The organism is Deltaproteobacteria bacterium (genome assembly GCA_019309045.1).
Classification (GTDB): Bacteria; Desulfobacterota; Syntrophobacteria; order BM002; family BM002; genus JAFDGZ01.
The window spans coordinates 1-57671 of sequence record JAFDGZ010000005.1 but is presented as its reverse complement, the minus strand read 5'-3'; the positions used below and the strand labels follow the sequence as shown (position 1 = coordinate 57671).

Below are 57671 nucleotides of genomic sequence, written 5' to 3'. Positions count from 1 at the left end.
CCTGGTGCACCGTCTGGAGCTGCTCATCTGTGAGGACCCTCAACTCGAAACAGCATCCCTGGCTGCTGTCCGCTCTTGCTTGCTGTCCCGCCATATGATCGCGGCTCCCAGATGCTTGTGTGGACCTTCTCCCTTTCTCATTCGACCTGGTGCAACTGCCCCGGGTCTCACTGTCAGGGAGACTGTTCGGTCCCAGGCCAATTAGTGTATTGCTGCCAGGATTACGATCCACCTCACCACCATTGAGTTCAAGCCCGGTATCCGGCGGCAGTTTACCTGCCCGGGAGTCTCTGACGATCATTGAGGACCGGCTAAAATGGTGGTCGATGTCTGCCAACCCTCAGTTGATCCTCTGTCTCCTCCACGATCGCCCTTATCTCGGCTCGAACCTCGTCGGCAAGGGGTGGAACCTGATGTTCTTTCAAAATGCGCCGAGCCTCTTCGAGTGCTCGCTGATGCAGATCGGTGCCCCCACGCTCCTGCCACTTTTCCCGGTTGCGTCTATCGATCAACTTCGGGTGTGACACCGATCTCATATAATTGAAAGTGGTCTGGTGACTGACGAAATCCTTGAAGGGTCCTATTTCTTTGATGACATCCACAGACAACGTTTCGTCGTTTACCGGGATTCCCCTGACGCAGTATTTGATCATCTGCGCGAATTCGTTGTCCATGACCAGTTGGCCGAAGTCAAAAGTGACGCCCATTTCCAGCATTCCCAAGCCATAGATCAGGTTGGCCCCTGCCAACGCTGTCAACAAGCCCGTGAGCGTCTTTTCATGGCCAATCTGGGCATCAGCAATCTTGCTGTCGCCCTAACCACCAGCCACAAAGCTGGGTAGACCATTGTAGCGGGCAAGCTCTGCCACCCCGGCATTGATCATGGCGCATTCCGGGCTGCCGACGGTGGCAGCAGCAAAACGGAGGTCCATTGCGGTGGTGGAGCTGCCGTACATAATTGGCGCCCCTTTGCAGGTTAACTGGTTGAGGGTCACCGAGGCCAATAATTCCGCGTTGTGGTCCACCAGTGTCCCAGCCAGGTGTATCGATGAGGAAGCTCCTGCCATGGCCATGGAAATGACGTTCACCATCATGCCGCAACGGGCAGATTCCATGAGAATTTCGCAAGTATCGTTCACCAGTCGCAGCGGACTGACCGGACAGGTATGAAAGGAAACCAGAGGCCGCTGGCGCAACCTGTCTTCACCCCCCACAACTGCACTGGCCATCTTGACTATCTGACGCAACTGGTAGCCGCTGAACGGACCAATCATGCAATGCTTGGTGGTATTATTGAAGAATGCCTCCGCATTGTGCACCGGGGCAACTTCTGCAGGCACATCGTGGGCCCCCACAGCACGGTTGTACACCGATACTTCACTCAGAAAGTCACCAAGCTTGGCCGAGTCGGCCACATCCTTCTTGGTGGGCTCGCGCAATTCACCCGTCTCGAGATCAGCTATAAGAATACCTTCACTAAAATTCGTGAAGCCCACCCGATTACTTTCTACGACGAAGTCATCCTCTGGCCGTCTACCAGCCATAATAAACTTTGGCGGTGCGGAACGAAGCGAATCTTCCACCAGATAAGGCGGCAGCTTGGCGATTTTCTTCTTGTTGTCAATGACCGCGCCGCCGCCGTCCAGAATTTCCAGAGCTTCTTCATTTTCCACAAAGACTCCTGTGTGTTGCAACACCTCCAGCGTAGCCAGGTGGATGTCGTAGAGTTCGTCGTCCGAGAAGATCCTGAAGCCGAACCCCACGCTCTGGGTCTTGCCAGCATGTAACGTCCGTTTCATGCATGCACCTCCCTTGGATCAAGTAAGGTTTTCAGTGACAAAGTCATACTTGCTCTAGACCTATACCTTCAACTCTCAGTGGGCGGATCGCCTGCCATGAGTGTTGCAGCGACAAGTCCGATCACCTAGAGGAAAATGACCCGGCTTGCCGGGTTCGTTCCACCCGATTTGCCGCGCATGATTAGAAGGGGAACATAAGAAGTGGGGTGAAACTTAAACGTTAAAGTAAGAATAGAAAGAGAATTTTTATTTGTCAAGAAAAAAAACAAATGTACAGCGATCCTGTCGATTCACTTATAATATTTACTAATTTTAGATTGTTACGCTCTAGTTAAACTGGCTGAATTACGCCCGAGACATTCCCCCAAACATCTATCAGGAAATCACACCTTTTTTCTTGACAGCCACGGATATGCAGTTGTAAAGTGGAGAGCAACTTTAACGTTTTAGCCAAAAATCCTCCAGGTTTCGGGCTGACAGGACAGGTACCTATTGAAAAACAGGGCTACCATAAAAGACATTGCAAAGGTGGCAAATGTCTCCACCACAGCGGTGTCCATTGCGCTGAATAATCGGCCCGGTGTGAGCTCGAAAACGCGCCAGAAGATCCTCAATATAGCCAAGAAGCTCAACTACCAGCCCAACTATATTGCCAGGAGTCTGATCAGTCGCCATAGCTACACTATCGGCCTGATTCTCAACAGCATCACCGATCCATTTTTCCCCGAACTTGCCAAGGGCGTGGAAGAATATGCCAATAAATTTGGCTATAATTTGCTGTTATGCAACACAAACCGTGACTTGCATGCAGAGAAGCGCGCCATTGAAATGCTACGCTCAAAGGGTGTTGACGGCATCATTCTAGCCACAGTTACAAACGACGATCCGAATATTGTGCCGCTATTAGAAGATCGTTTTCCCTTTGTTCTGATCAACCGCTTTTCCATGGACCCCGCTCTGGAAAACAGGGTAGATTATGTGGTCCTGGACAACTACAGCGGCGGCTATGCAGGGATAAGGCACCTGTGGCGACTGGGCCATGACCGCATCGCTATCGTCAGTGGTGAAAAGAACACCTCTACGGCCACTTTGCGGACAAGTGGTTCTCTGCAGGCGCTCAAAGATTGCGGCCTTGAATATGATCCGGACCTCGTTGTTGAGGGAGGCTACCAGCGCCACCTGGCGTACCGAGCAGCCAAGAGACTGTTAGCTATGGAAACGCCCCCCACCGCCTATTTTGCCCACGACGATTATATGGCCATCGGTGTTCGCGAGGCCATTCTGGAAAAAGGACTGAGGATACCACAAGATGTCGCCCTGATGGGATTCGACGATACAGAAATTGCCTCGTTTGCCGGGATAGAGCTGACGACAATCAGCCAGAAAAAATACGAAATGGGAGCCAAGGGTGCCGAGATCCTGATAAAAAAGGTCGAGGGAGTCCTGTCAGGAATAGTCCAGCAGCTTATTCTGGAGGCGCAGCTCGTCATACGCAAATCCTGTGGCCACCATCTCCATGGCTACATACGCTGACTTCTGAAGCTGTGCCCGGGCAGTGCCAATGGCTTTTTAGCCTGCCTGGAAAGTCAATGGCTGTCTGGAAATCTACGGCAGCCCCCTTGGCGAGACAGTTTGCCTGAGGTCTTATTGGGTATTGCTGATGATTCCTTTTAAGATCAACCAAAGGAGAGGCAGCAATGATAGAACTGCAGCAAATCACGCAAACATTAATAGCAGGGGATGCTGACCAGGTTACCAGTCTAGTACAGAAGGCTCTGGACGAAGGCGCCGACCCAAAAACTATTCTTGATAACGGACTGGTCAGGGGCATGGACATTGTTGGTGATAGAATGCAGGAGGGAGATATATTCATCCCGGAAGTGCTCATGGCAGCCAAGGCCATGACTGCTGCGGTGAGCGTTCTCAAACCTTTGCTGGCTGACGCTGACTGCAGCGGGGCAGGCAGAGTAGTTATCGGCACCGTCAAAGGAGATCTGCACGACATTGGCAAGAATCTGGTGAGTATGATGCTCGAAAGCGCAGGTTTTCAAATCACAGATCTTGGCACAGACGTCTCGCCGGAACACTTTGTACAGGCAGCAGTGGAGCAGAACGCTCATATCATCGGTATGTCTGCCCTGCTCACTACGACCATGCCTGTGATGAAAAATACCATTGACGCTCTGGTTGCCAGCGGCTTGCGGGATCGTGTAAAGGTGGTCATTGGCGGTGCTCCAGTAACCCAGAAGTATGCAGACGAGATCGGTGCCGACGGCTATGCTGCAGATGCCGGATCCGCTAGCAAACTGGCCAAGGAACTGGTTGCCTGACCTTCCGCGGCCTCCCATGAGAGTCAGCTCTGTTGATGCAGTCGGCAACTACAAACAGGGAGCAGCATTGGAGAAAAAAGAGGTGAGAAAGGAGGTCACATGCGTCGATTCTTTCATCGTCTAGGCGACGGGACCGCTGTAGAAATGACTGAAAAGGAAATCATGGCGGATCTTGTCGAAGGAAGTGAAGACGCCGCGGATCGCGGCCAGGTTCAGCCGCTTGCCAAGGAAGAGTATGACTATCTGCTCGCTATTTTTTGTGCGCCTTACAAGTTCATCAGTGTTGAACCGGGTCAGGAAGTCATACTCAGCTACGATGCCGGCACCCTGAAAATCAGACGCGTGGGGGTCAACGTCGACCGCATTGCAGCGCTGCAGATCTATGAAAAAATCATGGGCGCTGACACCATGGAGCTGGCTCACGTAGACTACAGTTACAAGCCTGTCAAACCCCTTGCCGGATTCGAACAGCCAGTGCTCGAGCAGGCCCTGTTGTACACGCATATTCCGCTGTTCTACGGGGCTCAGCCGAATCTCGGACTGTACAGCCAGCCGGATGGCCCCTTCCCCAACCCGGCCGAGTTAATGCCGCGGGGCCAGATCAAAGAAGCCCAGGAGTCCTACGAAGCGTCGGTTGAAGAACTGGTAAAAGACATCGTTTTCATCTGCAGCCTGATGTATGAATCGGGCGCTGACGGCATTAACCTGGATACCACCGGAGCTGCTGGAGACGCAGATTTCTTGGCCGCCCTGCTCGCCACCGAGCAGCTCAAGAAGAAGTACCCTGACATGTGTATCGAGCTGGGTATGGCTGGAGAGTTTGTCCTGGGTATGCACAGCCAGTTGACTTACCAGGGCGAGCGGTTGGCTGGCATGTATCCGCACCAACAGGTAAAGATGGCCGAGGCAGCCGGCGCAACTATCTTCGGTCCAGTCTGCAACACCAACACCAGCAAGTCTGCTGCCTGGAACCTGGCCAGAGCGCTCACTTTCACAAAGGCATGCGGCGCGGTCAGCAAGATTCCGGTTCATCCCAACATGGGAATGGGAGTCGGAGGGGTAACTGTCAACGATCAGCCACCAGTGGATATGGTCTCCCGTTCTTCGGCGGCTATGACCACCATCTGCCGGCTGGACGGCTTGTAGGTTGGTGTTGGTGATCCCTTTGCTATGGCGATCACTCATGCACATGCCTCGGGAATGGGCGGAATGCGGGCTGCTGGAGATCTGGTGGCGCGCGTGCAAATGGCCCGGGGATTGAGAATCGCTGCAGCAAAAGAGTACGTGGCCGACAAGTTGGGCGTTGCAATAGCTGAGCTCACAGACCCGATCATCATGAACGAGGTGCGCACAGATCTGGGCATTGGAGTGATCACACCTCTACCAGGTGTTCCCAAAGGCATCGAGGCCAAGTTCAACATGGCAAGGGTTCTCGACGTCGAGATAAATTGCCTGAATCGCTTCAAGCAACGGACTGAATTGTGAGTTTCGGACTCACCGTCGTCAACAGAGAAAGACTCATTGAAAGGATAGTGTCAATGATTGATGAAAAGCTTCTCAAAGCGGCCAAGCAAGCCATCATTGAACACAACAAAGAAAAAGCCGTCGAGCTGACCCGCAGCATTCTCTCCAGCGGCATGGACGGTATGGAATTGATGAACCAGGTATTCATCCCTGCTATCAACGAGGTTGGCGACAAGTTTGGCCGCGGCCTCCTGTTCCTTCCCGAATTGGTTCAGTCAGCCGATGCCATGCAGGCGGTCACAGAGGTAATCAACGAGTCGCTGCCTGCCCGGGAGGCCAGAAAGCAAACAGCCAGGGTGGTGCTTGCCACGGTAAAAGGGGATGTCCATGATATCGGCAAGTGCATCGTGACTTCCTTGATGCAGGCAAATGGCTTTACTGTATATGATCTTGGCCGGGACGTGGATATAGATCATATTGTGGAAGAAGCGGTAAGGTTGGATGTACAGATTATCGGCACCAGTGCCCTGTTGACCACCACAATGGCTCGACAGAAAGACCTGGAGGACGCCCTGAAGAGCGCCGGCGTGCGCGATAGATTCAAGACAATCGTCGGAGGCGCCCCGGTTACTGCCCGCTGGGCCGCCAAGATAGGCGCCGATGCCTATGCGGAGGACGCCCAGGAGGGCGTAGTTAGAGTAAAGGAACTGCTGGCCGGCTGAAATGAGCCTTACTGCCTCAGCAATGTTGCCGTTTGCCCACCTGGCAGCCCGGCTGTTGTCGACGGCAGTGCCGCCCCTGCTGGAAGATCTGGGGCAGGCAAATCCGCTGAGGATTCACAGGTAACAGGCCGCTGCCGAGAGACTTGAAAGTTCTGAAGCGAATGACTCTCTGCCGCAATCGAAGAACCTTCCGGCAAATCCTCGATGGTGTTCTCCGGGGCTCAGTCCTCGAGCCAGAGGATGTGGCTGCTCTGTTCAGGATTCGGGAAGGCAGCCAGGTGGAAGCGTTGTTCAAGACGGCTCGAGCAGTCCGTGAACGGCATTTTGGAAATCGGCTGTTTCTTTACGGCTTCGTCTACATCAGCACCTTCTGTCGAAACGACTGTTCCTTTTGCTACTATCGGCGTTCCAATAATTTACCTGTCCGCTACCGGAAAACACCAGAGGAAATTATCGAAATATCCTGCCGGCTTGCCCACTCCGGGGTGCATCTGATCGACCTGACCATGGGGGAAGATCCTGATCTCTACTGTCACGGACCCCGAGGTTTCGCAGAGCTGGCAGAGCTGGTTGCCCGGGTGAGATCGACAACGGGGCTGCCGGTTATGGTTTCACCGGGAGCCGTGCCCGACGAAGTCTTGAAAACCCTGGTCGAGGCAGGTGCAACCTGGTACGCCTGCTACCAGGAAACGCATAATCCTGCCCTGTTCAGAAAACTTCGAATCGGCCAGAGCTTTCGAGAACGGATGCGAAAAAAAACCATCGCCCGCAGCCACGGGCTTCTGATCGAGGAAGGAGTTCTATGCGGTGTCGGCGAGACAGAGGCTGATCTGCACCTATCCATCGAAACCATGCGGGCCATCGATGCTGATCAGGTCAGAGCAATGACCCTTGTTCCACAGAATGGCACACCACTGGGACGGTGCGCTTCGATTACCTGCCAACGGGAACTGATGACTATAGCTATCATGCGTCTGGTTTTCCCCAACCGCCTTATTCCGGCCTCTCTCGACGTCAATGGCCTGGCCGGTCTCAGGGAGCGGCTGCTGGCCGGGGCCAATGTGGTGAGTTCGATCGTGCCTCCGGGCAAAGGGCTTGCCGGGGTGGCCCGCAGCACCCTGGATATTGATACTGCTAGACGTACCTGCGAGAGCGTCCAGCAGGTGCTCTCAGATCTCGGGCTGCAGGCAGCCAGTATGGCTGAGTATCTTGCCTGGCTGAAAGAACGGCAACAAGAAGTCGCCCGTGGGTTGTTGCAGGACTCTGTTGTACACCTCGATCAGGAGCAAGGCATGGCAGTACGCTTTGTCTGACACCATACTGCCTGGAGGTGATTCTTGAGCAGCAAGAAGCCGACCAAGAGATATTACCGCAAGAGGGTGGAGCTCTTCAGTCTCATCGACAAGATCAAGATCTGGCCGTCTCGAAGAGGCACTCTACACGGCATCAAAGCTATAGAAAGATCTGGTGAGACAGCCCTGCTCACAACTCATTGCAACAAGACGTTCAGGATCAACAACTCGAGAAATAGCAGGGCGGCCAGATGGCTGCGAAACAAGTGGTTCAAGGGCGTCTGCCCCGCCTGCCGGGTGCCGCAGTGGAAGCTTGAAAAATACGCCTCCACCCACTTCAAACGTCATTATGGCTCACAGCTCTCGAGCGAAGACCGGAAGCCATAGATGAATCTGTTGCACAAGGAGAGATGCATGCTGATCATTGGCGAACTTATCAACGCAAGCAGGAAGAGCATAGCTGCCCACATTGAAAATCAGGATGTTGAGGCCATACAAAAAGCTGCCAGGGAGCAGTTCGCTGCTGGAGCGCATTACATTGACGTAAATGCCGGTGTCTTCGTGGGCAAAGAGCCTGAATTCCTCGAGTGGCTGGTGACTACCGTACAGGAAGCGGTGCCTGCCCCCTGCTGCATCGACAGTCCCGACCCGGAGGCCATCGAGGCTGGCCTGGCCGTGCACAAGGGTACACCGATGATCAATTCCATATCGCTGGAAAAGGAGCGCTATGACAGGCTGCTGCCAATACTGGCCGGGACAGACCACAAGGTGGTGGCCCTGTGCATGAGCGACCAGGGGATGCCAGAGACTGTGGAGGACCGCCTGGCCATTGCCGACCAGTTGGTCAACGGCCTGTTGCAAAACAACGTCAAGATGGAAAACATTTATGTGGACCCCCTGGTACAGCCGCTGTCTGTAAACAAGGATTTCGGTATGGAATTTCTCAATGCAGTCGAGAAGATAGCAGCCACATTCAAGGGAATCCACACCATCTGCGGCCTTTCCAATATCTCCTATGGACTGCCCAATCGTAAACTCCTGAACCAGCTGTTCCTGGTGATGGCCATCTGCAAGGGACTCGACGGGGCCATAATCAACCCTTTGGACCAGCGCATGATGGCAAATATCATTGCTGCCGAGGCTCTGGCCGGCAAAGACGACTACTGTATGAACTACCTGAAAGCACATCGAGCCGGCAGTTTTGCTCTGGAGTGAGGCAGACGTTCTGCCGGGAGACAAGAAAAGGCACAAGCAGGCACCATTAAAACCGGTGCCATAATAGTTTATACTAGTTGCTGCTCTCTCAGGCTTGGGCCTGCAAATATCAGTGTCACAGGGCCGTATTCTTCATCCCTGAAGTCGAAATGGGTATGGAGAACTGCAAATCGACAGCTGGAGGGTGGAGATAACTATGCGGAAGACTGAGAAAAAGTCGCTGCAGACAGCCGATATGCCTGAGGAAATCTTGGCCGAAGTTCGCCTCACATTCGACCCCCCGGGTATTTCCAGGACGGTGCCAGTTGGCAAGAGTATAATCGAGGCTGCAGATGGCTTGGATATTCCTATCCGCTCCGACTGCGGCGGCAAAGGCCTTTGTGCCAAGTGTTGGGTGGTAGCCGAGCCAGCAGCCAATCTGTCTCCGTTGACCGAGCCGGAGCTGGACGTCTTTACTCCAGCAGAGATCAAACAATCCTACCGCCTCGCCTGTCAGGCAAAGGTTGCCGGCAATGTGAATATTCGCATCCCGAAGCACGCTCTTGCTGGTGCGGAGAGTGGAGACAAGGTTCTCGCCACGGACAGGTTTCCAGTCAATCCAATGGTAAAAAGAATCGCCCTGCCGAAGGAGAGGCTGCCCAGGGATGCTGCCGGCTCAGATCTGGTCAGCTGGGTGATCGACAGGGCTGGCTCTCTCACAGAGCGGCCCATCCATATAGAAGACCTCGAGGCATTGCGGCAACTGAGTGAGGCAGGAGCAGATGGGGAGCCCATCACTCTGGTGCACCACGAACAGAGGGGTGTTACTGCGGTAATTGCGGGAAAGAGGGAGCAAAGCCTGGGTGCGGCCATAGATGTTGGCACCACCACACTGGCTGCATATCTCTGCGATCTGACAACCGGGAAGTTGCTGGCGAGAGCTGCCTCGCTGAACCCACAACGCCAGTATGGTGAAGACGTCATCAGCAGAATTGCCTATGCAGATGAACACACCCATGGTCTTCAGGTGCTCAATGCCCTGCTCATCGACGCTGTAAACCACCTTGTTGGCCGCTGTCTGTCCAAGATCAATGCCAGCCGTGAAGACGTTGATGAAGTCACCATTGTGGGCAACCCAACTATGGAAAGAATTCTGATGGGCCTCCACCCCCGAGGCCTGGGGATGTCGCCATATTTTCCTGTAATTCGAGCTGGTCAGAACCTCAAGGCCCGCGACCTTGGGCTGGAGATGAACCCCGGCACCAATGTTTACGTATTTCCGGTGATCTCAGGGTTTGTCGGTGGAGATACGGTAGGCGCCATCCTTGCCGATGCCATTTATCAACGCGGTGAAACGTGTCTGCTCGTCGATATCGGCACCAACGGCGAGATTGTCCTCGGCAATTGCCAGCAACTGTGGGCCACAAGCTGTGCCACCGGCCCTGCCCTGGAGGGGGCCCAGATTTCCTGTGGGATGCGCGCTGTTCCAGGCGCCATTTACCAGGTGGCTATCGATCCGCGCAGTTTGCAGCCCCAGTACAGGGTCATTGGTGAAGAGCACAATATTTTACCAGCTGGCCTGTGCGGCTCCGGCGTAATTGACGCCATCGCCGCCATGCTGAGAAGCGGCATTCTGCTGCCCAATGGCCGCCTCGAACAGGGAGCGCCCGGTGTGGTCACAGACAGTCAGGGCCAGGCCAGTGAGTTCATCCTGGTTCCGGCTGACAAGAGTGCCACAGGCAAACCCATCAGCATCAAGCAGTCTGATGTACGTCAATTTCAGCTGGCAAAATCTGCCCTTTCGGTCGGCATAGAGCTGTTGATGAAGCATGCCAAAGTGGACAGAGTCCAGCGAACTGTCTTGACCGGCTCTTTTGGAGCCAGGTTTGACTGGAAAAATGCCCTGGACATTGGCATGTTGCCCAGGAAGGCCTTTGGCGGCCAGGTGTTATCCCTGGAAAATCTAGCTGGAGTAGGTGCGGTGCTGGCGCTGTTGGACAAGAGCAACCGCGAACTAGCAGCAACTCTCGTCCAGAAAATCCACACTGTCGATCTGGCCATGGATCCCGAGTTTGCCACGCGCTTTTCCGAAGGCACCCTCTTTCCGGCTCATGAAAGCACCTGAGCACCTCTTTTTTGGACAACCCTCGCTCCGTGCCGCGCCCCTGATCCTGCAAACTGCCGGGCGATGCTGCAATGGCGGCTCGGGCAACTGCAGCTGCCCACCCAGGTGCCATGGATGGAAAGCTCAGAGCGTCGAACGGTATGCTGCCTGAGGCAAGATCATCTGGGTGAGTGGGCCCTGGATAACCAGTATGATTGAAATCAATGTCCAGTTCAAAGGAGTTGTCGCCCAGTTGACTGGGTGTCCCGAAATGTGCCTTACCATTGAGCCGGGCACTCGGTTGTTGGAATTCTTGAACCTGCTGGCCCACCGTGTGGGCAGTGATTTCAGTAAACTGCTCCTGGACGAATCTGGCAGAGTGGACAGGGGCATCTTGATTGCCATAGAAGGAAGGGCCGTCCCTGCCGACAATTATGCTGCATACCGCCTGAACCACAACTGCTCATTGGCTATCATCCCAATTGTTGCCGGCGGTTAGAACCACAGCGGCAGCCAGACCCTGCAGACACTCTTCACCGTCACCTTGTCTCCAGAGATCTCCAGCTGCCGTCAACTGACCGAACGCAGCAGCCAGGGCCATGGTAGCCACTCCCAGAGGGAGTGAATCATGATAGAAGCGCCGGCCAATCTTTGCCGCTGCTTCCGGCGTCAGTCCGTGCGGCACCCCAGGCGCCACGATCACCGTATCTCTATCAATGGCATCGGCATCGATTATCCTGGCTGCGGGCGTGGCATCCACAATGCACTGGCTCCCATTGATAAGTGCCTTCACTTCCCTGACCCACTGGACGTTCGCACCGGCAATGGTCCGGATTTCAGAGGCCAGCCGGCGGGCCCGCTTGTCGTTGATGTCGCAGAGCGTCAGTTCAGCTCCCATCTGCGCCAGACGCAAGGCAGAGGCGGTGCCCACCGGACCGCAGCCAATGACACCACAAGCGCGGCCTGAGACCCCCCTGACCATCATGTCGAGAAGAACCGCAAAACTCTCACCCGTGGCCCGGCTGTTGTCGGCAATCGCCCGAGACCTGCTGTTGATGGCCAGGAAGCACTGATCATCGGCCAGCAGCAGAATGTCAGCCCCATTTGCATAGGCTTCAGCAATGCCCGCCACATCACTGCTGCTGGTCTTCCACGAGTGAAAGCCCACGTAGCCTGCTATAGCGCAGACCGCCTCGGCAAAGCCGGAGATGATTCCTTGCCCTGCAGTCATTGGCACCACTGCAAGGCGCAATCTTTGAAGCGGAAGGCCGCACGAGCCCTCTTGAATGCCAATAGTTCTGAGGGCCACCTGCCGCAAATCACTGTGGGCTCGTTCATACAAATCCTGATCAATTCGCTGCAGATAATCCTTCGCTTCCTGGCACTTTGTTGCAGTCAAGCGAGTCATCGCATGGACTCCCTAGAGAACTTTCTGCGGTGAGGGATCAGAGTATTCAACAGGACCAAGGTGTCGACGAATAGCGGAAATCACCTCATCGCGATGCTGCCAGGCATCGGCGGCATCTGTACCCGTACATATCAGCGTGGCCACCCAGCGCATCTTGCCGGGCGCATAGTTGGTCAAGGCTTCGTCAGCCCCGAAAAAATCACGGCGAACATCAAGTGGCCCCGCATGGGCCATCACACGTTCACCAGTGACGCTGAGTTTACCCGGACTCACCTCAATGTGTTCCAGTACAGTCCCCTTGCCTGGTTGTGAGGGAACGGCCGCCACCGGACAATCGCCTGCGATAGTGCATCTTGCCAGGGCATGGACCATGTTTATCCCACATGACCAGTAGACCGTGATGGGCGTCTGACTGGGAAAGCGGGCGTCTATTTCGAGCACCTTGAACGTTTCATCAGAAAGGATTACTTCGACATCTATCAGGCCAAGCAAATCCAGGGCATCGGCAATGTTGATGGACAGAGTTTTCAGCTCTTCTATCCGCTCCGGGGGCAGAGCAGAGGGAGCCAGGACGCGTTTGCAGTCATACCGGTCGTCCATCTGCAGATCGGTCACCTGGAAAGCTACAGTACAGCCCGGAGTGCGCATAACTTCAACAGAATAACTCGGCCCATCGAGAAATTCCTGGACTAGCCAGCCTTCCGAGGCCGGGGTGTCTTTGATGCAGGCCTGCATGTCGCGCTCAGTGGCAAAAATGCGAATGCCCGCACTGCCGCTTCCCCGACTGGGTTTAGCAATAACAGGGAACCGGCAATCAGGCCAGGATTCAGGCACGGGAAAACCGCAGCGGCAGAAAAACGCCTCACTGGCTATCTTCGAGGATGATATGGCATAGGCATCAGGATCGTGAACAATGGGTATGCCGCGACTGCCAGCCCAGCCATGCAGCTTTGCCAGGCCGAGCTGGGATTCCAGCGCGGGGAACACCAGATCCACCTCCTGCAATACAGGGTCCAGGGCACCAGCGTCGAGGATGTCAATTTGTTGGAAATGGTCGCAGAGTCCCCTTGCTGGAACCATGGACTTGCGGTCGATGAGGATGACTTCAAAGCCGGCCTTTCGCGCCAGGTAGGCGACTTCCACACCCTGCAAGGCCCCGCCGACCACGGCTAGTTTCATGGCAGTCCTTCTTGCTTTGAAGAACCACGTCCAGAACCGGATTGCGCCAGGCGATGCCACTGCGATCATCCAGGCTCGGCGGCATGCGCCGGATGGCGAAACCCTGGTTGCTCGAGCCAGCTTACACTGGAGCTCAGAATCAGCACCAGCCGGTCCGCTGCCCATTTCGGGCTGCAGCATCTGCCGCCCTGCAGCCTCAAACTACAGGCTCAGACTGATCCCGTCCAGATAGGATATACTGCGGCCCAGCCTGCCCAGGCTGCTCCAACCTCCAGCCGCCATGAGCAAACGCTCCAGGCCAAAGCCCACGCCAATCCATGTTTCGTGCAGCCGCCAGGCAGCATCAAGAGGGTGAGGTCCCATGGCGGAGGATCCCAACTCGAGGCGGTTGCGGCCGTCAACGATGTCGATAGTCTCCCCGTAAACTTCGGAAGCAGCCCTTTCCAGTCGATAGTCCTCGATACCTGCTGCCGTCATAACAGCCCTGGTCAACTCCTCGAGCCTCGACTTGCGGTTCTCCAGAGGCAGTCCCATTTCCACGATGTTTACCATGGTAAACTCGTTGCTGTGGCGGCTGCCCTGGGATTCTTTGCGAAAGCAGGAGCCCACTTCGAACAAGCGGACCGGGCGCTCCCATAAACGGAGAAGATCCTTTAAAATGAAGTATAGATGAGGAGCAAGCATCGGCCGCAAGCACTTGCCTTCGCCGAGCCAGTAGATTTTGGAGAAGAGAGGATGTAGTTCGTCGATTCCCATGCGTTTGAGAAGTCCCCCCGCCATGATAGTCGGCGTTGTAACCTGGACAAAGCCCTGCTCGAGGAGCATTTCGACAAGTCGACTCTCCAGTCGGCACAATGCGGGTCTGCGATAGTGATCCCGATACTTCCGCAGACGCCTTTTGGCCGCCTCCACCAGCCTCTTTTCCAATTTCTGATACTGCCGGTCCCTCTCTTCGGCATCAGGAAACCTCTTCTCCTGCACCGTCTCATCTACCTGCAGTTCCCGCAGGCGGCAGCGCTGGCTTGTTGTCCAGGATACGGTCAACTTCATCCTCGTCGAACATTAATTGAGACAGGGAAGAACGGAGCCGTCTTGACGGCGCAGGCCCATACCCTGTCTCCAGGGAAGTCAGCTGGCGGGAGGTCCGGGAGTTGCACCCGGCTGCGCGGATTTAGAGTCCACGTGATCTCATTGCGATCCACCCCCCGAAAAACCGCTGCTACTATAACACAGCCGTGCTCCTGATTCAAAATTCGACTGCACCATATTGGCTGTCCAGAGTTTATCTCCACAAGGTCTTGCTAGAACAGGCCGCAACAGGACTACATGCAGCCGTACCAGCAGGTTTATCCTTGGCAGCAACTCATTCCTGCTCTGTTATGTCGGCGGAGGCTTTCAGGACTTGTGCAGGCGAAACCGCTTGTCATAGAGTTCCCTGTCATAAGGAGCTCTTCTTTTGGGGCAGTTCTCTCTCGGGCACAGCTGGCAGGCTGCAAAATCAACTTCAACTGGGAAGAGAATGCCGGAGAGGGATTGTACCGGGTCCATCATCAAACTATCGGTGAGGCGAACGCCAATGTGCTCCTCTGTGTCCCCCAGAAGCGAGAAGAGTGGACTCTGCTCCTCGACAGGCCAGTCATCCAGTGAGCCGGGGCTCAGCATGGCGGTCTTGCCAACAAGATAGCGCTGCTTGATATGTTCCTCCAGAAAGTGCACGGCTGAAAACAGGGCCCTGTCCATGATGGCCTCCGCCCAGAAACGCTCGACAACATCATCTTTGGACATGGCCCACCGGGCCAGCTCGCTGCCACAGGTTGCCACAAAAGGGAAAACCCTCTGAACCTCGGCCAGATTGACCGCCAGTACCAGGCTCCTGAGCTCGATCCCATCAAGGACAACAGCCTCTTCGCGGGCGGCATCCACATAGGCCATCTTGTAGAGTGCCTTTGGCCTGGCGATCTGCACTGCCTCATTCACCAGGCTCTTGAAAGACTCCCAGGAGATCGCACTGCCCCTCTTTATTCGCAGTTTTCTGGCCAGTTTCTCCGCATTGATCTCTGCTTCGATATTGTCCAGTATTACAGCGTCCATTTTCTTTCTAACGGCCAGGACCAGCAAAGCAAAGCGGACCTGAGACAAACCTTGTTGCTTGCTTCAGGATCGCCTGGGGCGCAACAGCACCGCCCTGCTGTTTACGCCAGGCGAAGCCTCCAGCCGAAAAGATCCTGCCGGCGGCCATACTGGATGCCGGTGATTTCATTGTAGAGCTTCTTCGACAGCTCACCTGTCTGGCCGTCTGCTACCTGAAAATCCTCTCTCTGATAGCAGATCAGGCCCACGGGTGAAATAACTGCAGCAGTGCCAGTGGCAAACATCTCCCGCAAAGAGCCGCTCTTGCATCCCTCCACCACCTCCTGGATGGAGATTGGCCGCTCCGCTACCTGGATCCCCCAGCGGCGAGCGAGCTGCAGCACAGAGTCTCTGGTGACGCCCGGCAGAATAGTGCCGCTCAGGGGAGGGGTGACAAGCTCATCATTTATGACAAAGAATATGTTGCTGGTGCCGACCTCCTCCACATAGCGGCGTTCCTTGGCATCAAGCCAGAGAACCTGGGTATAGCCTTTCTGGCTGGCCTGGCGCCACACATACAGGGTGGGGCCGTAATTGCCCGAAGTCTTCGTCTCCCCGACGCCCCCCTGGGCAGCACGAATGTAGGTGTCGGAAACGTAAATTCTAGTAGGCCTGAATCCCTCGCGATAATACGCCCCTACAGGAGAAAGCACAATAAAGAAAAGGTACTCCCTGGCAGGCCTTACTCCAAGGGCCGCCTCGGTGGCTATCATAGTTGGTCTGATATATAGAGATGTCCCTTTTGCTCGAGGAATCCAGGCCCGGTCCACAAGGATCAATTCCTTCAGGGCCCGGAGAAAGAGCTCGGCATCCACTGCGGGCATGACCATCCTTCTGGCAGAAGCGTTCAGCCGTTCAATATTCTTGTGGGGTCGAAACAGGGCAATGCCACCATCCGGAAGGTGATATGCTTTCAGACCTTCGAACACCTCCTGGTTGTAATGGAAAACCATGGCCGTGGGATCGAGCCTCAGATCGCTGTAAGGCTCAATGCGGGCATCGTACCATCCCCTGCCCTCGCTGTAGTTCATGAGAAACATGTGGTCGGTGGTGTATCTGCCAAAGCCGAGCTCGGAATCGGCAGGCCGGACCTTCAATGCAGCGGCGGGGCGCTTGCTCACTTTGATTTCCATGGCTGCTGCCTCTCTCATCTGCCAATCAACCCTCTTGCAGACCATATCTATAGCACAGTTTTCCCAAATACCGTAACCTACCTCCTGGCTTCTTTCAGGCAACTCTTCTTCCGGAGGATTCGTCTGGTAAACCCTTGTTGACTTTATGAAAAAAATATAATAGTTTTTGCTACTTGCATGGCGAACGAATCTCCTTGTCCTCCTTTGCTCTCGCCAACTCTATTCTGGCTTCAGCAGAGGACAACGCCTGGAATTTAAGCAAAAGAATTAGAAACGAATTACCGCCAAGAAAGGGAATGCGAAAATGAAAGAGGTTGTAATTGTCTCTGGAGTGAGGACAGCGGTAGGCGCTTTCGGCGGCACCCTGAAGTCGACGCCCGTCGTCCAACTCGGGGCCCTGGCACTAAAGGGAGCCCTGAAAAGAGCGGGGCTCAGACCCGTGGCTCCAGCGGATGTGAGCCGGTTCGAACCCAACCCTCTCAAGGGCACAGGCCTGCTGGAGCTGGAAAGCAAGGCTTACGATTATGAGGAAGCCCTGCAACCGGTGGATGTGGACGAGGTTGTCATGGGAAATGTGGTGGCAGCCGGCCAGGGACAGAATGTGGCCAGGCAGGCCATGATAAGGGCGGGCATTCCCAAAGAGACAGTCGCCTTTACCGTTAACAAAGTCTGCGCTTCGGGCATGAAGGCAGTGGCCCTGGCGGCGCAGGCCGTCCGTGCTGGCGAAGCCGAAGTGGTCCTGGCTGGGGGTATGGAAAACATGAGCCTCATCCCCTACGCCGTGCCTTCCGCCAGATGGGGGGCGAGGCTGAACGATGCCCAGATGATCGATCTTCTGGTCTTTGATGGACTGTATGAGATATTCTACGGCTACCATATGGGAATAACCGCTGAAAATATTGCCGAAAAATACGGGATTTCCAGGCAGGAGCAGGACGAACTCGGCGCTGTCAGCCATGCCCGCGCCAGAGAGGCCATAGCCAAGGGGTTGTTCAAGGATGAGATCGTCCCGGTGACTGTACCCCGGAGAAAAGGCGAGCCCATCATCTTCGACACTGATGAAAGGCCGATGGATACCAGTGTGGCGAAAATGGCCAGACTGGCCCCGGCATTCAAGAAGGATGGCACGGTCACAGCCGGCAATGCCTCGGGCATCAATGACGCTGCTGCGGCACTCCTACTCATGTCAGCGGAAAAGGCAAAAGAGCTCGGCGTCGAACCCCTGGTCAGAGTGCGAACCTTTGCAGCAGCAGGACTGGACCCCGCCTATATGGGCCTCGGCCCGGTGCCTGCAGTGCGCAAGATTCTCGCAGGAAACAAGTACAGTATTGCTGACTTTGGAGCCATTGAATTGAACGAGGCCTTCGCCGTGCAGGCCATCGCCTGTATGCGAGAGCTCGATTGCGACCCGGAAAAGACCAATGTCCTCGGCAGCGGCATCTCCATCGGCCACCCCATCGGCTGCACCGGCGCCCGCATCATGGTCACCCTGATCCAGCAAATGGTGCGCCAGCATCATCAACTCGGGCTGGCCACTCTCTGCATCGGAGGCGGACAGGGCATGGCTGTAGTGCTCGAGAGAGCCTAGTTTGCCTGTGACAGCAACAGCAGTCTGGCAAACAGTCTGCATGCAGACAGATTGTTGTCAGCCAGAGCCCCTTCTCGAAAATGCATCTCTGTCTCCTGGATTCCAGGCAGCGACTGAAAGGGGCTCATGCGGCTCCTCCTGAAACTCCTTGACCAGCAGCACCGGTTTGCTTGAATGACAGGTTTGCCCGGAGTCGCACATTTGCTAGGATATCTTTACCACAAGCGGAGCAGCACATCATAGTAGAGAGGATACTGCCATGATTACCCTGCTGGACTATGGGGCCGGCAACGTCAGAAGCGTAATCAATGCCATTGAAAAGCTGGGGGAAGAGGTCCGGGTGGTCCAGTCGCCCGAAGACATCCTCTCGGCTGAAAAGCTGGTGTTTCCTGGGGTAGGCGCCTTCGGCAATATGATGCGCATTCTTGCCCAGAAAAACTATGTGGAACCGCTCAGGAGCTACCTCAGCTCTGACCGACCCTTTCTGGGAATCTGCCTAGGTCTGCAGGCCCTGTTCGATTACAGTGAGGAAGCCCCTGGAGTGAAAGGACTCGGCATCATCCGGGGCAGCGTCAGGAGATTCACCACCGACCTTTCAGTGCCTCACATTGGCTGGAACGGCGTTTGCGTCAGGCAGCCAACAACCATCTTTGCTGGCCTGAGCAGCGAAGAAAAATTTTATTTCGTCCACTCCTACCATGTGGTTCCTGAGGACGAATCCGTGGTACTCACTACAACCGACTATGGCTACGAATTCGTCAGTGCTGTGCAGACTGCAAACATCATTGCCACCCAGTTCCATCCGGAAAAAAGCGGCGATGCCGGTCTGCAGGTTCTCAAGAATTTCCTCCAGCCCGGGACCCTGAAGACAGGGCCCGTACAGCCTTGCCAGCCCACCAGGCTGGCAAAGCGCATTATCGCCTGTCTGGACGTGCGCACCAACGACCAGGGCGACCTGGTTGTCACCAAGGGTGATCAGTATGACGTGCGTGAGCAAGGCGTTGTGCGGAATCTCGGAAAGCCAGTTGAGCTGGCAGAGCGTTACTACAAGGAAGGAGCTGACGAGATCACTTTCCTCAACATCACCGGTTTCAGGGACTTCCCTCTGGAAGACATGCCCATGCTGGAAGTGTTGCAGCAAACCTCCAGGAAGGTTTTCGTGCCGCTGACCATAGGTGGCGGCATCAGGGACTACACTGATAGAAATGGCAAGACCTATAAAGCGCTCGAGGTGGCTGCCGAGTACTTCAGGTCCGGCGCCGACAAGATTTCCATTGGCAGCGACGCAGTGCTCATTGTTGAGGACTACCTGAGAACAGGCCGCAAAACTGGCCAGAGTTCAATTGAACAGATCTCAGCCGTCTACGGCAACCAGGCGGTGGTGGTCTCCATTGATCCCAGAAGAGTATATCTCGAGTCGCCTGCCGAGGTGCGGCACCAGGTAATCGAGACCTCCCTGCCGGGGCCCAGGGAGGAGCGCTACTGCTGGTACCAATGTACCATTCAGGGAGGCAGGCAGGGCAGAAACCTGGATGCCATCACCCTGGCGCGGGCCTGTGAGAAGCTTGGAGCCGGTGAGATCCTTCTCAACTGTATTGACCGCGATGGCACCAGCCTGGGCTTCGACCTGGAGTTGATAAACGCGGTCAAGAGTGCGGTTTCCATACCGGTGATCGCTTCCAGCGGTGCTGGACGGGTGGAACACTTCTATGAGGTGTTTACCGGGACCGCAGCAGAATCTGCCCTGGCCGCCGGCATCTTTCACCGGCGCGAAGTTCCCATCTCCCTGGTCAAGAGATACCTGCGAGGCAAGGTAGAAATCAGGGATGCCAGGTAAACGTTTTCTGCCGGAAGACAAGCTGTAACCAGTTGTCCGCGTCTTTGATGATGTCTGTATTTTGGCAAGTGGTCAGGAGCTGGTCAGTTTGCCGCTGGAGCCAGCGGCTGGTTTATTGGTCCTTGGGCAGGCGGGCGCGCTTGCTGGCCAAACCGTCACGGCGCACCTGGGTGGTGAGCCGGCTAATGAGACCGTCCAACTTCCCCAGGATAGTGGCAGTCTTTTGCAGTTCGATGGCTTGTTGGTGGACAACCTTGTACACATGCTGAACCGCCATCGACAGTGTCTCCAGTTCATTGATGAGTGCGGATTGAGAAACCTTCGCATGTAATATCTGCCGCTCATTGTCAGAAAGACCGGTGTAATAGAGGGCCACGTCGCCCTGAACCTCCATCCTTGTCCGCTCACCAGCGTAATTGGTCCTGGCCACTACGGTGTTTACCGAGATTGGCGGGTGGTTGGGAATTCTGAAGATCACACAGAACCTATCGTGGAGGGCAAGTGGATAGGCGCAGGTGACAAGCGCCCCGCCAACACTGATGTTTTTGGTTTCACCGTGTTTGGGGCCCTCGGGGGTGAGAATGGTAACCGGCCATCTGATGGTGGCCCTGGGATGTCTGCGGCGATTTTTTTTCATCTTTTTCCCGGCAACAATTGCAGGAACCCTTGAACTCGAGCCTCCCTTTATCCAGAGATCAAAGCAAATAGTCAGCAGCTTCTGCCTCTGGCGGTCCGGGCCTCATTCAGTGCCAGCTGCATCAGAATGTAGTTCGGTTCTTTCATGAATTGCAGTGGTGCACCGGCTTCAGGCACAGAGCCAGCACTGGCGCGGCCCTTCGGCAATAGCACCTGCCCCCTGAGGGGCCGACTTCCATTCATGAACGATCAGGGTGGTGTTCATTGTCAGATTTCATCCCTGTTGTCCAGAGGGAAACAAGCCGGAGGCGAGCGCGATGATAAATTTGCGGTCCGTCTCAGAGATCTGGGTAAAACTGATGCCGATTCCACATCTGGGGCTGTTGTTTTCCGCACAACGCACCTGCAACCAGGCCACCTTGGCGTCAACGCTCAAGGCCAGCCTGTCCGGCACCATTATGTGTAGCTTCACTCGATCTTCAGGAAAAAGTGGCTCCTCGCACCTGATGAAGGCGCCTCTGGCACTGATGTTTCCTGCTTCCGCCAGTTTGGCTCCTCCCGGGCCCTGAACCAGGGCAGGACAGTCAAGATATGCTCTCGGGTACCTGCGTCGTTCGCCATGATGAGACATGAAGTTGGTCCTTCTCCGATTATGTCGTACAGTTCAGCAATTATCGGCTTGATTATGCCACAGGTGGTGCAGGTCAAACCTCCTCCTCAGGCATAGCCCTAAAACCACGCCTCGGCAGTTGTCATTTAAGCAAGAGCGAATCTGTCCCTCGCATCCTTTGCCATTTTCAGGCTGGAAATTGCCCTCCTCAGGCAAAAGGCACTAGGAGGCTAGATTTCTTGCTGATAACTGGACGTGAGTGGCTGTTAAATCATCTGTTGCCGATGAACCCTTGACGCACCAGCCACTGTATTGCCTTGCGGCACTCTGCCGCATCCTTTTCCCGGCTGAAAAGACTGCGCTTGTAAATGCTGAGCGTCAGGGGCGCATGGCGTCGGCCCGTGTTCTGGTCGACTGTGTAAGGATTCTTCAGGGCCCGACGTATCTGGGTCATCCGTCTGATCTTGTTGCGATACTCTCTGAGAAGCCACTCAGGGCTCCTCCCTGATTCCACCACCCACGCAATGTACCCACCCCGCTGCATGGTTTCCCTCTCTTCTGCCGAAGATGTAGAAAATCGCGAACTGCATGCAGTCCAGCTCTTCTCGCGGGTTCCAGCTTTGCCGCGAATGGGCATGCTTGCTATCCTTTAGCCGAATATGCCCCCTCAAGTCAAGCTTGGCTTGCTGCCAAAATGAAGTACTAGGCTGACGGAGCAGCAACCATAGTAACCTGTCCATAATGCAAGGATTTCCTCACTGAACCAGCATAACACTGCAAAATCATGAACTTTTTACCACAGAGAGAAAAAAGTGTTGCAGAATCAGCATGATAGCAGCATCTATCTTGACCGGCGCAGCACACTGGCAAGTTGCTTTCCCCTCTCTTGCTTTGATTTTCTGCTAATTTCATTCGAAATCTTCTATATCCTCTGCATATATCTGCCAAACAATCCCTGTGGGTCAAAATCTCCGAGACAGAATTCTGTGGAAAAGGGAATTTCTATCAAGGAAGTTGCCAGGCATGAATTTTTCTTGTAGTCTGGAAACAGAACCTGGCAAGCCTTTGCTGCAAGAGAGGGATACTCATGGCTGTTGTTACCATTTCGAAAAACTTTGGCTGCGGGGCCAGAGATCTGGGCCGGCGTCTGGCGAAAAGGCTTGGCTACGCTTATATTGACAAGGCCTATTTTCAAAAAATCGCTGAGCAGCTCGACGTTTCGGAAAGAACCCTGGAATCTTTTGAACAGGGGAGGCAGTACCGCATTGCCAACATTTTCTCACGCCTTTTCAGCAAGAACTACATTGAAAGAATTGTGGGCTATGACAAGACCGTAATAGAGGAAAAAGAGTATCAAGAAGCTCTGCGAAATCTCGTTATCGGTGTGGCGCAGCAGGGCAAGGTGGTGCTCGTTGGCCGAGCCAGCCACATTATCTTGAAGGATTTGCCGAACTGCTACCACTTTCGGATAGTGGCGCCTGTTGGCTGGCGCAAGGAGTATATAATCCGTGAATATGGGGTGCGGGCCATTGAAGCAGACAGTGTCCTGGCCGAAAGGGACAGAAACCGGGAATGGTTTCTCCGTTTGATGGGCGGTGAAGGCTTCGACGACCCTGTACGTTTCCATGTCATTGCCAATGTGAGTCTACTTTCTGCTGAGGACATCATCAATCTCTTTGTGAGAATTGTGCAGCGAACCCTGTGACCACAGGAGTGGCTCGACTCCGGAACAACCGTTGGCGAGAACTGCGACAAACAGTGTGCTGCCTGGAAAAATTCCTCGTCTCCTGCGATGCAACCTGCAGAACACCTGTTCCTGTAGATCTGACCAGCAAGCCAATACCCTCACTGCAATTTTCCCTGGCTGCATAAAGAACCTGCTCGGCCCTCATTGATCAGCTCCTTTTCTGATGGGCCTGACAGTCTGCATTCCTGTCTGAGTGCCCGCCTCATTTCATGGCGTCACACAGGCAATGTCAGCTGTTTGCTGCAGTCTCTGCCATGGAATGGCAACCACACCGTCAGGAAAAAAGCCCTGTTTGGACTGGATGCCTCCTGAAACACCAGCTCAGGAGTTCCACAGGGAGTGCGACTCTTATCACAGCGAAAGGATGTGAGACATGAATGCCTCAGGTGATATTAGAATAGCTACAGAGAAGGATCTTCCGGAGGTGTTGGAGATCGAACGCTTGTCGTTTCCTCACCCCTGGGGCCATCATTACCTGAAAGCTGCCCTGCAGGACCTTTTCATCATCTTCAAGAAGGAGACCGTCATGGGCTTTCTCATAGCCGTGTGCTATCAGAAAAGGCTCAGGGCCAATATTATGAAGGTCGCGGTTCATCCTCATCATCGAGGCAAGGGGATTGCCAGGAAGATGTTGCAGGAGGCGCTGCAAATCCTGCAGCATAAAGGTATCAAGGAAGTAGAGTTGGATGCAAAAATGCTCGAGGTTAGTGTGGTCAATTTTTACGAAAAATTGGGCTTCAGGGTAAAGCGGCTCATTTCCCCTGATTCAGAACTGGAAGACTACCACTTTTTTTCCATGTGCAGATCTTTGACCGATGACAATAATTTCAGTTCGGATATGTCATGAGTGCAGACTGCCGGGCTCCATCATGACACATAAGGTCTCAGCTTCCCTGACCAACAGCTCTGTAGTCAGCCATCCTCACCTGGGTCTGGTCAAGGAGTCGATTTTGAGGTACCATTAGTAAGCAAAGCGAGGGATCAATGGCATCTGGGTTGCAGTGGAACGTTGAACCTTTTGGCTGCTCGGAAGCTTGGGCATGGAAAAGAAACCTATTACTAGAGACGGTTACGAGAGGTTGCGTGCCGAACTCGCCTTTTTGTGCCGCTTTGTACGTCCTCAGGTAATCAACGACCTGCTCCAAGCACGCTCCTTCGGCTATACAGCCAACAACCTGCAGTACTTCGCTGCCAGGGAGCGGCAAGCCTTTGTGGAGGGCCGCATCGAGGATCTCCGCCGCAAACTTTCTCTTTCTCAGATTGTGGTGAACCAGCAGCTCAGCTCTGTTGCTGTTGCCTTTGGCGATACCGTCCAGGTTGAAAACCTGGATACCGGCCAACGAGCCATATATCAAGTTGTCGGCCCCTTCGAATCTGATGCCTTTGACGGACGCATTTCCATTGATTCGCCCCTGGGGCGCACTCTTTTGGGCCGGCGAGTAGGCGACGAGATTACCGTATACGCACCCGGCGGTGTACGGGGCTACAGAATCATCGCTATATTCCCCTGCTGACAGGCAGACCTCTATCCCTTAATTACTCCCATGGGTCGCAGTCTGGCCACTTTCTTGCTTATTCCTGCACCATGCACCGCCTCCACCACTTCACTCACATCCTTGTAGGCCTCTGGGATTTCTTCCTTGACCGTTGCCTTGCCAGCACTGCGCACTGTGATCCCTCTGTCTTCGAGTTCACGAATGATTGCCCGGCCTTTGGCCAGTTTCTTGGCCTGATGCCTGCTCAAAACCCTGCCGGCCCCATGGCAGGTGCTGCCAAAGGTCTCAGCCATGGCTCCCTCAGTGCCCACCAGCACGTAAGAATAGCGTCCCATGTCTCCCGGAATGAGCACGGGCTGGCCTATTTCCTGATAAGCAGGGGGAATTTCTGGATGATTGGCAGGAAAGGCCCTGGTGGCCCCCTTGCGATGGACACACAGCTTCATTTCCTTGCCGTCCACCCTGTGGGTTTCGATCTTGGCGATGTTGTGGCAGACGTCATAGATGAGGCTGAGACCCAGACTGCTGGCACTGGCGCCAAATACCTGTTCGAAACTTTCCCGAACCCAGTGAAAGATGAGCTGCCGATTGGCAAAGGCATAATTGGCAGCTCCGGCCATGGCTGCCAGATACTGCCGGCCCTCATTCGAATCTATTGGAGCACAACACAGCTGGCGGTCCGGTAGTTCGATGCCGTACTTCTGGGAACTCTTCATAAGTATCTTGATGTAATCATCGCATACCTGGTGCCCTAGACCACGGGAGCCGGTGTGGACGATAACCGTTACCTGATCCAGAAAGAGCCCGAGGGTGCGAGCCACTTGTTCATCATAGATCTCCTCAACGAAGCCAACCTCCACAAAGTGGTTGCCGGATCCCAGTGTTCCCAGCTGAGTCTTTCCTCTCTCCAGGGCTTTGTCGCTTACCATCCCAGGATCAGCTCCGGGGATGCAGCCCTTCTCCTCTATGTGCTCCAGATCTTCAACGTAGCCGAAACCACGCGCCACGGCCCAACCAGCACCCTTCTGCAGCACCTTGTGCAATTCAGCGACCGATAAGCGCAGATCCTTGCGTCTGGAGCCAACTCCGCAGGGAACATTCTTGAAGAGCGTCTCCACCAGCTGCCGCATCCGGGCGCTCACTTCCTGGCGCTCAAGCCCTGAGCGCACGAGTCTCACTCCTCAGTTGATATCGTAGCCAACGCCCCCGGGAGAAACAACTCCCTCGGTCAGAGAAAAGGCTGCCACCCCGCCTATGGGAAAGCCATAGCCCCAGTGAATATCGGGCATAGCGAGAGAATTCCCCACGATACCTGGAAGCCAGGCAACATTGGCTACCTGGACAAGGCTCTCGTCCTGGCGGATATCAGCCATCATGGCTTCAGTGGCATACACCATGCCGCTGGTGCGCATTTTTCCTGACTGAACCACCCGCCAGCGGTATTGATCCACCTGTTCTATGGCAATGTTCTGTTTTGCTGTCATTGTCGACCTCCTCTGAAGGCTCTGAATCAGCTCCCTTGCTGCAAAGGGCTGTTGACATAGTATACCCTTTTGTCCCTCAAAGGTCGAAGATCACCTGTGCCTGCCAGCCGTCCTTCACCTGGACCACCTCCAGTTGATGATAGGTGACGGCTTTGATCTCAGTTTTGACCACGTGGACATCTGCTGAGAACTGCTCGCCCCAGGCAGTGGCCCGCAAAGCCGCTTCCTCAACTTCTGCCTGGAATTTGCCGAAAATCAGTCCTTCTGTGTCAAACACATAGAGAAGCTGCTGCAGCCAGTTCACCAGAAGAATCTCCAGGTCCTCCTCAATGAGATTAAACGTCCGCTGAACACGAGGAGAAATCAGCTGTACCTCGGTGATAATTTCGGTCATGGCCCGGGCTGCCAGTTCGAATATACCTCCCAGAGTGGCCGCCCGAACGCGAATTCCCACATCCGCTGTGTGGTCGAAAAACTCGAATGAGCCGCGTTCTGTCCCAGAAGCAATGCTTTTCTTCATTGTATTTCGAGTCCACTCTCTCGGAGATCTATCCATGAGCCGCTGTCTCGTTATTTGATACTACCATGTTTTCACAGAAAGGCCAGAATATCGGCGAGCTGGCCGCCGCCCTCCAGCGCAGCCGCAGGTCGACACCAGCAGGTAACAGGCAGGTTGTCTGCTAAAAAGCTCGCGGTAATGCCTTGCCAGGAGGCATCAGAAGCGGGCCAAGGGGAAGGACCCTCTCATCAGGAGCAGCGCCGCCACTGGGATTTGCCCTTGCAGGATGTGGGCTCGAGTAATCATCTGTCTCCAGCTCATGGAGTCTTCTGTTGGACGTCTTTATTCCGCAGGTATCTTGCCACAACCACTTTGGCATCTAGGTTGAGAAGTTCAGCATATGAACTCAGAAAACTCTTCACATAGATTTCTGGAGGCAGGTGGCCATAATCATCTTCTTCAATTGCCTGCAAAATGTTGGGGCTGATTTTGGTTATCTGAAAGAGTTCCTCCAGCCCCAGACCAAGGGCCTGGCGAAGGTTCTGCAAATCCTGGCCGCTGATGAGCTCCTTTTCCATGAGAGCCGCAATTATGTGCTGCACCTTCTTGCTTTGCAGCTTTTTCTGCAGTTGGGCGGTAAGAGCATCTGCCCTCTCCACCGAGCTCAGGTGGAAAACAGGAGCAGTTCTGGCTTTCGCTCTTTCTTCCAGACTCTCTGGGGTTAGCCTGCCGCTTTCCAGGAGTCTCTGGTTGTACTCAGCTCGTTTATCCTGATTTACCAGAGTGGCAAAGGCCGTTTCGATCCTTGCCAGGATATGCAATCTCTCCTCTTCGCTGAAAAGCGAGTAGGTGGCCAGGGCATCCTCAGAATAGATCCCTATGAGCCTTTTATAGGCCTGTCTGATTTCAAACGTCGAAGCACTGGTAGGCACTTCGAGAAGTTCGTAATAAGTTAGCTGGTCAAAGGGGCCCATAAAACAGTTCCATTAAATGAAAATAAACCGGAGGTAAAAGGCTAACAACAGTAAAAGATTGGGCGTCGCCAATACCCGCTACAGCAAGCCCAACAAATTCTTCGTAAGTTTATCAAGATCCACGGCAGTCGTAGTATAGGGATATCTATGTACAAAAATACTTCTATTAAGAATGGACTGATGTACTCTAGTATCGTAATGAACATTACCTAAAAAATGGAAATTTTTGTAAAAATGTCTATTACAAACCAGAGTAATTTGCTGACCAAGTGTGAGACTGTCGCTCTTATCACATTTATTTACAATTATATTAAATGACATTTTCTTTATTGTTTCTTCGATTTCTTTCCCTAGCTCCTCATACTTGGTACTAAATAACTTTATCAGGTCAGATGGATATTTTATCTGTCCCAGAGCAAATTCAGAGATCTCTTTTTTGCACATATAGCTAATGCCCAGTTTGCTTACTAACTGCTTTAATTTTCTAAAGTAAATGGTTTTAATCATGCGAAAAGTATTTTCAATCGCTGTGGGTTCAGGTGTCGTTACGATCAGACCTTTCTCCGCACTGAGAAAAAAATCCAGGGTGTTGAAATGTGTGCCAGATCCCAGGTCCAATATAACAAAGTCGTGCGGCAGATTTTGAATACCGCGGACAATCTTTTTTTTCTGCACGTGGTACAGATTGGCAACTTCCAGCGAACACCGGGCAGAACTCAGGAGAAAAAGATTGTCGACAGGCGTAGCTACTATCCCCTGCTCCAGGCTGGCCATTTTCTTGCTGATGTAGCCATCGAGACCCTTTACCGGGCATTTCATCCCCATAAAGGTATGAAGATTCGAGGCCCCGAGGTCCAGATCCACCAGGACCACGCTCTTGCCATGTTTTGCCAGCAGCGTACCCACACAGGCAGCAATGAAGCTTTTTCCAGTCCCGCCTTTTCCCCCGCCTATGGAACAGACATGACTCATGTGCTCACATATACTTCCTTCTGACCTCAGCACCGAGACAAGGAAAAATTAGCCGGCTCCCCCGTCAGAAAAATGTAAGTGTACGGATCTACAAACAGGCAAGTATCTTCTGGAAAGGCAAGGATCTCAACCCCCAAGAGTCTCCTTGAGCTGCCCTCGGAGTAGTGTGCTGGAGGTTGCTCGCCAGTTTCACTTTTACGAGCCACCAGCTGCGGGATCCCACCGCAGTATGTACTGACATCGTTTCTTTTCGTCTCTGACCTATCACAAAATCTGCTCTGTTGCAACACCCATAGATCTGGCCTTCTGGGCTGGACAGGAGCTGTCCAGCATGCTAACGGACTCAGCCAAAGTATTGTTAGCGGAATTGCCAAAGTCGTATTCTCATTTCTGTCGGCCATGTGGTAATATGTTATTATTATGTTTGCGCTCTACATGAGGTTGCTCCCGGTCTGGTGGGAGATTTTCGACCCCTCGAGGAATTGCTGAATTCCGGCGTCTGCTGCCAGGTACAGATTCCGGCAACATTACCGGTTACTGGAAAAGAAACGGCAAAGGGCCTCTGGGCAGGTAACTACGGAGGCAACAGATACTGGAGCCACGTTATTGTTGAACTGGCAGGTTTGTCTCTGCAACAGCCAACAGCCTGGAAGAAGTCTAGAGAGGAGGGAAATACCATGGCAACAAATCTTTCTCAGTATCGTCCCGCAAACGTCAAGCACCGTTTTCCAACTTCTGCCGCTCCGCTGGTAAACGGCCGGGTCCTGTTCGAGGCGGCCCGGGAGGCCAAGGCCATGATCATGGCAGCCAATATTCGCTGCCGTCTGCCTCTGGAGGGGATTATCAAGGCGTCGCTGGCCACGGGCGCCCCGGTCATATACGAAATTGCCAAATCCGAACTCGGCTATACAGAGTTCACCCCTGACAGCTTTGCTGAATTCATCGTCACAGAGAATGAAAGACTGGGCAATACCTCGGTGCCCTTTGCTATTCACGGCGACCACATCACCGTAAAGAGCATGGAAGAGATCAGTGATGTAGCAGAGCTTATCAAAGACGAAATGGCAGCAGGATTTACCTCTTTTGCCATTGACGCCTCCCACATGGAAAATGAGCAGAATCTTGCCGCAACACTCGAGCTGGCCAAACCAGTGGTGGCGGCCGGGCTCGGCCTGGAAGTGGAACTGGGAGAGATAGGCGCCAAAAGCGGCAGTGCAGAAGGCTTTACCCGTCCCGACGAGGCCTCCTGGTTCATTGAAAACCTTGTCAAAGGGAACATTCATCCCAATCTACTAGCCATCAATAACGGCTCCATCCACGGCACTTATTTCGGCACCACTCAGGAGGGCATCCAGCTGGACCTCACCAGAGAAATATGGGAAGCAATTCAGCCCTGGCAGGTGGACATTGCCCAGCACGGCATTACTGGCACCTCTCTGGACAAGATAACCCAGTTCATCCACTATGGCATTCGCAAGGGCAACGTTGGTACCTTCTGGCAGAACATCAGCTTCGGCCTGGCCATGAATCAGAACGGCAATGCACTGACCACCCCAGACAAGCAGTACATCAAGCGCTCATACAGGGGCATACCGGATGAACTCTGGGAGCGTATGTGGCAGTGGGCCGTGGAAACTGGCAACACGGGGGGCAACATCAAGAAGGCGAACAAGGCCTTTGCCGCTGAATTGAACAGGGTGGCGCCAGAGTACAAGGAGCGCATTACCAGCCAGGCCTATGAAGAGGCCATAAGGTTGTTCGAGGCCACCAATTCGGCAGGTCTGGCAGAAAAAGTCATTTCTCTTCTCACCCGCTGACAGCGCATGTCTGCCTGCATGTGGTGACCTGCTGAGATTGTTTGCCTCCTACAGCCCGCGGTCCTAATGAGTTTTCACCGCGGAGCTCCTGAGCAAAAAAACCAATGCAGGTCTGGCCAAACATCATTGTTTTTCGCCGAAGGTTTCGGTTTTTTGCCCATCGCCTGCCGCGATGGGCAAAAACAGAGACGCCTCTCTACCTGGCCATAATGCGGCCATAGCAGAAGGGAAATCGGTGTCTCTGTGGGTCAGGTAACGGGGCAGGCAACTACCGGGCAGCAGTAGTAAATTATGCCGTCCGGGACGCCTGCGACCTGTTGAAGTATAGAAAAAAGCTCTGGGTGCCGCTGCTTACTCGAGAATAATCTTGTGGCTTACCAGCGACATGCTTTTGAGCTTGGCCTCCAGGACTCTCTGCTCGCCAAAGATGTTGGCCAGCCGGATCTTACCATCCTCCACGGGCTCCAGAATATCCACCGCCTCCAGAAGGAGCTCTTCTTTGCCGTCTCTGACCAGGTACGCATTCGCTTCACACATGAATATACCCTCCAGTCATGAACAGAAAAGGCCACGGGCAAGCATCTTTTTTGAGCCTTCGTGGCCTTATTTATTCTTAATATTTAGCAGCCGAGCATAAATTTGGCAAGTGCAAAGTCAGCAAGAGCAGTCCTTCGTCTTTCTGTCATCAGCCTCTGTCTTCATTTTCTGGCGAAGCCGCGGCCTTTGCACATCCCTATCCCTTGCCGTCCTCAGCGTACATGCATTCTCTTCCTGCGCTCAGGCGGTATAACAGCCTCGACGGGGTGCTCGGGTATGGTGCTGACCAGCATGTGGTGTGCGAACAATTTTCGCGCCAGCTCGAGCACTTCCTCGGCAGTCACTTTGTTTATGAGTTCGGCATAGCGGCTGTCCCAATCGTAGCCCAAGCCGAGCACTTCGTTCAAGGCGGCACTTCTTGCCTGGGCGCCATTGGTCTCCAGGCCCATCTCGTGCATAGTGATGCACATGTTTCTGGCTTCCTTCAGTTCTTCGGCAGTCAGAGGTTTCTCCTGAATCTTCTTCAGATTGGCCAATATTATGTCAACGACTTTCTGGTAATTGGCCATGGTGGTCTGGGAGATGATGCCAAAATGGCCGCCGCCAATGCCGTAGACCGGAAAGCCATGCACTACATACACCAGGCTGCGGTCACCCCCCCTGAGAGCGTCCTGGAGCCAGCCGCTGGGATAGCCAATGCCGGAAATAACAGCATCGATCACATCCAGAGCCGGGCGTTCGCGGTCGGTGACTGCCAGGCCGTTGCTGCCCACGTAGATAGCAGCAGACACCTTGTCCGTCTTCTTGTGAAACTCCTCATTGCGCTCGAGTCTCGGAAATTGCTGGGGCTGCAGCGGACGAACAGGACTCCCCGCCTGCCACTTGGCAAAAACCTTGTTGACGCGGCTCAACACCTGCGCCAGTTCAATGTCACCGAATATTGCCAGCACCATATTGTTCGGCTCCACCGTGCGCCTGTAGAACTTGACAATATCTGCCCGGGTCATGCTGTTGACCGCCTCCTCCGTGCCGATGATATCCCGGGCATAAGGATGGCCGTCATAGAAATGCTGCCGGAACAAGCGCGCCACTTCCTGCTGCCAGTCTTCGTCCAACTGGCGTATCTGCAGCAGGGTATCCTGACGTTGCTTGTCGATTTCTTCCTGGGGGAATGTTGGCTCCATCAGGACATCCGCCAGCAGATTCAGGCCGGTGTCAAAGTCATCTTTGAGCAGGGCAAGCGACACATAGTAGGTATTTCTGCCGGAGCCTGCTGCGAGGCTACCGCCCAGATTTTCCACGGTCTCTGCAATCTGTCGCTTGCTGCGGTGACGCGTTCCTTTCGTCAGCAGCTTCATTGTTGCATAGCTTACCCCGGCTAGATCTTTCGGCTCCACAAGTTGCCCCCCGAGACCGAAGACCTGAAAGTTCACAATGGGAACCGTTGGATTCCGTTTGACCAGCAGCACCAGACCATTGTCCAGGACAAATTTCTGAATCCTGCCGGGCTCCTCAATCTTCTTCTCGAGGGAAGTGCTGCCGGCGGCCTGCCCTTTGCCAGGCGGCGAAAGGATTGCTACAGTAAGCCGATCTTTTTGCAAGTAGGTCTGGGCCACCTGGCGGACATCCTCGCGAGTCACCTTCTTGATCTGCTTCACGTAGGCATCGTCGAAGTATGGATCGCCGGTGTCCACATATGAGCCCGCCAGACTCGAAGCCATTCCTGCTGCAGACTGTTTGGCAAAAACAGCATCAGCCACCACCTGTCTCTTTGCCTTGGCAAGCTCCTCCCTGTCTACCAGTTCACTCTGCACCCGCTCGATCTCCTTCCAGAGCGCCTCCAGGGTGCCGTCCACTTTCTGGCGTTCCAGGCTGAACGAAAACCCGAAAATGCCGCTGGCATAGGAGGGCGTCCAGCTGAAAGCGTCGGCAGAGAGCACCAGTTTTTTCTTGTCTCTGAGCTCCGTATACAGCCGGCTCGTCCGTCCTCGGCCCAGAATGATGGCGAGAACATCCAGGGGGTAGAGATCAGGATGCGTCAGGGAGACAGTATGAAAGCCGGCAATCATCGTGGTGAGACGGGCAGGGGGAAAAGTCCTTTCCGCCCATCTCGGAGAGTTCTGGGGCGACTCCTTCTCGTACACCGTGGGAGGGTGAAAAGTCCTTGTCAGGCCTGATGTAAGCTGCAAAATTGTCTTTACTGTCTCTGCTGTATCAATATTGCCTACAACTGCCACCACCATGTTCTCCGGTACATAGCGCTCCTTATAATAGTGCAGCAGGTCGTCTCTCTCCACCTGGACAAAAACATCCTCGTAGCCGATCACCGGGTAGCGCACTGGATTCTTCAGATAGGCTGTGTGCATAAACAGCTGCCAGAGCTGCCGGTCGGCATCTGTCTCCCCCAGCTTGAATTCCTGCTGAATGACGGCCTTTTCTCTCTCCACCTCCCGCGGTTCCAGTTTGCACTCCGACACGTATGAAAACAACAGCTTCAGGGCCTCGCCATAATGATCCGCAGTGGTATTTATGAAATACACCGTGCGATCATAGCTGGTATAGGCGTTAGAGGCCCCTCCCATGGCTCGCACCATGTTCTGGGCCTCGTCCTCCGTGAAAGAGCGAGTGCTGCCGCCCGCCACCACATGCTCCAGATAATGAGACAGGCCGCCAAAAAAGTATTTGCCTTCATCGATTGAGCCAGTCCTGACCAGGATCCGACAGGCAACCACCGGAGAGGAATGATTCTCCCTGAGCAGGACTGTCATGCCGTTGCGCAGCCGAAAGAATGTGTCGCCCGGCATGGAGGCAAACACTCTGGCAATGTTGGCCTGCAGGTCGGCGGACAATCCCAAGGCGTCAAGTTCGGGAATCTGCAGTTTTTCTTTCGCGACCAGACCTGGCGAAGACAAGAGAAGAACTGCCAGCAAGGTGCACAGAAATGGTAGGACTCGTCTCATGGGCACTCTCCTTGTAGCGAGGATGTTTCTCTTTACCTCAATGGTGCAATGGCTATACAATATTAAATCGCTTTTGCCAAATGTGAACAGCAGCGTGAGGGGAAAACTGCCTATGAGCCGGGAAAAACCGTTGCCTTCCGAGCAAGCCTGTACCGATGTGGTCACTGTCTTTCTTGTTCATCAGGGAAAGATACTCCTGATGAAAAGGAGCAACAGGGTCCGCACCTACCAGGGGCACTGGGCTGCGGTGAGCGGTTATCTCGAGAGCCCCGACCCTTTACAGCAGGCCTATATTGAACTTGCAGAAGAAGTTGGCCTCGAGGAAGCTGATGTCACCCTGCGCCAGGCTGGAGCCTGCCTGGAGGTGAGGGACCAGGCTCGCGGCCGCCTGTGGCGAGTGCATCCCTTTCTTTTCTCCGTGAAATCACCCAAGAAAATCAGGCTCGACTGGGAGCACACGGAAATGCAATGGGTGTCACCGCAGGAACTTGGCAATTTTCGCACGGTGCCAGCCCTGGCAGAAACTCTGGAGAGGGTTCTAGCAGACCATGGACTTGATCAATAGCAGCTTGCAGGCGATTGAGCGCAACCGGCGCAGCGGTGCGGCCCAGCTTGCCGCCAGGGCCATACAGGTGCTCATAACTGTCTGCCGACGGGCGAAAGCTGCCGGGGGAGAAGAACTGGCCGCAGTGGTGCTCGGCTCAGCCCGCAAGCTTGCTGCTGTCCGCCCTTCAATGGCGGCCATCCGCAACTGGTCCCTGACTTTCGCCCAGCAGTTTCAGCAGTACGCCTGCCAGGGCATGCCTATGCCGGAGCTTCGCCAGAAGGGTGTTCTCCTCGGCCATGACCTGTTGAGGAGACAGCAGAAGTTGGTTGGCCTCCAACTTGCTGAAGCTCGCCGTCTGTTAAAAAACTGCCATTCAGTAGTAACCCTGAGTTATTCCTCGACTGTGGAGGCCATGTTGAGCCGGGCATTGCCTGCGGGTCGGCAAGTCACCATTGCTGAATCCCGGCCGCTGTTGGAGGGACGCCGCCTGTTCAGCCGCCTCCTGGAAAGCGGCTGCCGCCTGACAATGATCACGGATGCCCAGCTCGGCCAGGCTGTTCCAGCAGCAGACCTGGTGCTGGTAGGTGCTGATACTGTACTGCGAGACCTCGCTGTAGTGAACAAGAGCGGCACCTACCTGGCAGCTCTGGTGGCCAAATACCACCAGGTGGATTTTCTAGTGGCTGCTGACACCTTTAAAATCAACACTGCGGCAGACAGCAGCACCTGCATGCTGGAGGCAAAATCCGGCAGCGAGGTCTGGCGCCGCCACCCGGATCATTGCCGCAACGTCTATTTTGACGTCACCCCTGCAGAGTTCGTCACTGCCTTCATCACAGAGCACGGTATCCTCGAGCCACCTCAGTTGCAGCCCCACCTGCACCATTGGCAGCAACTGGAGAGAATTATTCCCCCAGATGGCTGTGAGTGTGTACCGCCGCCGTGAGCCCGTGAGTTTCCTGCAGCCTGCTACAGGCTGCTGCGTTCGTCTCTGACCACCCTCCAGGCCCCCTCTGTCGGCGTTGTCTACAAGTTCTCTGCCAGGTTTGAGTGGAACCTGGCACGAGCTTTGCTGTTTCCTCGAAGGTGTCTGCACACAGGGTGCCTGCTGGCGCATTTTCTCTGCTCTGGCCCCGGCTGGATTCACTACACAGCCCACCTCGGGCAGCCCTGGGTCGTTTGCTGTGAGGATTACACTGTGGACAGGGTCAAAAGTTATCTCCTGCGTCATTTCGAACAGGTATTCATCCTGTTCCTCTCCGGGATCATCATTGCGGTGACCTATCTCATTCCCCAGCGGGTTCCCTTTCTTACCCTGTACTTTCTGCCGGTGATCATGGCAGGCTATTTTCTCGGCCTGCGCGGTTCCATACCAGCTGCCATTGCCTGCATCCTGCTGGTGCTGTTTTCTGCCCTTCGCTATCCAGAGCTGCTCCTGCTGCCTGGAACGCTGCAGCACCTCTATCTGTACTTGCTGACCTGGGGCTTTTTCCTGATCTTTACCGGGGCCATGGTCGGCTGGCAGCGCGAACAACTCAAACTGGGATTTCATGAACGTCAGCAGCTCTCAGGCGAGCTCGAGCAGAGTAGACAGGAACTGGCCGATGCCCATGCCAGCCTCAACGAGTACCGCACTTCCATGGAAAGAAAGGTGGAGCAGCGCACCCGGGAACTTGCCCGAGCCAGGGATGCCGCCGAGGCCTCCCGGGACAAGATAGAAAAAATACTCTATACCACCATGGACCCCGCTGTGGTAAGGCTCATCAGTGAGGGAAGGCTCCGCAATGAGAAGCGCAGAATCAGCATCATGTTCTCAGATATCGTGGGATTCACCCGCTACTCAGAAAAACGCTCGCCAGAATCTATTGTCCAGGATCTCAACCGCTATTTGAAGGCAGTGGAGCCTATACTGTCAGACTATCATGGCCATACTGACAAGTACGCCGGCGACGGCATAATGTGCGAGTTTGGAGCGCCGTTGGATTATGCCAACTATCGCTTACTGGCGGTGCTTGCTGCCATGAAAATGCAGCAGAGCATCGACCGGCTGGACTATCCCTGGCAAACGCGCATAGGTATCGCTTCCGGCCCGGTGGTCATGGGACTCATCGGCTCGAGAAGGCAATATTACACTGCCATTGGAGATGTGGTCAATCTGGCCGCCAGGCTGGAAAAATCCTGTCCGCCCGGATCTATACTGGTGGACAGCGCCACAGTGGAAGGCGTGGCAGCTTTCGTGGATCTGCGCCTCAAGAGAAGCCTTGTTTCCACCCAGAGGCAGGACAGTCTTGTGGAAAGAGAACTGGCGCAGTGCCAGCACGCCCTTGACAGGGAGACGGAGCCTCGGTTGCGGGCAGAACTTTATGAAAAAATGGGGCAACTGTACATGTCTGTCGGCGAGGCAGATGAGGCGGCCCATTCGTTTGAGCGGGTTCTGGAACTTTTCCCTGACAATGACAATGTCAAGGTGGCCTTTGCCGAGGCAACCATGCAAAAACAGAAGGCTGCAGAACTCTCTGTCCGGGGAAGGGAGCAGAAAGTCGCAGCCTATGAAGTGGTGGGGCTCAAGGATGTGCTGCTGGACAGGGAGAAGATTCCCCTCTCTCTTTACCACAAGTACGGCAGTGCCGAAGAGTTGATCCGCTTTTCAGATGACATCATTCTACCGGTGGAAGCTCTGGACGGCAGCATTGGTCATGCCAGAGTGGTGGCGATTCTCTCTTATGCCATAGCCTCCGAACTCGGTGTTGCCGAGCAGGAGAAGCTGGATATCCTGCACGCGGGATATGTGGCTGACATAGGCAAGAAAAATCTTCCCCCTCACCTCCTGAACAGAATGGGAGCCCTCAGCGCCAACGAGCTGCAGGAAGTGGAAAAACACCCGTTGGAGGGCCCCAGGATCCTCAAGGAGATGGGCTATGACTCTGAGCTGATGCTGGACATCGTTCTCCACAGCCATGAATCCTTTGATGGCTCCGGCTATCCGCACGGACTCAAAGGAGAAGAAATACCCCTAGGAGCCAGGATCATTCTCGTTGCCGACGTATATGATGCCCTGACCTCGTGGCGTCCTTACCGGGAAAAATGGGACCGCCAGGCAGCCTGCGAGGAGATCCGCCGCGGTGCTGAAAAAGGGCTGTTCGACCCCCAGGTCGTGGAGTCTTTCCTTAAATTGATGCACTCCTAGGAAATCGGCAGCAACACAGGGCAACGCCGGCTAGAGCCCTCGGCTGTCAACTTTTTGCCGTACAGCCAATCCCCTACCACGCCCTGTTGACCAACAGCCAACAACCAACAACTGATAACCGATAACCAACACCCCCTACTCGCCCGTCAACAGGCTGGTATCCACTTCCTCAGCCGGGATTACCTGATTGAAGAGCGGCTGGTTGCCGGCGTCAAAAATGGCAACCCGGAATGATTCGGCCCAGGAAAAGGGAAAACGGAATTTGGCGGCCATGTACTTGAAATTCCGAATTGTGAACCGAATAAGTTTCCCCGGCTGTCTAGGCTCGCCGTTGGTTAATTCGGTATAGGGATAGGAAACATATCGGGGCTGGTGCGGGGGCTTGAGAGAGGCAATGATCACCAGTTTTCCAGAGATCGGGCTGTCAGCAGCGTTTGCCAGTTTGAAACTGAGCCGGAACCCTGAACCTTGCTCCAGGGGTTCGAGCCGGGGGCTTTCCACCCTGGCGTAGGGCACAGGCTCGGCAGAAGTGTCTGCTGCTGCGGCTGCGGTTGGCGTTCCTGCCGTGGGAGGTTCTGCTGCTTGTGGATTTACAGGCTCCTCGACATTCTTCTCCTCGGCAGGCTCCTGGACTTGCTCACTGACCATTTCCTTCACAGGGGGCAGCTCCACCTGTGTCGCATCCTCGACCTCCAGTTCGACTCCTGCCAGCTTCTCTGCCAGCTGCTGCCGCTCCCGCCTCTCTTGCAGGAGCAGGTGAAAAAGCACAGGGGCGGCCGCTGCCATGGTCAGCAGGACAAGCAGCACAATGGCAAGCAGACGGCGATTCAGGTTTAAAGTGGTTGTCTTGCCCTTCCTCCTGGAGAAGATGGTAACTACTATGTCCTTTTGCATTGCCCTTCCCTGCGCAGGTCTTGTCCTGGAACTCCTGCAGTATGAGTCAAAAAGGTTGTCTGCTGCTGCATTTCAGCAGCCCTGCCCAGGGCCGCCACAGCGCCCTCCGGGGCAGGTGATACAATCCTGGGGCGCCTGCTGGCAAGACCTCGAGATTCACCCCGTGGCGGCTCAGCATGAATCTGGCCGCAAGAGATGGTTTGCAATTGTCATAGTGACCAGGGGGAAGGATGCAACACTGGGGGCTTGCCAAGGTGGGGCAGCCAAATTCTGCTACATCTGTTCTGCATCTTTTATAGGTTCAGCCACACAGGGTTCTTCTCCACACTGGCCTTCCTCGATTGCCAGCCTCTGCTCCAGCTGGGGGCATTGCACCTCTTCTCTTCCCAGCATTCTGCAGAATCCCTCCAGGACCCCGCCATCAGCCACAGCTATCCTGCCGGCTTCGATATTGCCGCTCACCCTGCCCGTTGCAGTTATTTCCAGGCGCTTCTCCGCCCTCACCGTACCGATGATGTGGCCACCCACAACAACCGATTCCGCCAGCACATCGGCCTCCACTCTGCCGCGGCGTCCTACCATCACCTCCCCTTTTGCTTCGATTTTCCCTCGCACAGTGCCTTCCACGCAGACGCTGCGCTCACTGTAGATGCTCCCTTCGAAGATGGTGTTGGCCCCAATGAGGGTGTCGAGTGCAAAAGGCGATCTCTTACGCAATTTCATGGCTCCTCGGTCCTGGTAGTTCCAAGAAGGATGCTCCATGAATTATGGTGGTACGCAGGGAATCACGCCAGGGTGTGAATTCATGAAACATCCGCTTCAGGGGTGCCCCACTAGAGTGTTCCGCTTGGCGTTCAGGATATAGTGAATGGGATTTATTGCCCGGTTGTGCACTTTTACCATGTAGTGGAGATGGTTCCCTGTAGAAAGTCCGGTGTTGCCCATAACAGCGATTACCTGACCTCGAGTTACCTTGTCGCCACGTTTGACTTTGAAGTCGGCAAGATGCCCGTAGATGGTAACAATGCCTCTGCCATGACTGATCTTGAGATATTTACCCAGGTACTTGTCTCTGCCGCGCTTTATCACCACACCATTTGCTGGAGCAATGATGTGCGTACCTTTGCGTCCGCTGATATCCAAACCGTTGTGAAATTCCCGCAAGCCGGTAAACGGGCTCCGCCGCCAGCCAAAGCCCGAGGAAAACCAGTAGTCGCCGCCCTCAACAGGTACAATACTCGGTGTACTGTCCCACATCTGGCGCCTGTCGCGCATGATGTCAACCAGCTCTTTGAGATTTGTTTCCAGAGTTTGCGCTCGTTGCACCCAGGACAGGCTATGCGGTCTGGCAGCTGGCGTTATGGCGGCCCCTGTCATAGTGTCATTGAGGGCCACTGTGGAGAGGTCAGGGGAAGGCTCACCTCCTTGGCCGAGTCCGTTGTCGCTGGTCTTTTTTTCATCCAGGCCAAGAAAGCCGCGAATGATTTTTTCGTGCTTCTTAATCCCCTCCATGGTCTTTTGCAGGGCTTCGAGTTCCTTTTCTTTCTGCAACAGCGAACGGTTTTCCCTCTGTACCTCCACGTATTGCCGATAGAGCCTGCTGCTCCAGTACCCTCCCACTGCAAGGAGTATCCAGGAAACGATGAGCAGGCACAGGGCTAGATAGAGAATGCCAGGGCGAAGGGAAAATATCCGAGCCTCGGAGCTGACCGAGGGCATCCACATTACCGTTATCCTCTTCTGTTTCATTCCGGCACCCATTCCTAGTTAGCGTGCAAAGCGCAAATGGAAACGAAGAAAACCAGGGCAAACGGTTCAAAAAAAGCACCCGGCGCTAACGCCGGAACAGTTTCTGGGGATCCACCAGGGCCGGCAACATGAATGTGGCGGGGGTACCTGGCTTTGTCAAAAGACCACGCAAGTTCCCTTGTACAACTTACCTGTAAATAGAGGCAGGTAAACAAATGATACCCCCTTTATGGCCCCTTCTAATAATGAAATTACCAGGCCATGTCAAGCTTTTTTTAGCCGTGCTAAGGAGTTATTATGTATCCTTTCGGTTGCTTCCACATACCTTGCTCAGGCAACAGGCCGCTGTCAAGTCTTGCAATTTCTACACCAAAATGGTTGCAGGCCTTTGGGCATGCTCCACCCCACCCAGGCCCCTTTTTTCTTTGACTGTGGTATTATTATTGACGTTTTTTTTCTTTTGAGTATACTCCTCAATACACAAGTCAAGGTCAAAGAGGGAAAACACCATGAAAGAACAGCCTGTTGATCCACGAATAAGTATACTGAAAGATATCTCTCCCCTGCTAACTTCAGTTCTGGATACAGAAAGTGTGTTGGAAATGATCATCGAATCGGTAACTCGCCTCATGGAAGCAAAGGCGAGTTCTCTGCTGCTGGTGGACAAGAACACCAACAAGCTCTACTTTCACGTGGCCACCGGCGCAGTAAAAGAAGAGGTCAAAACATTTGAAATAAAAATGGGGCAGGGTATTGCGGGCCATGTGGCCCTTACAGGGAAGCCTCTGCTCATCTCAGACGTGTCCAAAGACGAACGCTGGGACAAGACCATCAGTGAAGCCACTGGCTTCGAAACCAGATCTATTGCCTGTGTTCCCATCAAGAGCGGTGACGAGGTAATCGGCGTCATTGAGATCATTGACAGGGAAGATGGCCAGGCTATCAGGGAATCCGACATGGAAATCCTCAGCCACTTTTCTCAGCTGGCCTCGGTGGCCATTGAACGCGCCAAAGACTACCGCGACATTGTCAATGAAAATATCTCCCTGAAAAAAGAGCTGGAATCCCGCTACGAAATCATCGGCACCAGCAAGGCCATGGAAAAGGTCATTGCCGATGCCGTAAAAGTGGCAAACTCGAAGACCACCACTCTGATTACCGGAGAGAGCGGCACCGGCAAAGAATTGGTTGCCAGACTTATCCACAAGATCGGCCCCCGGCGCAAGAAAAGGTTGATGATGGTAAACTGTGCCGCTTTTACCGAGACCCTCCTGGAATCCGAACTTTTCGGCCATGAGAAAGGCGCCTTCACCGGCGCCATCGCCCGCAAGACTGGTGTGCTCGACGTTGCCGACGGCGGCACTCTCTTCCTGGACGAGGTTGCCGAGATGAGCCCTTCAATGCAGGTCAAACTCCTGCGCGTAATACAGGAAGGCACTTTCAGCCGGGTGGGCTCACCCACCCCGAGAAAGGTGGACATCAGGGTAATTGCCGCCACCAACAAGGACCTCTTCGAACAAGTGCAGAAGGGCAAGTTCCGTGAGGATCTCTATTACAGATTGAACGTTGTCCACATTCATATCCCGCCGCTCAGGGAGAGGAGAGAAGATATTCTGGTCCTGGCCCAATACTTCCTGGACAGATACAAACCCATCAGGGGAACCGCCAACTTGAAATTCGCCAGTGAAACCATGCAGGTGCTGGAAAATTATCACTGGCCTGGAAATGTGCGCGAACTGCAAAACGCCATCGAAAGAGCCGTTGTCATGGGCAACAACGAGGAGATTCAGCCGGAAGATCTTCCCTTCAGCGTGGTACCGGCGGCAGAAACGAGCGAAAGCCTTCTAGGTCTCTCTCTGAAGGAGGCCCTAGACTCCTGGAAGCGAGACTTTCTGCAAAAGAACCTGGATATGCACGGAGGCAGCGTCAAAGCGACAGCCAAAACTCTGGACATACAGCGAACATATCTCTCTCGACTCATCTCCAAATACGAGCTTGCCACCAAGAGGCGGCACTAGAAAGTCAGTTGCCCCGGCAGTGGGCCCATACGGCTGGGCCGCCGCTGATCTGTGTGAGTTCAACTGCTCTTTCTCCACTGCACCTGCGGCAGCACGCTTGCCTGGAATGTATCAAGGTTGACGGATGGCCGCGGCAGGCTATAATGTCCGCAATGATACGTCCTCTGTTTTTATAGGAAAAATTATGGCTGGCATAATCAGAAAGGCTCGCATTGGTGATGTGCGGGAAATTCAGAAAATGCTGACAGGCCCAGCAGAGAGCGGTGAGCTCTTGCCCCGCTCTCTCAGTGAGCTTTTTGACAATCTGCGGGATATTTTCGTCTACGTAGAGGACGGAGAACACCTTGTCGGCACCTGCAGCATGCACATCTGCTGGGAGGACCTGGCAGAGATTCGTTCCCTGGTGGTGCGCCAGAGCCATCGCGGCCGCGGCATCGGCAGGAAACTGGTGGAAGCCTGCATCTCTGAAGCCGTCACCCTCGGCCTGTTTCGTATTTTCGTGCTCACTTACCAGGTGGAATTTTTTCGAAAACAGGGGTTCCAGGTAGTAGACAAATCGACCCTGCCCCACAAGATTTGGGTAGACTGCTTGAAGTGTGTCAAGTTTCCGGAATGTGATGAGACTGCCATGCTTCTTGAATTGTAAGAGTTGCCCGTTTTCTCCTGGGAGGCTGTGCAAGGGCAGCTGACAACAGGATGAATCCTGGAGCGCAGGTTCTTGCTGTGCCGGGGCTGCAGATTTTTCTGGAACACTGCAATACCCTGACTGCAAAGGCAGCCCCTCGACCGCTCAGCAACTGCTTAACCCTGGCACGAGGTGAAACTGTATAATGTTTAATATGGCAAACCCCTTGAAGAAAATAATCGGCAGCAAGAATGAACGAGAACTCAAACGTCTGGCCCCTCTGGTGGATCAGGTGAATGCGCTGGAAGCCAAGATGCGGGCCCTGAGTGATGCAGAACTGGCCGCTTACACCCCCATGTTTCGTGAGAAGATCTCTCAGGGCGCCTCTCTGGACGATTTGCTGCCGGAAGCCTTTGCTGTTGTCAGAGAAGCATCCGTACGGACGCTCGGCATGCGGCCCTTTGATGTGCAGGTGCTGGGTGGCATCGTTCTGCATCAGGGCAAAATTGCTGAAATGAAAACGGGTGAAGGCAAGACCCTGGCCGCCACCATGCCGGTCTATCTCAACGCTCTCGCTGGCCACGGTGTGCATGTGGTGACAGTCAATGACTACCTGGCTCGTCGTGATGCCGAGTGGATGGGCGCCATTTACCGCTTTCTCGGTCTTTCTGTGGGGGTGATCCTGCATCACCTCGATGATCAACAGCGGCAGGAGGCTTATGCCGCAGACGTGACCTATGGAACAAACAATGAATTCGGCTTCGACTATCTGCGGGACAACATGAAGTTCAGCCTGTCCGGCTGTGTGCAGCGGGAGCTCTTCTACGCCATCGTCGACGAGGTGGACAGCATCCTCATCGACGAGGCCCGTACGCCCTTGATTATCTCAGGACCGGTAGACTACTCCATCAAAGATTACGAGAAACTTCGCGCTCCAGTGGCAAGCCTCTTCCAACGCCAGCAGAAACTGGCCGCCAAGCTGATCCGTGAGGCCAAACACCTGTTGCAAGAGGGAAAAGAATATGAGGCGGGCGAGCTGCTGCTTCGGGCCTATCGGGCAGCCCCCAAGCACCCGCAAGTTATGGAAATGCTTGAAAATGGAACGGTGAGAAAACTCCTGAAGAATGTGGAGCAGGACTATTCCCTGGCCAAGCGACTGCCAGAGGTTGACGAATCTCTCTATTACGTGGTGGAGGAGAAGGAGCGCAACTGTTTTCCCACAGAGCTGGGCAAGGACATCATCGCCAAAAACGATCCTAACTTTTTTGTTCTGCCTGAGCTGGAAGTGGAGCTGGAAAGGATCGCCGAGGATTCCTCCCTGTCGCCTGAAGAAAAAGCGGCAAAACAGAACCGCATCCGCAGTGAATATGAACAGAAGCTGACCCGCAACCATGTCATCAATCAACTTCTCAAGGCCTTTGCCCTTTTCACCAAGGATGTGGACTATGTGGTCAAAGATGGCCAGATAGTAATCGTCGATGAATTCACCGGCCGCCTCATGCCCGGCCGGCGCTACAGCGACGGTCTGCATCAGGCTCTGGAAGCCAAAGAAGGCGTCAAGGTAGCCCAGGAAAACCAGACTCTAGCCACCATCACCTTTCAGAACTATTTCCGCATGTACGAGAAGCTTGCCGGCATGACCGGCACCGCTGACACCGAGGCTTCTGAGTTCGCCCAGATATATGACCTCGATGTGGTGGTCATTCCCACCAACAAGACCATGATCAGGACTGATTATCCTGACGTTATCTACAAGACCGAACGAGAGAAGTTCAAGGCGGTTGTCCGGGAAATAAAGGAACTGGCCCGCATCGGCAGGCCGGTTCTGGTGGGCACTGTGTCCATTGAAAAGTCCGAGCGGTTGAGCAAAATGCTCTCCAGAGAAGGCATCAAACACGCGGTGCTCAACGCCAAGAATCACGAAAAGGAAGCAGAGATCGTGGCCAGAGCGGGCCAGAAGAACTCGGTTACCATCTCCACCAACATGGCCGGCCGCGGTACAGATATCGTGCTCGGCCCCGGAGTGGTAGAGATGGGCGGTCTGCATATCATTGGCACAGAACGACACGAAGCCCGCCGCATAGACAACCAGCTCCGCGGCCGCGCCGGCAGACAGGGCGATCCAGGCTCCTCCAGATTCTATCTGTCCCTTGAGGACGATCTCATGAGAATCTTCGCTGCTGAACGCATTGCTGGCCTCATGGATCGGGTGGGCATGGAGGAAGACCAGCCTATAGAACACGGGCTCATATCCAAGGCCATAGAAAATGCCCAGAAAAAGGTGGAAGGCCAAAACTTCAACATCAGAAAACAGCTGCTCGAATATGATGACGTCATGAACCAGCAGCGCGAGATCATTTACCAGCAAAGACGGCAGGCCCTGGAGGAGGAAAATCTCAAGCCGGTCATAATGGACATGATTGAAGATATCATCAGCGAGCTGGTGGAAAACTACGCCAGGGAAGACCTGCCACCCGACGAGTGGGATCTGCGGGGTCTGGAAGAGGCCTTTTTCAGTCAATTCTCTCTGCGGGTCGACCTGCGGCAGGCTGACGAGGAAGGCCTTACTCAGCAGGGACTGCTGGAGTTTCTCCTGGACAAGGCGCGCACAGGCTACGACCAGAAGGAGCAGCAGTGGGGCGCGGAAATCATGCGCGACATGGAAAGGGTGGTGACCCTGCAGACTGTTGACCACCACTGGCGTGAGCACCTGCTGGCCATGGACCACCTGAAGGAGGGCATAGGGTTGCGGGGCTATGCTCAGCAGAACCCTCTCATTGAATACAAACGTGAGGGCCTGGCCATCTTTCAAGAAATGATTGAACAGATAAAGCGGGAAACCATCCGCGTCCTCTTCAGGATTCAGGTGGCCACCAGGGAAGAAAGGGAGGAGTTGGAGGCGGCCCAGCAGCAGCAGCCGCTGTTCCTCAGCCACGGAGACTCAGCGGCCGCCGCCAAGCAGCAGCCAGCCACCAGGAAAAAGGCCAAGATTGGCCGCAATCAGCCGTGCCCCTGTGGCAGCGGCAAGAAGTACAAGAAATGCTGCGGCCGTTAGCTGCCGGCAGAACCAGAAAAAAGAAAAGAGCTCCAGTTCACGGCCTGTACTGTCTTGCCCACAGAGAAACAATAAGCTGTCTGCAGGGTGCCGCCAGCTAACCGGGCATCCAGATGCCATTCTTTCGGAGAGCCGACCATGATGGATCGCTTTGTTGACCTGCTCGACCCTGCCGACCACACAGTGCCAGGCTTTGTTGCTGGTGCGGCAGCCTCAGGAATCCGTTATCAGGGGCGTCCTGATCTCACTCTTCTATTGAGTGAGGTGCCGGCTGTAGCTGCTGGCGTCTTCACCAGCAACCGGGTCAAGGCAGCGCCGGTAGTCCTCAGCAGCGAACATCTGCAGCGCGGCGCTTGCCGGGCTATAGTGGCCAACAGCGGCATTGCCAACGCCTGCACCGGAGAGGAAGGCTTACAGCGGGCCCGCACCGTAGCCCGGGCCAGCGCCGAGGCCATAGGCTGCCAGGCGGAGGAAGTTCTGCTGGCCTCCACAGGAGTAATAGGCGCTCAGCTCCCACTGACACCCATTCTTCAGGCCCTTCCCGGACTGGTGGCGGACTGCCGGCCAGACGGCTGGCACGATGCTGCTGCTGCCATTATGACCACCGACACAGCAGAGAAGCTCCACTGCCTGCGGGGAAACCTGGGCGGCACTTCCTTCAACCTTCTGGGAATAGCCAAAGGCGCCGGCATGATCGCTCCCCAGATGGCCACTATGCTTGCTTTTGTGGCGACCGATGCGGCAGTGGCGCCAGAGGCCTTGCAAACGATGCTCTCTGCGGAAACTCGCCGCTCCTTCAACCGCATCACTATTGATGGAGATATGAGCACCAATGACACCGTGCTGGTCCTGGCCAATGGTCTGGCCAGCAACCGCACCATCCACAGGGCCGACTCGGATGACGGCCGGATATTCCAGGAGGCCCTCGGCCATACCCTGGCCATCCTGGCGAGAAAAATCCTGCGCGATGCCGAAGGCGGTACAAAGTGCGTGGAAATCAAGCTGACCAGTGCTGCCACCCGGGAACAGGCCCTGAGGGGCGCGCGCACCGTGGCCGAATCGCTGCTGGTCAAGACAGCCCTCTTCGGCCAGGACCCGAACTGGGGTCGCATAATGGCGGCCCTGGGTCGGGCGGCAATCGACTTTGTCCCCGAACGAGTCACGCTCCACTTTGATGCTGTCAAAGTGGTGGAGAACGGCGTTCTGGTGAGCGAGGAGCAAGAAAAGGCTGCTGCCGAGGTCATGCAGCGAGCAGAGTATTTGATTACTATCGACCTCCAGCAAGGAGAGGCCCGGGAGTCTGTCTTTACCTGTGACCTCAGTTTAGATTATGTCAGAATCAACGCTGACTACAGGAGCTGAATGACAGCGCCCTGCCCACTGCTCCCCCAGAAGGGACACTGCTGGAGAAGCAGGGGTGCCAGCAGCCCGTACCCCGGAGTGCCGACTCATGATGGTTGCCTGCCACCAGCCCAACTTCCTGCCCTGGCCCGGCCTGTTCTTCAAGGCAATGCAGGCGGATCTCCTCGTCTTGCTCGATGATGTGCAATTTCCCCTGGGAGGCAGCTGGGTCAATAGAAACAGGTTAAAGAATGATCAGGGGGAACTGTGGCTCACTGTACCGGTGTGGAAGCGAGGCCGCGGCCTGCAGCGCATCAACGAGGTGGAAGTCTGTGAAGACTTCGACTGGCGGCGCAAACATCTGCTGAGCCTGGAGCACGCCTACAAGAATGCCCCATTCTGGCGAGAACACCGCGATTTTCTCATGGAGATCTATCAGCAGAGGTGGCAGCATCTCGTGGAGCTGAACCTGCAGATCCTGGAGTATTTCAGACTCTGCCTGGGCATCAGTCGTCCCTTCTTGAAGAGCTCCAGATTTGCCCTGGCAGGCAAAGGCTCCGAGCGCCTGGCCTCTTTGTGCCAGATGCTGGCCGCCGACTCCTATCTGACCGTGAGCTCCTCTAGAAAACATCTTGACGAGGCCGTGTTTGCCCGCCACGGCATAAAGGTTGTCTACTATACGTATACTGCCCCGGTGTATCCGCAGCTGTGGGGCGACTTTCGCGCCAATCTGTCTCTTCTGGACCTCCTGCTCAATTGTGGACCCAAGAGCGCTGAGATTACTGCAGGAGTCGGCCGCATCTTGCCCTGTTGAGCCGGACCGCTTGCAGCAGGCAAACAGTCAGCCGCTGCCTCATGCATCCTGGTCTCCTTCCACCCTTCTGCTTGTCAAAGTGCGCCCCTGCTCTGTGTCGGCCGGCAGCAAAGTTCTGTGAAGCGCTCTGGCTTCATTGAGAGCATTTTTGCCAGGATTCGGGTGTGATGGATGACACTTGCTGCCTCTCACAAGCAGCAGCCACTGTCGAATCCAGGACATCCTGTAATCTCCGGCAACACTGCAGCAAACAGTTCTCTTAGCTTTTATACTTGAAACTTGTCCATAACTGTGATAGGTGATGTTGATTTGTGCGGAGGTATGCCAGCATACCCCACAACCACACACCCCCATCGCCTTTGGTGCCCCGGATGAACCGGGATATGAGGTGGGGAGGCGGAATTAACCAGAGGGAGGATATTATGTCGCCAGTTACTATGAAACAGTTGCTTGAATCAGGTGTTCACTTCGGTCACCAGACCCGGCGCTGGAACCCGAAGATGAAGCCGTACATCTTTGGAGCGCGAAACGGTATTTATATTATCGATTTGCAGAAAACCGTCCGGCTTTTCAAGGTTGCCTATCAGTTTATTGTCGACACTGTGGCTGCCGGAGAATCCGTGCTGTTCGTGGGAACCAAGAAGCAGGCAGTAGACTCCATCGTGGAAGAGAGTGAGCGTTGCGGCATGTACCGCGTCACCCACCGCTGGTTGGGGGGAATGCTCACCAATTTTCAAACGATAAAGAAGAGCATCGATCGACTCAAAGAACTGCAGGCAATGAAACAGGATGGCACCATCAACAAATTTCCCAAGAAAGAAATCCTTCGCATGGAGCGGGAGATGATGAAACTGGATAGAAATCTTGGCGGCATTGCTGACATGGAAAGGCTGCCTGGGGCCTTGTTTATCATAGACCCGCGCCGGGAAAATATTGCCGTAGCCGAGGCCAACAAACTCAAAATTCCCATTGTCGCTCTGGTGGACAGCAATTGCGACCCGGACCCCATAGATTATGTCATCCCCGGCAATGACGACGCCATTCGCTCCATCCGCCTGTTCTCTTCAAAAATCGCTGACGCCTGCCTGGAGGGCAAGCAGAAAAGGGAAGAACGACTGCAGGCTGAACTCGACAAGCAGGCAGTGGAAGAGCAGGCTGGAGTCATAGGCAGCATTGCTGCCGAAGAGGGCGGGCCCGAAATCGAAATTGTCAATGTTGCAGAGTAGTTCTCAGGGAGGTGTAAGTTGCAGATCACTTCAGCAATGGTGAAAGAGCTTCGTGAAAAAACAAATGCCGGCATCATGGATTGCAAGTCGGCGCTTCAGGAAACTGATGGTGACCTGGAAAAGGCCGTCGATTTTCTCCGCCAGAAAGGCCTGGCAGTTGCCCGCAAACGAGCTGGCAGAGTAGCCAGCGAGGGCCAGATTCACGCCTATATCCATGCCGGCGGCAAAATTGGCGTTCTGGTAGAAGTTAATTGTGAAACAGATTTCACTGCCAAGAGTGAACCCTTTGGAGAATTTGTCAAGAATCTGGCCATGCACATCACAGCCACCAATCCCCTGGCCATCCAGCGTGAAGATCTCGACCAGGCAGTTGTGGATCGTGAGCGAGAGATCTATCGAGCCCAGGCACTGGAGTCAGGCAAACCCGAGCACATAGTGGACAGGATAGTCGAAGGTAAACTGGCAAAATTCTATCGGGACGTGTGCCTCATGGAGCAGGCCTATGTCAGGGATACAGACCTGACCATTGCCGATCTCCTCAATGAACTGCGGGCCCAGACGGGTGAGAATATAGTGGTACGTCGTTTTGTTCGCTACCAACTGGGAGAAGACCAGCAAGGCTGAAAAGTTTCTGGCTGCACCGTCCAGAACAGGTGAGATCTACCGATCATGGCCGGAGTAAAATACCGCCGAATTCTTCTCAAGATCAGTGGTGAAGCGCTTATGGGAGATGCTTCCTACGGAATCAGTCCGGAAGTCATTTCCACTGTGGCCAGAGAAATTGTCGAAGTCGGGGATCTCGGCGTCCAGGTGGCCATGGTCATTGGCGGTGGCAACATCTTCAGAGGTGTTGCTGCTGCTGCCTACGGCATGGACCGGGCCCTGGCAGACAACATGGGCATGCTGGCCACTGTTATGAACGCTCTGGCCCTGCAGGACGCCCTGGAAAGACTGGGGGCCCAGACGAGGGTCCAGTCCGCTATCTCCATGATACAGGTGGCCGAGCCCTATATCCGCCGCCGGGCCATTCGGCACCTCGAGAAGGGCCGTGTGGTGATCTTCGCTGCCGGCACTGGCAACCCGTATTTCACAACTGACACAGCGGCTGCGCTCCGCGCCATGGAAATTCATGCTGAGGTAATTCTCAAAGCCACCAAAGTCGACGGGGTCTACCCGGCCGATCCCACCACCCACGCTGGTGTGAAGAAATACGACCGGCTCACTTACCTGGAGGTCCTGCAAAAACAGCTGAAGGTTATGGATGCCACTGCTGTCTCTCTGGCCATGGACAATGCCATGCCCATTATTGTCTTCAATCTCACCACAGCGAGCAACATCAAGAGAGCGGTATGCGGCGAACCCGTGGGCACTCTAGTGGAGGGGAAAAGTCATGGTTGATGAAGTCTTTGCAGAAACCAGAGAACGAATGACCAAGAGCATCGAGGCCCTCAAGCGCGAGTACAGCAGACTGCGCACTGGACGCGCCTCCACCTCTTTGCTGGACAATATCCGGGTTTCCTATTACGGCACACTCACACCCCTGGTGCAGATGGCTTCCCTGTCTGTGCCTGAACCGCGGCTTATCGTCATTCAACCCTGGGACAAGACAGTCATTGGCGATATCGAAAAGGCCATCCTCAAGTCCGAGCTGGGACTGACACCCATGAACGACGGCAAAGTCATCAGGATTGCCATCCCTCCCCTCACGGAGGAGCGCCGCAAAGAGCTGGTCAGAATCGCCAGGAAAATGGCCGAGGAAAGCAAGGTTGCCGTGCGCAACATCCGCCGGGACGCCAACGAGATGCTCAAGGAGCTCAAAAACGAAAAAGAAATATCCGAGGATGATCTCTTCCGCTCCCAGGACGAGATTCAAAAGATTACTGATCAGTTCATCTCGGAAATCGACGATATATGTGCTGCCAAAGAGAAGGAGATCCTGGAGATCTGAATGCCGCCATGGGCGGCGGTTGCGACTATGCCGCCTGTTGAGATTGCGGCCTGCACCGCAGACAGTCGTGTCTCTTGTGGCTGTATCGAGCCTTTCCCACACTTTTGAGGAACAAAACCTCTCTTTTGTGCTATCATTTTTATTGCGGCAGGTTCCTTGATTCTTTCAAATGAAAACATCCACGCTAGAAAAACTCCCCCAGCATCTGGCCATCATTATGGACGGCAATGGCCGCTGGGCCAAACAACGCAACTTGACTCGCATAGAGGGCCACCGCCAGGGGGCGGAATCAGTGCGTCTCATTGTGCGTGCCTGCCGCAAGATAGGCATCCCGGTGCTCACTCTCTATGCCTTTTCCAAGGAAAACTGGCAGCGCCCGAGCCTGGAGGTTCAGGCGCTCTGGCAGCTGTTGCGCGACTACCTGAAATCAGAATTGTCTGAAATGCTCGAAAATGGCATCCGTCTCAACACCCTGGGCAACATAGAAGACCTGCCGGGCAGAGTGAAGCGACTCCTGCGAGACACCATGCAAAAGACTGCAGCCAACAAAGATATGATACTCAACCTGGCCCTCAGCTACAGTGGTCGGGACGAAATTGTCAGAGCAGCCCGCCGCCTGGCAACACTCTGCAGTTCTGGACAGCTCACAGCCGCAGATATAAGAGAAGAGACTCTTTCCTCGTTTCTCGACACGGGCGGCATGCCGGACCCTGATCTGCTCATCCGCACAAGCGGGGAATATCGCCTCAGCAACTTCATGCTCTGGCAGCTGGCCTACACAGAAATTTATATCACGCCAGTGTACTGGCCCGACTTTCGCGAAGAGCAACTAATGGAGGCGCTCTTCGACTTTCAACAGCGAGAGCGCCGTTTTGGCAAAACCAGTGAGCAGCTTGGAAAGGAGGCGTAAATGAAAAAGATCGCCGCAGTGGGGTTGACCATCTGTTGTGTACTCTTGTGGGGACCCACAGCAGAGGCAGCCACCCAGGCACTGAGACTTGCTCATGCCGTGAGCGTTACCGCTCCGTATCATCTCGGTGCCGAACAATTTGTCAAGTTGGTGGAACAGCAAACTGACAACCGCTTCAACATCCGCATTTTTCCCAATAAGCAATTGGGAAGCGAGCGGTCGCTGGTGGAACAATTACAGATAGGCAGCATTGACCTGGTGGTCACCTCCACGGGTCCCCTGGGAGGTTTCGTTCCCAAAATGTCAGTGGTTGATCTGCCATTTCTCTTCCGCAACACCACGCATGTGGACCACGTTCTCGAGGGCCCAATAGGACGTTCCCTGCTGGCGGAACTGGAAAAAGCCGGCATCAAGGGACTGGCCTTCTGGGAAAACGGCTTCAGAAATCTCACCAATAACCGGCGGCCCATATTGAAGCCTGCAGACTGCCGGGGTCTCGTTATTCGCACTATGGAAAACGAGGTACACCTGGATTCTTTCCGCCTCCTGGGAGCAAACCCCACACCCATGGCCTGGGGAGAGGCGCTCACCGCGCTCAAACAGGGTACCATCGACGGCCAGGAGAATCCCATCAATATTATCTATTCCCACGGACTGTACGACTTCCAGAAGTACCTGGCTCTCACGGCCCACTTCTATTCCCCTGCCCTGTTGCTCATGAATCTCAAAAAGTACCAGAGCCTCTCTCCAGAGGATCGCCAGGCCTTCCTGAGCGCTGCCGCAGCAGCCGGCAAGATGGAAAAGGCCTACATCAGGAAGAATGAGGCTGAAACACTGGTCAAATTGCAGTCCCTGGGCATGCAGGTAACCAGGCCAGATCGCACTCTTTTCCGCCGTGCCATGGAGCCCGTATACCGGAAATATGAACCTCGCTTCGGGAAAACTCTCATCCAGGAGATTCAGGACACTCCCTAGTCCCTCTTGCTGACCGGCTGCATGCTGTTGTCAGCAGGCGCCTTATGCGGACTGTAAGAGACCGTTCCCGGATTTCTCTGACAGGCTCGTCCCTGCAGTGGAAGCTCTGCCCAAGAGGTGCGATCTGAGCCTTGCCTTGCCCGGATATTTCATGAACCACCTGCTGGTGCAATCGCAACCCTGGCAGCCTGCTCCTGGTCAGAGAGACTATTTTCAAGCTCTTGTCAGGCCGGTTCATGAAATATCTGGCTGCGGCTTCATGCAGCAGGTGCGAGTCTTCTTCAGCAGAAAGGTGGTGCCGTGCTTACTCTTGTCAGCAACTTCTTGAATCGAATATCACAGGGGGTCTGCTGTTTGCTTCTCCTGGTCATGACCATGGTTGTGCTGGCCCAGGTCTTTTGCCGCTACGTGATTTCTGCTTCCCTTCCCTGGTCCGAGGAGCTTGCCCGCTACCTCATGGTATGGCTCACCTTCCTCGGTGCTGGCATTGCACTCAAGAAGGGCAGCCACATGGGACTCGACATCCTGCAGCCGCTCCTGCCGGCCAGGGCTCAGTCACTGCTTCGCCAGACGTGCCTTTTTCCTGTTGCTGTTTTTCTGATCATTTTCACGGTAAAGGGGGCGCAGCTGGCTCTTTTCAATCTGGGGCAGCACTCTCCGGCCATGGGCGTCTCCATGGGCCTGGTCTATCTTGCCCTGCCCAGCGGCGGCCTCATTATGCTGGTCCACACTGCAGCCCGGCTGGCCTCTTCTCGGGGCACTCTGGATACAAGGAGCAGTGAGTGACTTTGATAGGCCTCAGCTTCATCTTGCTGCTAATACTCGGGGCTCCGATTGCCTTCTGCATCGGCATCAGCTCCCTGATCGGCCTGCTGTCCCTCGAGCACACGCCCCTTCTTCTCTTGCCTCACATGATGTTTCAGGGAGTGGATTCCTTTGCTCTGCTCGCCGTTCCCTTTTTTGTCTTTGCCGGCACCCTGATGAATGCCGGCGGCATCACCCGGCGTCTGGTGTCCTTTGCCCAGGTGCTCGTTGGCCATATCCGCGGCGGCCTGGCCCTGGTCAATGTGGTGGCCAGCATGTTCTTTGCGGGAATTACCGGGGCAGCCGTGGCGGATACCGCTGCCATCGGCTCGGTCCTCATCCCAGCCATGAATGAAGAGGGCTACGATCTGGACTATTCCGCCGCCATTACTGCCGCCTCATCCACGCTGGGGCCAATCATTCCTCCAAGCATCCCCATGATCATCTACGGGGTTTCCGCCGAACAGTCCATAGCTGCCCTGTTTCTGGCAGGCATTATCCCCGGGCTCCTGGTGGGAGCCGCCCTCATGGCAGTGGCGCTCTACGGCGGCAGTCGCAAAAAGCAGCTGCCGGACCACTGCGCCGCAGAACGCCGCAAGGGGTTCGGCCGCGGTTTTAAAGATGCGCTCCTGGCCCTGTTCATGCCGGCAATAATTCTGGGGGGCATTCTGGGGGGCATCTTCACCCCCACCGAGGCTGCTGCAGTATCTGTCCTGTATGCCTTTGTCATCGGCCGTTTTGTCTACCGGGAACTCACCCTGAAGCAATTGCCCGCATTGATGCTGGAAAGCGTGGTGGTCACGGCGGTGATTATGTTCATCATTGCCAACGCAGCCATATTTGGCTGGCTCATGGCCGCCCTGGAAATGCCTCAGAAGCTGGTGACTGCTTTGACAGGCGTGTTCAGCAGCCGCTGGGCCATTCTCTTGATGTTGAACCTGTTCCTGCTCTTTGTGGGCACCTTTATGGAGACCACTGCCTCTCTCATTATACTCACGCCCGTGCTCTTGCCCCTTGCCAGCAGGATAGGGGTGGATCCCATCCATTTCGGCGCCATTATGGTGCTCAATCTGGTCATAGGATTGACCACCCCGCCCCTGGGGGTCTGTCTATTTATCAGCAGCGGCATCGCCGGTATCTCTCTGGAGCGCATCAGCAGGGCCATTGTCCCTTTTGTGCTGGCCGCTATCGCCGTGCTTCTTCTCGTCACCTATATCCCCGCCCTGTCTGTGTGGATACCCCACCTCTACCTGCAGCGTTGACCCCCTGCTTCTTCAACAACTGCAGAACTGCACTGTGAGGGGCTGCAGGTTGCCGGCCGCACTTGACCTCAAGAGTCCAAGGTGCAGATGGCCTGCAGGGCGGAGCATTTTACCCCGGCCATTCAGCCGCCTAACCGCGGGCATACCCTCATGGCCTGTCTTTGCCGGGTATTCTCCGCGCAATCACCCTTGATGTCTTTGCTGTTTCATATTGTCAAAGAAAACAGTGGCATGTAATTATTTTAATGACTTAGTGCAAAGCAGCATTGACATACTGAGAACAATTTGCCTACATTTTGCACCTGATCTGCACCCGTTTTAACTCGAAATCTGCACCCCTGGGGTCTAGGGATGGATCCCCCGAAAAGCTGGATTTCCTGGCCAGCCGGACCCCAGGCTTTCTTCTCCAGGGACTGCTACCAGGAGGCAGTCAATGTCGACGAAGAACACCACCGAAACCGTCACAGAGATCACCATCAAGAGTACCGTCAAAAATGGCGACGTGCAGCTCAAGAAACAGATCCGCAAAGTGCTGCCGGAGAACGAAGCCGACTCGGTTGTCGAACGCATTATCGAAGAAGTGCAACAGAAACAGTACGCCAGCTGCTGGCGCGAGTGGTTCATTGCCCAGGGCTATCGGCCATGCGCGAATTTGCGCTGCACAAATATTCTGCCCAGGGATGCCAGTCCGCGCAGGCTGTATTGCAGCGAACGCTGCAGGCAGGCAGCAAAATCCCAGAGATGGCGGCAACGTCACCCTGAAGCAAAGATGCTGGCAGACAAGAAATATCTTAACGATATCTTAGACGGGTAAGCGGTTATCTAGAACACCCTTACAGAGACTTAATAATTTTTCTACAAGGAGGCTGTGTGAATACAGCCTCTTTTTTTATTTTAACGGGAGAATGAAATGAGCACCGTGGCAATGCAGGAGACTATCCCAAGAAGGCGGCGCCTCAGCCTGAAGGCGCAGATCTACAGTGCCGGATACGCAAGCCTGCGCGAATTTGCAGAACGTCTAGGTATCCACCCTGGTTATCTCTCGCAGATCTTAGGGGGCATTGTTTCGCCTGGCCCAGCGATGCAACGACGTCTGGCAGAAGCGCTGGGTCTCACCATAAAGGAACTGGGAACGCTGCTATGAGCTGCCAGTGGCCGGCTTGGATGAAGCCCTCGACTGGGGCTGCCTACTGCGATTGTGGCCTTCGCACTTTTCGCAAACTCTTGCGCAGCGGGGAGATCCCCGTAGCCCGGCTGCCGAACGGGCGCATGCTTGTCCGGCGCCGAGACTTGGACCAGTGGCTAGCAAGCCTGCAGGACCAGCAGGCTACTGAGGTCGCAGAGAAATTGGCGGAGGAAATGAAGTGAGAAACTTACGCAGCATCATAAAAAGGCTCCTCATCACTGCGTACGGGTGGGGCCTTATCCCACGTAGCTTGGTCGAATTGGGTTTCAAAATTTTCGGGTTAAGGGGGGCATGAATGGAATACCGGATAGGTCGCCAAACTTTTAAAAACAAGAAAGAAATCATTGATTTTACTAGCAACCTTCTCCATTCACATAAAATTGGCGAGTATCTATCACCTGAGCATTCTGATTTTTTGCTGGATCTCATTAAAACAGGCCATAGGTGGGCATCTCAAAAGATCGGTCCGGGAATAAAAGCATTCAGAGTCTCAGAAAATCCTGTTTTTCATAAAAAATGCTTCATGATCGAAAGGATCGATGGCTCAGAAACAGATTTCAGTTTCTATAAGTGTGTGTACCAACCCAAAGACTGGCACTACCGGGATTACCTTGACGCCTGCCGAGCAACCGTAGCTCAACAAATTATCGACTTCAAACGAGAATTTTTCCGAACAAACCAAGACCCAGTATGTGAGGTTGCCGGGACTCCTCTAACCCCCCGAAATTCACACGTGGATCATTTTCCTGTTAGGTTTATAGATACCGTCGCCAACTGGGAATTAAGCAGAGGTATAGTCCCAAGTGAGGTAGAGATAGGCGGCTATGCCGATGCTGAAACCAGGAAATATTTCCTCGATCAAACCATTGCAGACGATTGGGCAGCGTACCACCTGGAATATGCAACACTCAGGGTGGTTCTGGCAGAAGTTAACCTGAAAGGCATGGGCAGAACAGGTGAAGAAGAACATCGAATCCCATTTTAAGGGCAACTACCTCACTTTTTACGAAAAATACCTGCCAAGAGTAAAGCCTGCTGGCGGCCAGGAATACAAAGCCGTTTGCCCGTTCCATGCCGAAAAAAACGCCTCTTTCAATTTCAACAGTGCGAAAGGAATCTATTTCTGCCAGGGCTGCGGCAAAAAGGGAGATATTTTTCACTTCTACGCCAAGCTCCACGGGCTCCAGACAAAGCGCGATTTCGGCAAGATCCTCAAAG

Annotated in this window: 54 protein-coding genes and 2 pseudogenes (1 of these 56 running past the window's edge); 36 read left to right on the top strand and 20 right to left on the bottom strand. The window is 54.5% G+C overall.

The window, feature by feature from the left end; translation table 11 throughout:
- The 3 genes in view from JRI89_02255 to JRI89_02245 are tightly spaced (at most 12 nt apart) and all read right to left on the bottom strand, a layout consistent with a single transcriptional unit that may run on beyond the window.
- A protein-coding gene (locus tag JRI89_02255) for a trimethylamine methyltransferase family protein (protein MBW2070056.1) crosses the window boundary here: on the bottom strand, positions 1–301 show its 5' end (the start). 1424 nt of this gene lie to the left of the window's left edge; 301 of the gene's 1725 nt are visible here — the first part of the coding sequence; its start codon is at positions 299–301; the stop codon falls past the left edge of the window.
- 10 nt (positions 302–311) lie between these two features.
- Positions 312–803 carry a trimethylamine methyltransferase family protein gene (locus JRI89_02250; GenBank protein ID MBW2070055.1) on the bottom strand — a complete coding sequence of 164 codons (492 nt, stop codon included), beginning with the start codon at positions 801–803 and terminating at the stop codon, positions 312–314.
- A 12-nt stretch (positions 804–815) separates the two neighbouring features.
- The gene (locus JRI89_02245; protein ID MBW2070054.1) at positions 816–1799 is read right to left on the bottom strand and encodes a trimethylamine methyltransferase family protein; all 984 of its coding nucleotides are present in this window, start codon (positions 1797–1799) and stop codon (positions 816–818) included.
- A gap of 492 nt (positions 1800–2291) precedes the next feature.
- Here JRI89_02245 and JRI89_02240 point away from each other — a divergent pair, with 492 nt between their 5' ends.
- The 9 genes and pseudogenes from JRI89_02240 to JRI89_02200 all read left to right on the top strand — a co-directional run bounded on the left by JRI89_02240 (position 2292) and on the right by JRI89_02200 (position 11404).
- The gene (locus JRI89_02240) at positions 2292–3332 is read left to right on the top strand and encodes a LacI family DNA-binding transcriptional regulator (protein MBW2070053.1); all 1041 of its coding nucleotides are present in this window, start codon (positions 2292–2294) and stop codon (positions 3330–3332) included.
- A gap of 164 nt (positions 3333–3496) precedes the next feature.
- Complete coding sequence (locus JRI89_02235) at positions 3497–4129, top strand: corrinoid protein (protein ID MBW2070052.1); 633 nt, start codon at positions 3497–3499, stop codon at positions 4127–4129.
- A gap of 99 nt (positions 4130–4228) precedes the next feature.
- Positions 4229–5614 (top strand): annotated as a pseudogene (gene mtbB / locus JRI89_02230) ([dimethylamine--corrinoid protein] Co-methyltransferase).
- A gap of 53 nt (positions 5615–5667) precedes the next feature.
- A complete protein-coding gene (locus JRI89_02225) occupies positions 5668–6315 on the top strand; it encodes a corrinoid protein (GenBank protein ID MBW2070051.1) in 648 nt (215 codons plus the stop codon).
- Positions 6316–6476: 161 nt separating this feature from the next.
- On the top strand, positions 6477–7628 hold the full coding sequence (gene pylB / locus JRI89_02220) for a methylornithine synthase PylB (GenBank protein ID MBW2070050.1): 1152 nt from the start codon (positions 6477–6479) through the stop codon (positions 7626–7628).
- 24 nt (positions 7629–7652) lie between these two features.
- Complete coding sequence (locus JRI89_02215; GenBank protein ID MBW2070049.1) at positions 7653–7994, top strand: hypothetical protein; 342 nt, start codon at positions 7653–7655, stop codon at positions 7992–7994.
- A gap of 27 nt (positions 7995–8021) precedes the next feature.
- Positions 8022–8822, top strand: a complete 801-nt coding sequence (locus JRI89_02210; protein ID MBW2070048.1) for a methyltetrahydrofolate cobalamin methyltransferase — start codon at positions 8022–8024, stop codon at positions 8820–8822.
- 196 nt (positions 8823–9018) lie between these two features.
- On the top strand, positions 9019–10926 hold the full coding sequence (locus JRI89_02205; protein MBW2070047.1) for a DUF4445 domain-containing protein: 1908 nt from the start codon (positions 9019–9021) through the stop codon (positions 10924–10926).
- 190 nt (positions 10927–11116) lie between these two features.
- On the top strand, positions 11117–11404 hold the full coding sequence (locus tag JRI89_02200; protein ID MBW2070046.1) for a MoaD/ThiS family protein: 288 nt from the start codon (positions 11117–11119) through the stop codon (positions 11402–11404).
- Here JRI89_02200 and pylD read toward each other — a convergent pair.
- The 5 genes from pylD to JRI89_02175 form a co-directional block, all read right to left on the bottom strand.
- On the bottom strand, positions 11369–12313 hold the full coding sequence (gene pylD / locus JRI89_02195) for a 3-methylornithyl-N6-L-lysine dehydrogenase PylD (GenBank protein ID MBW2070045.1): 945 nt from the start codon (positions 12311–12313) through the stop codon (positions 11369–11371). The genes JRI89_02200 and pylD overlap by 36 nt on opposite strands.
- A gap of 12 nt (positions 12314–12325) precedes the next feature.
- Positions 12326–13492 carry a 3-methylornithine--L-lysine ligase PylC gene (pylC, locus tag JRI89_02190; GenBank protein MBW2070044.1) on the bottom strand — a complete coding sequence of 389 codons (1167 nt, stop codon included), beginning with the start codon at positions 13490–13492 and terminating at the stop codon, positions 12326–12328.
- A 201-nt stretch (positions 13493–13693) separates the two neighbouring features.
- Complete coding sequence (locus tag JRI89_02185; protein MBW2070043.1) at positions 13694–14536, bottom strand: pyrrolysine--tRNA(Pyl) ligase large subunit; 843 nt, start codon at positions 14534–14536, stop codon at positions 13694–13696.
- 351 nt (positions 14537–14887) lie between these two features.
- Complete coding sequence (locus JRI89_02180) at positions 14888–15583, bottom strand: vitamin B12 dependent methionine synthase (GenBank protein MBW2070042.1); 696 nt, start codon at positions 15581–15583, stop codon at positions 14888–14890.
- Positions 15584–15684: 101 nt separating this feature from the next.
- On the bottom strand, positions 15685–16755 hold the full coding sequence (locus JRI89_02175) for a branched-chain amino acid aminotransferase (GenBank protein ID MBW2070041.1): 1071 nt from the start codon (positions 16753–16755) through the stop codon (positions 15685–15687).
- Between the two features lie 304 nt (positions 16756–17059).
- Between JRI89_02175 and JRI89_02170 the strand changes: the two genes are divergently transcribed.
- The gene (locus JRI89_02170; GenBank protein ID MBW2070040.1) at positions 17060–18343 is read left to right on the top strand and encodes an acetyl-CoA C-acetyltransferase; all 1284 of its coding nucleotides are present in this window, start codon (positions 17060–17062) and stop codon (positions 18341–18343) included.
- 259 nt (positions 18344–18602) lie between these two features.
- On the top strand, positions 18603–20180 hold the full coding sequence (hisF, locus tag JRI89_02165) for an imidazole glycerol phosphate synthase subunit HisF (GenBank protein MBW2070039.1): 1578 nt from the start codon (positions 18603–18605) through the stop codon (positions 20178–20180).
- Between the two features lie 112 nt (positions 20181–20292).
- On the opposite strand, the gene JRI89_02160 is transcribed toward hisF, so the two are convergent.
- The 3 genes from JRI89_02160 to JRI89_02150 all read right to left on the bottom strand — a co-directional run bounded on the left by JRI89_02160 (position 20293) and on the right by JRI89_02150 (position 21970).
- Entirely contained in the window at positions 20293–20817 is a 525-nt protein-coding gene (locus JRI89_02160) for a PilZ domain-containing protein (protein ID MBW2070038.1), read from the bottom strand.
- 273 nt (positions 20818–21090) lie between these two features.
- The gene (locus JRI89_02155; GenBank protein MBW2070037.1) at positions 21091–21447 is read right to left on the bottom strand and encodes a PilZ domain-containing protein; all 357 of its coding nucleotides are present in this window, start codon (positions 21445–21447) and stop codon (positions 21091–21093) included.
- Between the two features lie 250 nt (positions 21448–21697).
- Positions 21698–21970 carry a hypothetical protein gene (locus JRI89_02150; GenBank protein ID MBW2070036.1) on the bottom strand — a complete coding sequence of 91 codons (273 nt, stop codon included), beginning with the start codon at positions 21968–21970 and terminating at the stop codon, positions 21698–21700.
- 543 nt (positions 21971–22513) lie between these two features.
- Here JRI89_02150 and JRI89_02145 point away from each other — a divergent pair.
- The 3 genes from JRI89_02145 to JRI89_02135 all read left to right on the top strand — a co-directional run bounded on the left by JRI89_02145 (position 22514) and on the right by JRI89_02135 (position 24687).
- Positions 22514–23131 carry a cytidylate kinase-like family protein gene (locus tag JRI89_02145; protein MBW2070035.1) on the top strand — a complete coding sequence of 206 codons (618 nt, stop codon included), beginning with the start codon at positions 22514–22516 and terminating at the stop codon, positions 23129–23131.
- 415 nt (positions 23132–23546) lie between these two features.
- Positions 23547–24020: a GNAT family N-acetyltransferase gene (locus tag JRI89_02140; GenBank protein MBW2070034.1), complete on the top strand. Its 474-nt coding sequence runs from the start codon at positions 23547–23549 to the stop codon at positions 24018–24020.
- Positions 24021–24213: 193 nt separating this feature from the next.
- Complete coding sequence (locus JRI89_02135; protein ID MBW2070033.1) at positions 24214–24687, top strand: transcription elongation factor GreA; 474 nt, start codon at positions 24214–24216, stop codon at positions 24685–24687.
- Between the two features lie 11 nt (positions 24688–24698).
- Here the strand turns inward: JRI89_02135 and JRI89_02130 are convergent.
- The 4 genes and pseudogenes from JRI89_02130 to JRI89_02115 form a co-directional block, all read right to left on the bottom strand.
- A pseudogene (locus JRI89_02130) lies at positions 24699–26153 on the bottom strand (RtcB family protein).
- 76 nt (positions 26154–26229) lie between these two features.
- The gene (locus JRI89_02125; GenBank protein ID MBW2070032.1) at positions 26230–26673 is read right to left on the bottom strand and encodes an archease; all 444 of its coding nucleotides are present in this window, start codon (positions 26671–26673) and stop codon (positions 26230–26232) included.
- Between the two features lie 296 nt (positions 26674–26969).
- A complete protein-coding gene (locus JRI89_02120) occupies positions 26970–27626 on the bottom strand; it encodes a helix-turn-helix domain-containing protein (GenBank protein MBW2070031.1) in 657 nt (218 codons plus the stop codon).
- 78 nt (positions 27627–27704) lie between these two features.
- The gene (locus tag JRI89_02115) at positions 27705–28598 is read right to left on the bottom strand and encodes a P-loop NTPase (GenBank protein MBW2070030.1); all 894 of its coding nucleotides are present in this window, start codon (positions 28596–28598) and stop codon (positions 27705–27707) included.
- A gap of 677 nt (positions 28599–29275) precedes the next feature.
- On the opposite strand from JRI89_02115, the gene JRI89_02110 reads away from it, so the two are divergent.
- Positions 29276–30415 carry a class II fructose-bisphosphate aldolase gene (locus tag JRI89_02110; protein ID MBW2070029.1) on the top strand — a complete coding sequence of 380 codons (1140 nt, stop codon included), beginning with the start codon at positions 29276–29278 and terminating at the stop codon, positions 30413–30415.
- 351 nt (positions 30416–30766) lie between these two features.
- On the opposite strand, the gene JRI89_02105 is transcribed toward JRI89_02110, so the two are convergent.
- Entirely contained in the window at positions 30767–30952 is a 186-nt protein-coding gene (locus JRI89_02105; GenBank protein MBW2070028.1) for a CooT family nickel-binding protein, read from the bottom strand.
- A 212-nt stretch (positions 30953–31164) separates the two neighbouring features.
- Entirely contained in the window at positions 31165–33912 is a 2748-nt protein-coding gene (locus JRI89_02100) for an insulinase family protein (protein MBW2070027.1), read from the bottom strand.
- Between the two features lie 112 nt (positions 33913–34024).
- Here JRI89_02100 and JRI89_02095 point away from each other — a divergent pair, with 112 nt between their 5' ends.
- From JRI89_02095 to JRI89_02085, 3 genes are all read left to right on the top strand, one after another.
- Positions 34025–34477, top strand: coding sequence for an NUDIX pyrophosphatase (locus tag JRI89_02095; GenBank protein ID MBW2070026.1), 453 nt, complete (start codon positions 34025–34027; stop codon positions 34475–34477).
- Positions 34461–35405: a hypothetical protein gene (locus JRI89_02090; protein ID MBW2070025.1), complete on the top strand. Its 945-nt coding sequence runs from the start codon at positions 34461–34463 to the stop codon at positions 35403–35405. The genes JRI89_02095 and JRI89_02090 overlap by 17 nt, the downstream gene beginning before the upstream one ends.
- 252 nt (positions 35406–35657) lie before the next feature.
- Entirely contained in the window at positions 35658–37646 is a 1989-nt protein-coding gene (locus JRI89_02085) for an HD domain-containing protein (GenBank protein MBW2070024.1), read from the top strand.
- Positions 37647–37781: 135 nt separating this feature from the next.
- Here the strand turns inward: JRI89_02085 and JRI89_02080 are convergent, their stop codons facing one another.
- The 3 genes from JRI89_02080 to JRI89_02070 all read right to left on the bottom strand — a co-directional run bounded on the left by JRI89_02080 (position 37782) and on the right by JRI89_02070 (position 40289).
- Entirely contained in the window at positions 37782–38540 is a 759-nt protein-coding gene (locus tag JRI89_02080) for a hypothetical protein (protein ID MBW2070023.1), read from the bottom strand.
- A 273-nt stretch (positions 38541–38813) separates the two neighbouring features.
- Entirely contained in the window at positions 38814–39263 is a 450-nt protein-coding gene (locus tag JRI89_02075; GenBank protein ID MBW2070022.1) for a polymer-forming cytoskeletal protein, read from the bottom strand.
- A gap of 96 nt (positions 39264–39359) precedes the next feature.
- Entirely contained in the window at positions 39360–40289 is a 930-nt protein-coding gene (locus JRI89_02070; GenBank protein MBW2070021.1) for a M23 family metallopeptidase, read from the bottom strand.
- A gap of 509 nt (positions 40290–40798) precedes the next feature.
- On the opposite strand from JRI89_02070, the gene JRI89_02065 reads away from it, so the two are divergent.
- From JRI89_02065 to JRI89_01980, 18 genes are all read left to right on the top strand, one after another.
- On the top strand, positions 40799–42307 hold the full coding sequence (locus JRI89_02065) for a sigma 54-interacting transcriptional regulator (protein MBW2070020.1): 1509 nt from the start codon (positions 40799–40801) through the stop codon (positions 42305–42307).
- Between the two features lie 184 nt (positions 42308–42491).
- The gene (locus JRI89_02060; GenBank protein MBW2070019.1) at positions 42492–42953 is read left to right on the top strand and encodes an N-acetyltransferase; all 462 of its coding nucleotides are present in this window, start codon (positions 42492–42494) and stop codon (positions 42951–42953) included.
- Positions 42954–43146: 193 nt separating this feature from the next.
- Entirely contained in the window at positions 43147–45987 is a 2841-nt protein-coding gene (secA, locus tag JRI89_02055; GenBank protein MBW2070018.1) for a preprotein translocase subunit SecA, read from the top strand.
- A 141-nt stretch (positions 45988–46128) separates the two neighbouring features.
- Complete coding sequence (gene argJ / locus JRI89_02050) at positions 46129–47349, top strand: bifunctional glutamate N-acetyltransferase/amino-acid acetyltransferase ArgJ (protein ID MBW2070017.1); 1221 nt, start codon at positions 46129–46131, stop codon at positions 47347–47349.
- 55 nt (positions 47350–47404) lie between these two features.
- Positions 47405–48142 carry a WbqC family protein gene (locus JRI89_02045; protein ID MBW2070016.1) on the top strand — a complete coding sequence of 246 codons (738 nt, stop codon included), beginning with the start codon at positions 47405–47407 and terminating at the stop codon, positions 48140–48142.
- Positions 48143–48564: 422 nt separating this feature from the next.
- A complete protein-coding gene (gene rpsB / locus JRI89_02040) occupies positions 48565–49368 on the top strand; it encodes a 30S ribosomal protein S2 (GenBank protein MBW2070015.1) in 804 nt (267 codons plus the stop codon).
- 18 nt (positions 49369–49386) lie between these two features.
- On the top strand, positions 49387–49992 hold the full coding sequence (tsf, locus tag JRI89_02035; protein ID MBW2070014.1) for a translation elongation factor Ts: 606 nt from the start codon (positions 49387–49389) through the stop codon (positions 49990–49992).
- 45 nt (positions 49993–50037) lie between these two features.
- Entirely contained in the window at positions 50038–50766 is a 729-nt protein-coding gene (locus tag JRI89_02030; GenBank protein ID MBW2070013.1) for a UMP kinase, read from the top strand.
- Positions 50759–51316 carry a ribosome recycling factor gene (gene frr, locus JRI89_02025; GenBank protein ID MBW2070012.1) on the top strand — a complete coding sequence of 186 codons (558 nt, stop codon included), beginning with the start codon at positions 50759–50761 and terminating at the stop codon, positions 51314–51316. Before JRI89_02030 ends, frr begins: the two co-directional genes overlap by 8 nt.
- A gap of 169 nt (positions 51317–51485) precedes the next feature.
- Positions 51486–52226: an isoprenyl transferase gene (locus JRI89_02020; protein MBW2070011.1), complete on the top strand. Its 741-nt coding sequence runs from the start codon at positions 51486–51488 to the stop codon at positions 52224–52226.
- Entirely contained in the window at positions 52227–53201 is a 975-nt protein-coding gene (locus JRI89_02015) for a TRAP transporter substrate-binding protein (GenBank protein ID MBW2070010.1), read from the top strand.
- A 300-nt stretch (positions 53202–53501) separates the two neighbouring features.
- Entirely contained in the window at positions 53502–53987 is a 486-nt protein-coding gene (locus JRI89_02010; GenBank protein MBW2070009.1) for a TRAP transporter small permease, read from the top strand.
- Positions 53984–55267 (top strand): TRAP transporter large permease, encoded by a 1284-nt coding sequence (locus JRI89_02005; GenBank protein MBW2070008.1) that lies wholly within the window; start codon positions 53984–53986, stop codon positions 55265–55267. Before JRI89_02010 ends, JRI89_02005 begins: the two co-directional genes overlap by 4 nt.
- A 433-nt stretch (positions 55268–55700) precedes the next feature.
- Positions 55701–56081, top strand: coding sequence for a hypothetical protein (locus JRI89_02000; protein MBW2070007.1), 381 nt, complete (start codon positions 55701–55703; stop codon positions 56079–56081).
- 96 nt (positions 56082–56177) lie between these two features.
- Complete coding sequence (locus JRI89_01995; protein ID MBW2070006.1) at positions 56178–56411, top strand: helix-turn-helix transcriptional regulator; 234 nt, start codon at positions 56178–56180, stop codon at positions 56409–56411.
- The gene (locus JRI89_01990; GenBank protein MBW2070005.1) at positions 56408–56635 is read left to right on the top strand and encodes a helix-turn-helix domain-containing protein; all 228 of its coding nucleotides are present in this window, start codon (positions 56408–56410) and stop codon (positions 56633–56635) included. Before JRI89_01995 ends, JRI89_01990 begins: the two co-directional genes overlap by 4 nt.
- A 113-nt stretch (positions 56636–56748) precedes the next feature.
- Positions 56749–57438 carry a DCL family protein gene (locus JRI89_01985; GenBank protein MBW2070004.1) on the top strand — a complete coding sequence of 230 codons (690 nt, stop codon included), beginning with the start codon at positions 56749–56751 and terminating at the stop codon, positions 57436–57438.
- The coding region (locus JRI89_01980) for a hypothetical protein (GenBank protein ID MBW2070003.1) at positions 57410–57671 on the top strand (262 nt) is incomplete at its 3' end. The genes JRI89_01985 and JRI89_01980, both read left to right, overlap by 29 nt.

Bases quoted from the DNA above. Each gene is read 5' to 3' on its own strand.
- JRI89_02245 (MBW2070054.1), bottom strand. From the start codon at position 1,799: ATGAAACGGACGTTACATGCTGGCAAGACCCAGAGCGTGGGGTTCGGC.
- JRI89_02235 (MBW2070052.1), top strand. From the start codon at position 3,497: ATGATAGAACTGCAGCAAATCACGCAAACATTAATAGCAGGGGATGCT.
- JRI89_02225 (MBW2070051.1), top strand. From the start codon at position 5,668: ATGATTGATGAAAAGCTTCTCAAAGCGGCCAAGCAAGCCATCATTGAA.
- pylB (MBW2070050.1), top strand. From the start codon at position 6,477: ATGACTCTCTGCCGCAATCGAAGAACCTTCCGGCAAATCCTCGATGGT.
- JRI89_02210 (MBW2070048.1), top strand. From the start codon at position 8,022: ATGCTGATCATTGGCGAACTTATCAACGCAAGCAGGAAGAGCATAGCT.
- JRI89_02205 (MBW2070047.1), top strand. From the start codon at position 9,019: ATGCGGAAGACTGAGAAAAAGTCGCTGCAGACAGCCGATATGCCTGAG.
- JRI89_02200 (MBW2070046.1), top strand. From the start codon at position 11,117: ATGATTGAAATCAATGTCCAGTTCAAAGGAGTTGTCGCCCAGTTGACT.
- pylD (MBW2070045.1), bottom strand. From the start codon at position 12,313: ATGACTCGCTTGACTGCAACAAAGTGCCAGGAAGCGAAGGATTATCTG.
- pylC (MBW2070044.1), bottom strand. From the start codon at position 13,492: ATGAAACTAGCCGTGGTCGGCGGGGCCTTGCAGGGTGTGGAAGTCGCC.
- JRI89_02180 (MBW2070042.1), bottom strand. From the start codon at position 15,583: ATGGACGCTGTAATACTGGACAATATCGAAGCAGAGATCAATGCGGAG.
- JRI89_02175 (MBW2070041.1), bottom strand. From the start codon at position 16,755: ATGGAAATCAAAGTGAGCAAGCGCCCCGCCGCTGCATTGAAGGTCCGG.
- JRI89_02170 (MBW2070040.1), top strand. From the start codon at position 17,060: ATGAAAGAGGTTGTAATTGTCTCTGGAGTGAGGACAGCGGTAGGCGCT.
- hisF (MBW2070039.1), top strand. From the start codon at position 18,603: ATGATTACCCTGCTGGACTATGGGGCCGGCAACGTCAGAAGCGTAATC.
- JRI89_02160 (MBW2070038.1), bottom strand. From the start codon at position 20,817: ATGAAAAAAAATCGCCGCAGACATCCCAGGGCCACCATCAGATGGCCG.
- JRI89_02155 (MBW2070037.1), bottom strand. From the start codon at position 21,447: ATGTCTCATCATGGCGAACGACGCAGGTACCCGAGAGCATATCTTGAC.
- JRI89_02150 (MBW2070036.1), bottom strand. From the start codon at position 21,970: ATGCAGCGGGGTGGGTACATTGCGTGGGTGGTGGAATCAGGGAGGAGC.
- JRI89_02145 (MBW2070035.1), top strand. From the start codon at position 22,514: ATGGCTGTTGTTACCATTTCGAAAAACTTTGGCTGCGGGGCCAGAGAT.
- JRI89_02140 (MBW2070034.1), top strand. From the start codon at position 23,547: ATGAATGCCTCAGGTGATATTAGAATAGCTACAGAGAAGGATCTTCCG.
- JRI89_02135 (MBW2070033.1), top strand. From the start codon at position 24,214: ATGGAAAAGAAACCTATTACTAGAGACGGTTACGAGAGGTTGCGTGCC.
- JRI89_02125 (MBW2070032.1), bottom strand. From the start codon at position 26,673: ATGAAGAAAAGCATTGCTTCTGGGACAGAACGCGGCTCATTCGAGTTT.
- JRI89_02120 (MBW2070031.1), bottom strand. From the start codon at position 27,626: ATGGGCCCCTTTGACCAGCTAACTTATTACGAACTTCTCGAAGTGCCT.
- JRI89_02115 (MBW2070030.1), bottom strand. From the start codon at position 28,598: ATGAGTCATGTCTGTTCCATAGGCGGGGGAAAAGGCGGGACTGGAAAA.
- JRI89_02110 (MBW2070029.1), top strand. From the start codon at position 29,276: ATGGCAACAAATCTTTCTCAGTATCGTCCCGCAAACGTCAAGCACCGT.
- JRI89_02105 (MBW2070028.1), bottom strand. From the start codon at position 30,952: ATGTGTGAAGCGAATGCGTACCTGGTCAGAGACGGCAAAGAAGAGCTC.
- JRI89_02100 (MBW2070027.1), bottom strand. From the start codon at position 33,912: ATGAGACGAGTCCTACCATTTCTGTGCACCTTGCTGGCAGTTCTTCTC.
- JRI89_02095 (MBW2070026.1), top strand. From the start codon at position 34,025: ATGAGCCGGGAAAAACCGTTGCCTTCCGAGCAAGCCTGTACCGATGTG.
- JRI89_02090 (MBW2070025.1), top strand. From the start codon at position 34,461: ATGGACTTGATCAATAGCAGCTTGCAGGCGATTGAGCGCAACCGGCGC.
- JRI89_02080 (MBW2070023.1), bottom strand. From the start codon at position 38,540: ATGCAAAAGGACATAGTAGTTACCATCTTCTCCAGGAGGAAGGGCAAG.
- JRI89_02075 (MBW2070022.1), bottom strand. From the start codon at position 39,263: ATGAAATTGCGTAAGAGATCGCCTTTTGCACTCGACACCCTCATTGGG.
- JRI89_02070 (MBW2070021.1), bottom strand. From the start codon at position 40,289: ATGAAACAGAAGAGGATAACGGTAATGTGGATGCCCTCGGTCAGCTCC.
- JRI89_02065 (MBW2070020.1), top strand. From the start codon at position 40,799: ATGAAAGAACAGCCTGTTGATCCACGAATAAGTATACTGAAAGATATC.
- JRI89_02060 (MBW2070019.1), top strand. From the start codon at position 42,492: ATGGCTGGCATAATCAGAAAGGCTCGCATTGGTGATGTGCGGGAAATT.
- secA (MBW2070018.1), top strand. From the start codon at position 43,147: ATGGCAAACCCCTTGAAGAAAATAATCGGCAGCAAGAATGAACGAGAA.
- argJ (MBW2070017.1), top strand. From the start codon at position 46,129: ATGGATCGCTTTGTTGACCTGCTCGACCCTGCCGACCACACAGTGCCA.
- rpsB (MBW2070015.1), top strand. From the start codon at position 48,565: ATGTCGCCAGTTACTATGAAACAGTTGCTTGAATCAGGTGTTCACTTC.
- JRI89_02030 (MBW2070013.1), top strand. From the start codon at position 50,038: ATGGCCGGAGTAAAATACCGCCGAATTCTTCTCAAGATCAGTGGTGAA.
- frr (MBW2070012.1), top strand. From the start codon at position 50,759: ATGGTTGATGAAGTCTTTGCAGAAACCAGAGAACGAATGACCAAGAGC.
- JRI89_02020 (MBW2070011.1), top strand. From the start codon at position 51,486: ATGAAAACATCCACGCTAGAAAAACTCCCCCAGCATCTGGCCATCATT.
- JRI89_02015 (MBW2070010.1), top strand. From the start codon at position 52,227: ATGAAAAAGATCGCCGCAGTGGGGTTGACCATCTGTTGTGTACTCTTG.
- JRI89_02000 (MBW2070007.1), top strand. From the start codon at position 55,701: ATGTCGACGAAGAACACCACCGAAACCGTCACAGAGATCACCATCAAG.
- JRI89_01995 (MBW2070006.1), top strand. From the start codon at position 56,178: ATGAGCACCGTGGCAATGCAGGAGACTATCCCAAGAAGGCGGCGCCTC.
- JRI89_01990 (MBW2070005.1), top strand. From the start codon at position 56,408: ATGAGCTGCCAGTGGCCGGCTTGGATGAAGCCCTCGACTGGGGCTGCC.
- JRI89_01985 (MBW2070004.1), top strand. From the start codon at position 56,749: ATGGAATACCGGATAGGTCGCCAAACTTTTAAAAACAAGAAAGAAATC.